Origin of the sequence: Streptomyces sp. NBC_00986 (genome assembly GCF_045162565.1) — a bacterium.
Taxonomy (GTDB): Bacteria; Actinomycetota; Actinomycetes; order Streptomycetales; family Streptomycetaceae; genus Streptomyces.
This window is the reverse complement of sequence record NZ_CP108733.1, coordinates 5,693,187-5,748,587: the sequence shown is the minus strand read 5'-3', so window position 1 is coordinate 5,748,587 and position 55,401 is coordinate 5,693,187. Positions and strand designations below refer to the sequence as shown.

Annotated in this window: 58 protein-coding genes (2 of these 58 running past the window's edge); 33 read left to right on the top strand and 25 right to left on the bottom strand. The window is 69.8% G+C overall.

Features of this window, described 5'->3' with window-relative positions:
• From OG504_RS25375 to OG504_RS25360, 4 genes are all read left to right on the top strand, one after another.
• Positions 1-714, top strand: partial view of a sensor histidine kinase gene (locus OG504_RS25375; RefSeq protein WP_405991875.1) — the 3' portion only. It extends 657 nt beyond the left edge of the window; the window shows 714 of its 1,371 coding nt (coding positions 658-1,371); the start codon falls outside the window, past its left edge; the stop codon is at positions 712-714.
• A complete protein-coding gene (locus tag OG504_RS25370; protein WP_405991874.1) occupies positions 711-1,388 on the top strand; it encodes a response regulator in 678 nt (225 codons plus the stop codon). The genes OG504_RS25375 and OG504_RS25370 overlap by 4 nt, the downstream gene beginning before the upstream one ends.
• A 124-nt stretch (positions 1,389-1,512) precedes the next feature.
• Entirely contained in the window at positions 1,513-2,898 is a 1,386-nt protein-coding gene (locus OG504_RS25365; protein WP_405991873.1) for a sensor histidine kinase, read from the top strand.
• Positions 2,895-3,563 carry a response regulator gene (locus OG504_RS25360; protein ID WP_405991872.1) on the top strand — a complete coding sequence of 223 codons (669 nt, stop codon included), beginning with the start codon at positions 2,895-2,897 and terminating at the stop codon, positions 3,561-3,563. The genes OG504_RS25365 and OG504_RS25360 overlap by 4 nt, the downstream gene beginning before the upstream one ends.
• Before the next feature lie 194 nt (positions 3,564-3,757).
• On the opposite strand, the gene OG504_RS25355 is transcribed toward OG504_RS25360, so the two are convergent.
• Positions 3,758-3,928 carry a hypothetical protein gene (locus OG504_RS25355; protein ID WP_405991871.1) on the bottom strand — a complete coding sequence of 57 codons (171 nt, stop codon included), beginning with the start codon at positions 3,926-3,928 and terminating at the stop codon, positions 3,758-3,760.
• 214 nt (positions 3,929-4,142) lie between these two features.
• Between OG504_RS25355 and OG504_RS25350 the strand changes: the two genes are divergently transcribed.
• Positions 4,143-5,366 (top strand): cytochrome P450, encoded by a 1,224-nt coding sequence (locus tag OG504_RS25350; RefSeq protein WP_405991870.1) that lies wholly within the window; start codon positions 4,143-4,145, stop codon positions 5,364-5,366.
• Between the two features lie 27 nt (positions 5,367-5,393).
• Here OG504_RS25350 and OG504_RS25345 read toward each other — a convergent pair whose 3' ends face one another.
• Positions 5,394-5,960, bottom strand: a complete 567-nt coding sequence (locus tag OG504_RS25345) for a MarR family winged helix-turn-helix transcriptional regulator (RefSeq protein ID WP_405991869.1) — start codon at positions 5,958-5,960, stop codon at positions 5,394-5,396.
• A 116-nt stretch (positions 5,961-6,076) separates the two neighbouring features.
• On the opposite strand from OG504_RS25345, the gene OG504_RS25340 reads away from it, so the two are divergent.
• Together OG504_RS25340 and OG504_RS25335 are read left to right on the top strand one after the other, a co-directional pair.
• Positions 6,077-7,522 carry an MFS transporter gene (locus OG504_RS25340; RefSeq protein ID WP_405991868.1) on the top strand — a complete coding sequence of 482 codons (1,446 nt, stop codon included), beginning with the start codon at positions 6,077-6,079 and terminating at the stop codon, positions 7,520-7,522.
• A 53-nt stretch (positions 7,523-7,575) separates the two neighbouring features.
• Positions 7,576-8,004 carry a hypothetical protein gene (locus OG504_RS25335; RefSeq protein ID WP_405991867.1) on the top strand — a complete coding sequence of 143 codons (429 nt, stop codon included), beginning with the start codon at positions 7,576-7,578 and terminating at the stop codon, positions 8,002-8,004.
• Between the two features lie 16 nt (positions 8,005-8,020).
• Here OG504_RS25335 and OG504_RS25330 read toward each other — a convergent pair whose 3' ends face one another.
• The 5 genes from OG504_RS25330 to OG504_RS25310 form a co-directional block, all read right to left on the bottom strand.
• Positions 8,021-8,497 carry a hypothetical protein gene (locus OG504_RS25330; protein WP_405991866.1) on the bottom strand — a complete coding sequence of 159 codons (477 nt, stop codon included), beginning with the start codon at positions 8,495-8,497 and terminating at the stop codon, positions 8,021-8,023.
• A 65-nt stretch (positions 8,498-8,562) separates the two neighbouring features.
• Positions 8,563-9,339: a hypothetical protein gene (locus tag OG504_RS25325; RefSeq protein ID WP_405991865.1), complete on the bottom strand. Its 777-nt coding sequence runs from the start codon at positions 9,337-9,339 to the stop codon at positions 8,563-8,565.
• Between the two features lie 120 nt (positions 9,340-9,459).
• Complete coding sequence (locus OG504_RS25320; protein WP_405991864.1) at positions 9,460-9,675, bottom strand: hypothetical protein; 216 nt, start codon at positions 9,673-9,675, stop codon at positions 9,460-9,462.
• A 50-nt stretch (positions 9,676-9,725) separates the two neighbouring features.
• Positions 9,726-11,342, bottom strand: coding sequence for an ABC transporter permease (locus tag OG504_RS25315; protein WP_405991863.1), 1,617 nt, complete (start codon positions 11,340-11,342; stop codon positions 9,726-9,728).
• On the bottom strand, positions 11,339-12,244 hold the full coding sequence (locus OG504_RS25310) for an ATP-binding cassette domain-containing protein (RefSeq protein WP_405991862.1): 906 nt from the start codon (positions 12,242-12,244) through the stop codon (positions 11,339-11,341). The genes OG504_RS25315 and OG504_RS25310 overlap by 4 nt, the downstream gene beginning before the upstream one ends.
• 74 nt (positions 12,245-12,318) lie before the next feature.
• On the opposite strand from OG504_RS25310, the gene OG504_RS25305 reads away from it, so the two are divergent.
• The gene (locus OG504_RS25305; protein WP_405991861.1) at positions 12,319-12,813 is read left to right on the top strand and encodes a GbsR/MarR family transcriptional regulator; all 495 of its coding nucleotides are present in this window, start codon (positions 12,319-12,321) and stop codon (positions 12,811-12,813) included.
• 107 nt (positions 12,814-12,920) lie between these two features.
• On the opposite strand, the gene OG504_RS25300 is transcribed toward OG504_RS25305, so the two are convergent.
• Positions 12,921-14,432: an APC family permease gene (locus OG504_RS25300; protein WP_405991860.1), complete on the bottom strand. Its 1,512-nt coding sequence runs from the start codon at positions 14,430-14,432 to the stop codon at positions 12,921-12,923.
• Between the two features lie 172 nt (positions 14,433-14,604).
• On the opposite strand from OG504_RS25300, the gene OG504_RS25295 reads away from it, so the two are divergent.
• Together OG504_RS25295 and eutC are read left to right on the top strand one after the other, a co-directional pair.
• A complete protein-coding gene (locus OG504_RS25295) occupies positions 14,605-15,993 on the top strand; it encodes an ethanolamine ammonia-lyase subunit EutB (RefSeq protein WP_405991859.1) in 1,389 nt (462 codons plus the stop codon).
• Complete coding sequence (gene eutC / locus OG504_RS25290) at positions 15,990-16,748, top strand: ethanolamine ammonia-lyase subunit EutC (RefSeq protein ID WP_405991858.1); 759 nt, start codon at positions 15,990-15,992, stop codon at positions 16,746-16,748. The genes OG504_RS25295 and eutC overlap by 4 nt, the downstream gene beginning before the upstream one ends.
• Before the next feature lie 167 nt (positions 16,749-16,915).
• Here eutC and OG504_RS25285 read toward each other — a convergent pair whose 3' ends face one another.
• Positions 16,916-17,800, bottom strand: coding sequence for a diacylglycerol kinase (locus OG504_RS25285; protein WP_405991857.1), 885 nt, complete (start codon positions 17,798-17,800; stop codon positions 16,916-16,918).
• 187 nt (positions 17,801-17,987) lie between these two features.
• Between OG504_RS25285 and OG504_RS25280 the strand changes: the two genes are divergently transcribed.
• The 3 genes from OG504_RS25280 (at position 17,988) to OG504_RS25270 (ending at position 21,596) form a co-directional block, all read left to right on the top strand.
• Complete coding sequence (locus tag OG504_RS25280; RefSeq protein ID WP_405991856.1) at positions 17,988-19,271, top strand: adenylosuccinate synthase; 1,284 nt, start codon at positions 17,988-17,990, stop codon at positions 19,269-19,271.
• Between the two features lie 176 nt (positions 19,272-19,447).
• Positions 19,448-21,265: a bifunctional metallophosphatase/5'-nucleotidase gene (locus OG504_RS25275; RefSeq protein ID WP_405991855.1), complete on the top strand. Its 1,818-nt coding sequence runs from the start codon at positions 19,448-19,450 to the stop codon at positions 21,263-21,265.
• Positions 21,266-21,305: 40 nt separating this feature from the next.
• Positions 21,306-21,596: a hypothetical protein gene (locus tag OG504_RS25270; protein WP_405991854.1), complete on the top strand. Its 291-nt coding sequence runs from the start codon at positions 21,306-21,308 to the stop codon at positions 21,594-21,596.
• 17 nt (positions 21,597-21,613) lie between these two features.
• On the opposite strand, the gene OG504_RS25265 is transcribed toward OG504_RS25270, so the two are convergent.
• The 3 genes from OG504_RS25265 to OG504_RS25255 form a co-directional block, all read right to left on the bottom strand.
• Entirely contained in the window at positions 21,614-22,219 is a 606-nt protein-coding gene (locus tag OG504_RS25265) for a TetR/AcrR family transcriptional regulator (protein WP_405991853.1), read from the bottom strand.
• A gap of 64 nt (positions 22,220-22,283) precedes the next feature.
• Positions 22,284-22,544 carry a DUF397 domain-containing protein gene (locus OG504_RS25260; RefSeq protein ID WP_405991852.1) on the bottom strand — a complete coding sequence of 87 codons (261 nt, stop codon included), beginning with the start codon at positions 22,542-22,544 and terminating at the stop codon, positions 22,284-22,286.
• On the bottom strand, positions 22,541-23,386 hold the full coding sequence (locus OG504_RS25255) for a helix-turn-helix transcriptional regulator (protein ID WP_405991851.1): 846 nt from the start codon (positions 23,384-23,386) through the stop codon (positions 22,541-22,543). Before OG504_RS25255 ends, OG504_RS25260 begins: the two co-directional genes overlap by 4 nt.
• Positions 23,387-23,502: 116 nt before the next feature.
• Between OG504_RS25255 and OG504_RS25250 the strand changes: the two genes are divergently transcribed.
• Positions 23,503-23,928: a hypothetical protein gene (locus OG504_RS25250; RefSeq protein WP_405991850.1), complete on the top strand. Its 426-nt coding sequence runs from the start codon at positions 23,503-23,505 to the stop codon at positions 23,926-23,928.
• On the opposite strand, the gene OG504_RS25245 is transcribed toward OG504_RS25250, so the two are convergent.
• Both OG504_RS25245 and OG504_RS25240 read right to left on the bottom strand, forming a co-directional pair.
• A complete protein-coding gene (locus OG504_RS25245; RefSeq protein ID WP_405991849.1) occupies positions 23,900-24,166 on the bottom strand; it encodes a hypothetical protein in 267 nt (88 codons plus the stop codon). The genes OG504_RS25250 and OG504_RS25245 overlap by 29 nt on opposite strands.
• Entirely contained in the window at positions 24,163-24,522 is a 360-nt protein-coding gene (locus OG504_RS25240) for a DUF6247 family protein (RefSeq protein WP_405991848.1), read from the bottom strand. The genes OG504_RS25245 and OG504_RS25240 overlap by 4 nt, the downstream gene beginning before the upstream one ends.
• Positions 24,523-24,711: 189 nt before the next feature.
• On the opposite strand from OG504_RS25240, the gene OG504_RS25235 reads away from it, so the two are divergent.
• Positions 24,712-25,002 (top strand): hypothetical protein, encoded by a 291-nt coding sequence (locus OG504_RS25235; RefSeq protein ID WP_033284835.1) that lies wholly within the window; start codon positions 24,712-24,714, stop codon positions 25,000-25,002.
• Positions 25,003-25,006: 4 nt separating this feature from the next.
• Here OG504_RS25235 and OG504_RS25230 read toward each other — a convergent pair whose 3' ends face one another.
• The gene (locus OG504_RS25230; protein ID WP_019070350.1) at positions 25,007-25,222 is read right to left on the bottom strand and encodes a 4-oxalocrotonate tautomerase family protein; all 216 of its coding nucleotides are present in this window, start codon (positions 25,220-25,222) and stop codon (positions 25,007-25,009) included.
• A 132-nt stretch (positions 25,223-25,354) separates the two neighbouring features.
• On the opposite strand from OG504_RS25230, the gene OG504_RS25225 reads away from it, so the two are divergent.
• Entirely contained in the window at positions 25,355-26,236 is an 882-nt protein-coding gene (locus tag OG504_RS25225) for a helix-turn-helix domain-containing protein (protein ID WP_405991847.1), read from the top strand.
• Here the strand turns inward: OG504_RS25225 and OG504_RS25220 are convergent.
• From OG504_RS25220 to OG504_RS25205, 4 genes are all read right to left on the bottom strand, one after another.
• Complete coding sequence (locus OG504_RS25220; RefSeq protein WP_328680852.1) at positions 26,233-26,883, bottom strand: hypothetical protein; 651 nt, start codon at positions 26,881-26,883, stop codon at positions 26,233-26,235. The two genes, OG504_RS25225 and OG504_RS25220, sit on opposite strands and share 4 nt — an antisense overlap.
• A gap of 90 nt (positions 26,884-26,973) precedes the next feature.
• Complete coding sequence (locus OG504_RS25215) at positions 26,974-29,400, bottom strand: dolichyl-phosphate beta-glucosyltransferase (RefSeq protein ID WP_405991846.1); 2,427 nt, start codon at positions 29,398-29,400, stop codon at positions 26,974-26,976.
• 41 nt (positions 29,401-29,441) lie between these two features.
• Positions 29,442-30,146 (bottom strand): GntR family transcriptional regulator, encoded by a 705-nt coding sequence (locus OG504_RS25210; RefSeq protein ID WP_405996420.1) that lies wholly within the window; start codon positions 30,144-30,146, stop codon positions 29,442-29,444.
• Positions 30,147-30,313: 167 nt separating this feature from the next.
• On the bottom strand, positions 30,314-31,669 hold the full coding sequence (locus OG504_RS25205; protein WP_405991845.1) for an aspartate aminotransferase family protein: 1,356 nt from the start codon (positions 31,667-31,669) through the stop codon (positions 30,314-30,316).
• A 536-nt stretch (positions 31,670-32,205) separates the two neighbouring features.
• Here OG504_RS25205 and OG504_RS25200 point away from each other — a divergent pair.
• Both OG504_RS25200 and OG504_RS25195 read left to right on the top strand, forming a co-directional pair.
• Positions 32,206-34,347, top strand: a complete 2,142-nt coding sequence (locus OG504_RS25200; protein WP_405991844.1) for a serine/threonine-protein kinase — start codon at positions 32,206-32,208, stop codon at positions 34,345-34,347.
• Positions 34,348-34,489: 142 nt separating this feature from the next.
• A complete protein-coding gene (locus OG504_RS25195) occupies positions 34,490-36,016 on the top strand; it encodes a substrate-binding domain-containing protein (RefSeq protein ID WP_405991843.1) in 1,527 nt (508 codons plus the stop codon).
• A gap of 18 nt (positions 36,017-36,034) precedes the next feature.
• Here the strand turns inward: OG504_RS25195 and OG504_RS25190 are convergent, their stop codons facing one another.
• Entirely contained in the window at positions 36,035-36,754 is a 720-nt protein-coding gene (locus OG504_RS25190; RefSeq protein ID WP_405991842.1) for an SLATT domain-containing protein, read from the bottom strand.
• Positions 36,755-37,049: 295 nt separating this feature from the next.
• Here OG504_RS25190 and OG504_RS25185 point away from each other — a divergent pair, with 295 nt between their 5' ends.
• The 5 genes from OG504_RS25185 (at position 37,050) to OG504_RS25165 (ending at position 41,924) form a co-directional block, all read left to right on the top strand.
• The gene (locus OG504_RS25185) at positions 37,050-37,394 is read left to right on the top strand and encodes a YbaB/EbfC family nucleoid-associated protein (RefSeq protein ID WP_078652697.1); all 345 of its coding nucleotides are present in this window, start codon (positions 37,050-37,052) and stop codon (positions 37,392-37,394) included.
• Between the two features lie 69 nt (positions 37,395-37,463).
• Positions 37,464-38,063 (top strand): recombination mediator RecR, encoded by a 600-nt coding sequence (recR, locus tag OG504_RS25180; protein WP_019070339.1) that lies wholly within the window; start codon positions 37,464-37,466, stop codon positions 38,061-38,063.
• Positions 38,056-38,715, top strand: a complete 660-nt coding sequence (locus tag OG504_RS25175; RefSeq protein ID WP_405991841.1) for a DUF5063 domain-containing protein — start codon at positions 38,056-38,058, stop codon at positions 38,713-38,715. The genes recR and OG504_RS25175 overlap by 8 nt, the downstream gene beginning before the upstream one ends.
• A 116-nt stretch (positions 38,716-38,831) precedes the next feature.
• A complete protein-coding gene (locus tag OG504_RS25170; RefSeq protein ID WP_390166581.1) occupies positions 38,832-39,143 on the top strand; it encodes a trypco2 family protein in 312 nt (103 codons plus the stop codon).
• Positions 39,144-39,167: 24 nt separating this feature from the next.
• Positions 39,168-41,924, top strand: a complete 2,757-nt coding sequence (locus OG504_RS25165; RefSeq protein ID WP_405991840.1) for a tetratricopeptide repeat protein — start codon at positions 39,168-39,170, stop codon at positions 41,922-41,924.
• On the opposite strand, the gene OG504_RS25160 is transcribed toward OG504_RS25165, so the two are convergent.
• Entirely contained in the window at positions 41,863-42,273 is a 411-nt protein-coding gene (locus tag OG504_RS25160; protein WP_405991839.1) for a hypothetical protein, read from the bottom strand. The genes OG504_RS25165 and OG504_RS25160 overlap by 62 nt on opposite strands.
• Positions 42,274-42,351: 78 nt before the next feature.
• On the opposite strand from OG504_RS25160, the gene OG504_RS25155 reads away from it, so the two are divergent.
• From OG504_RS25155 to OG504_RS25145, 3 genes are all read left to right on the top strand, one after another.
• A complete protein-coding gene (locus tag OG504_RS25155; protein ID WP_405991838.1) occupies positions 42,352-43,164 on the top strand; it encodes a helix-turn-helix domain-containing protein in 813 nt (270 codons plus the stop codon).
• Positions 43,161-43,361 (top strand): DUF397 domain-containing protein, encoded by a 201-nt coding sequence (locus OG504_RS25150; protein ID WP_405991837.1) that lies wholly within the window; start codon positions 43,161-43,163, stop codon positions 43,359-43,361. Before OG504_RS25155 ends, OG504_RS25150 begins: the two co-directional genes overlap by 4 nt.
• A 285-nt stretch (positions 43,362-43,646) precedes the next feature.
• On the top strand, positions 43,647-44,711 hold the full coding sequence (locus OG504_RS25145; RefSeq protein WP_405991836.1) for a hypothetical protein: 1,065 nt from the start codon (positions 43,647-43,649) through the stop codon (positions 44,709-44,711).
• Positions 44,712-44,747: 36 nt separating this feature from the next.
• On the opposite strand, the gene OG504_RS25140 is transcribed toward OG504_RS25145, so the two are convergent.
• Positions 44,748-45,473: a TSUP family transporter gene (locus OG504_RS25140; protein ID WP_405991835.1), complete on the bottom strand. Its 726-nt coding sequence runs from the start codon at positions 45,471-45,473 to the stop codon at positions 44,748-44,750.
• A 148-nt stretch (positions 45,474-45,621) separates the two neighbouring features.
• On the opposite strand from OG504_RS25140, the gene OG504_RS25135 reads away from it, so the two are divergent.
• Complete coding sequence (locus tag OG504_RS25135; RefSeq protein ID WP_405861182.1) at positions 45,622-45,813, top strand: hypothetical protein; 192 nt, start codon at positions 45,622-45,624, stop codon at positions 45,811-45,813.
• Positions 45,814-45,918: 105 nt separating this feature from the next.
• Positions 45,919-46,419 (top strand): SgcJ/EcaC family oxidoreductase, encoded by a 501-nt coding sequence (locus OG504_RS25130; protein WP_405991834.1) that lies wholly within the window; start codon positions 45,919-45,921, stop codon positions 46,417-46,419.
• Here the strand turns inward: OG504_RS25130 and OG504_RS25125 are convergent.
• Entirely contained in the window at positions 46,385-47,710 is a 1,326-nt protein-coding gene (locus OG504_RS25125) for an ATP-binding protein (protein ID WP_405991833.1), read from the bottom strand. The two genes, OG504_RS25130 and OG504_RS25125, sit on opposite strands and share 35 nt — an antisense overlap.
• Positions 47,707-48,393, bottom strand: a complete 687-nt coding sequence (locus OG504_RS25120) for a response regulator transcription factor (protein ID WP_405991832.1) — start codon at positions 48,391-48,393, stop codon at positions 47,707-47,709. The genes OG504_RS25125 and OG504_RS25120 overlap by 4 nt, the downstream gene beginning before the upstream one ends.
• Before the next feature lie 187 nt (positions 48,394-48,580).
• Here OG504_RS25120 and OG504_RS25115 point away from each other — a divergent pair, with 187 nt between their 5' ends.
• From OG504_RS25115 to OG504_RS25100, 4 genes are all read left to right on the top strand, one after another.
• Complete coding sequence (locus OG504_RS25115; protein ID WP_366435608.1) at positions 48,581-49,852, top strand: aspartate kinase; 1,272 nt, start codon at positions 48,581-48,583, stop codon at positions 49,850-49,852.
• Positions 49,852-50,919 carry an aspartate-semialdehyde dehydrogenase gene (locus tag OG504_RS25110; RefSeq protein ID WP_033284854.1) on the top strand — a complete coding sequence of 356 codons (1,068 nt, stop codon included), beginning with the start codon at positions 49,852-49,854 and terminating at the stop codon, positions 50,917-50,919. The genes OG504_RS25115 and OG504_RS25110 overlap by 1 nt, the downstream gene beginning before the upstream one ends.
• Positions 50,920-51,421: 502 nt before the next feature.
• Positions 51,422-51,997 carry a SigE family RNA polymerase sigma factor gene (locus OG504_RS25105; RefSeq protein ID WP_019063113.1) on the top strand — a complete coding sequence of 192 codons (576 nt, stop codon included), beginning with the start codon at positions 51,422-51,424 and terminating at the stop codon, positions 51,995-51,997.
• Positions 51,994-53,355 carry a hypothetical protein gene (locus OG504_RS25100; RefSeq protein ID WP_405991831.1) on the top strand — a complete coding sequence of 454 codons (1,362 nt, stop codon included), beginning with the start codon at positions 51,994-51,996 and terminating at the stop codon, positions 53,353-53,355. Before OG504_RS25105 ends, OG504_RS25100 begins: the two co-directional genes overlap by 4 nt.
• 70 nt (positions 53,356-53,425) lie before the next feature.
• On the opposite strand, the gene OG504_RS25095 is transcribed toward OG504_RS25100, so the two are convergent.
• On the bottom strand, positions 53,426-54,220 hold the full coding sequence (locus tag OG504_RS25095) for an SURF1 family protein (RefSeq protein WP_405991830.1): 795 nt from the start codon (positions 54,218-54,220) through the stop codon (positions 53,426-53,428).
• A gap of 159 nt (positions 54,221-54,379) precedes the next feature.
• Here OG504_RS25095 and OG504_RS25090 point away from each other — a divergent pair, with 159 nt between their 5' ends.
• Positions 54,380-55,401: the 5' portion of a prolyl oligopeptidase family serine peptidase gene (locus OG504_RS25090; RefSeq protein ID WP_405991829.1), read on the top strand. Its footprint extends 778 nt past the window's final position; only the first 1,022 of its 1,800 coding nucleotides appear in the window; its start codon is at positions 54,380-54,382; its stop codon lies off the right edge, out of view.

Below are 55,401 nucleotides of genomic sequence, written 5' to 3'. Positions count from 1 at the left end.
GAACTGCACGACGTGGTCGCGCACCACATGTCGGTGATCTCCATCCAGGCCCAAGTGGCGCCCCACCTGGTCGAGAACCCGTCGGACGAGCTCAGGGAGAACCTCGACGGCATCCGGCAGAACGCCCTCGAAGCCCTCCGCGAACTGCGCCGGGTCCTCGGCGTGCTCCGCTCGGAGAACCCGGAGTACCCCGAGGACCCGTACGCCATCGCCGCCCCCGGCACCGGTGCCACCCCCCACGCCCCGCAGCCCACCCTGGACCGGCTGGACGCCCTGATGGAGAACACCAGGACCGCCGGGCTCGACGTACGCAGCGAGATCAGGGGCGAGGCGCGTCCGCTGGCACCCGGCGTGGAGCTGTCGGCGTACCGGATCATCCAGGAGGCGCTCAGCAACGCGCTGCGCCACGCGCCCGGTTCCACGGTCGCCGTCGAGGTCACGCATCTCCCCGAGGGGCTGCAGCTGACGGTCACCAACTCCCGCCCCCGGCAAGCCGTCCAGCCCTCCCTGGGCGCCGGTCACGGTCTGCTCGGCATGCGGGAGCGCGCGTCGATGCTCGGCGGCCACCTGACCGCGACGAGAACATTCCAGGGCGGCTTCGCGATCGTCGCGTTCCTGCCCCGGGACGGCGTCGCGCTCCCCGACGAACCCGTCGACCCCGACCAGCTCCCCGTCCCCGAGATCATCTTCCCGACAGGAGACGAGACCCCATGACGAGCGGCACCATCCGCGTACTGATCGCCGACGACCAGCAGATGGTCCGGCAGGGCTTCACCGTGCTGCTCAACGCCCAGCCCGGCATAGAGGTGGTCGGCCAGGCGGTCGACGGCCTGGACGCGGTGGCCAAGGTCGCCGAACTCGCCCCGGACGTCGTCCTCATGGACATCCGCATGCCCGAACTCGGCGGCATCGAGGCCACCTGCCGCATCACCGTCGCGACCCCGCAGATCAAGGTCCTGGTGCTCACCACCTTCGACCTCGACGAGTACGTCTACGAGGCACTGCGCGCCGGCGCCTCCGGATTCCTCCTGAAGGACGCGTCCGCCGATCAACTGGCAGAGGCGGTGCGGGTGGTGGCGGCCGGTGACGCACTGCTCGCGCCGGGCGTCACCCGCCGCCTGATCGCCGAGTTCTCCCGGCTGAACGGCACACCCCGAACCCCGCTCAAGTCACGCGTCGGCGACCTCACCGAGCGCGAGACGGAGGTCCTCGCACTCATCGCACAGGGCCTGTCCAACGCGGAGATCGCCGAGCACCTGGTCGTCGCCGAACAGACCGTGAAGACCCATGTCGGCCGCATCCTGGTGAAGTTGGGCCTGCGGGACCGCACACAGGCGGCGGTGTTCGCCTACGAGTCGGGGCTGGTCCGTCCGGGCGGCGGACGCTGAACCCGAGCCCGCAGGCGTACCCCTGGTGCAGTCGCAGGGATACCCGTAGTACTTGAGACGGACGGCCCAGGACCCTTCTCACAGGTGACGACGGCTACCCGCCCCGCCGCCTACCGTTTTGAACGTGACCGAGACGACCCACACGCAGATGACGCCGCAGGACAGCGCGTTCGAGGCCTATCAGCCGCGCAGCCCGGAATTCCGGGCTGCCGTGGACGCGCTGCGCGGGATGCGGCAGGACCTGTTCCACGACGCCTTCGCCTACCGCCCGCTGGCCCGCTCCGCTGCCGACGGCCCGCTGACCCGGCGGCTGAAGGGGCGGCCCCGGGAGTACGCGGCCTGGGGCCCGCACGCCCTGATCGTCGCGGTCGGCCTGCTCGCGATGTACGTCGCGACGAACGACGAGGCCCGCGGCGCTGGCAGCAACCTGATCCTCGGCCTGCTCGCCCTGGCGCCGGTGCTGCTGACGATGGTGCGGCCGGTCGGAGCGTTCTGGCTGTCCATGGCCGCGACCCCGATCGCGACCGCCCTGGCGACGGAGTTCGACGACGAGTGGCCGTGGCGGAACGGCAGCTTCGTCTGCCACCTGGCCGTGCTCACGATCGTGGCGATACGCACCCGACCGCGCACGGCCGCCTGGATGTGGGCGTTGACGGCGTTCTACGGCATCGGCGCCACCACTGTCGCCGGCGGTCATTCCTTCGGCTCGGACACCGCGGAGATGCTGTTCCTCTCCGCCATGGTCCTGTTCGGCGTCACGGTCCGGCACATCCGCCGCGACGCCCAGCAGGAGGTGACCGCGCAGCAGACCGTGACGGCCCACGAGCGGTCCCGCCGCACCCTCCTGGAGGAGCGCACGACGATCGCCCGCGAGCTGCACGACGTGGTCGCCCACCACATGTCGGTGGTCGCCATCCAGGCGGAGGCCGCGCCCTACCGCGTGGAGAACCCGCCGCCGGAGCTGGAGCGCGCGTTCGTCACGATCCGGGAGAACGCGGTGGCGGCCCTGACCGAGCTGCGCCGGGTCCTGGGCGTGGTCCGCGCGGAGGACTACGAGGCGCCGGACGCCCCGCAGCCCACCCTCGCCGACATGGACGCGCTGCTCGCCAATGTGCGCGACGCGGGCCTGAGCGTCGACAAGGCGGTGACGGGGGCGGTACGTGAACTCCCGCAGGGCGTCGAGCTGTCGGCGTACCGGATAGTGCAGGAGGCGTTGAGCAACACCCTGCGGCACGCGCCCGGTGCGAGCGCCCGCGTCGAGATCGGTTACGTGCTGGGCGGACTGGGCCTGCGGATAGTCAACGGTCCGATGCCCGAGCCGAGCCTGGTGAAGCCGTCACCGGGTGCGGGGCACGGCATCACCGGGATGCGGGAGCGGGTCTCCATGCTGAACGGCGAGATGACGGCGGCCCCGGCGGACGACGGCGGCTACGAGGTGACGGTGTTCCTGCCGGTGCCGATGCCCAGTGCGAGCGAACCGGTGCCGAGTGCGGGGGAAGGTGACGCATGACGATCCGCGTACTGATCGCGGACGACCAGATGATGGTGCGCGAGGGCTTCTCGGTCCTCTTGGGCGCGATGCCGGACATCGAGGTCGTCGGCGAGGCGGTGAACGGGCGCGACGCGGTCGAGCGGGTGCGCGCACTGGCCCCGGACGTCGTGCTGATGGACATCCGGATGCCGGAGATGAACGGTATCGAGGCGACCCGGGAGATCGTCGCGGCGGACGGTGCGGCGAAGGTGCTGGTGCTGACCACGTTCGACCTCGACGAGTACGTGTACCAGGCGCTGCGGGCGGGAGCCTCCGGGTTCCTCCTCAAGGACGCGTCCGCACGCCAACTGGCCGACGGGGTAAGGGTGGTGGCGGCCGGCGAGGCGCTGCTCGCGCCCTCCGTCACCAAGCGGTTGATCACGGAGTTCTCGAAGCTGTCCGAGACACCCCGCCTGATGCCGGCCGCGGCCCAGGGGACGTACGGGGATCTCACCGAGCGCGAGACGGAGGTGCTGGTCCTCATCGCGCAGGGCCTGTCGAACGGGGAGATCGCCGAGCGGCTGGTGGTCGCCGAGTCGACGATCAAGACCCATGTCAGCCGGATCCTGGTGAAGCTGGGCCTGCGCGACCGCACGCAGGCGGCGGTGTTCGCGTACGAGGCGAGACTGGTGAGACCGGGCTAGGGACGGGCTCCCCGCCGGTCCGGGCTGCCCGCGGTGACACCGCGGGCAGCGGGATCGCCCCCGCACGGCTACGAGGCGAGGCTGGTGAGACCGGGCTAGGGACGGGCTCCCCGCCGGTCCGGGCAGGCCGCGGTGGCACTGCGGGCAGCGGGATCGCCCCCGCACGGCTACGAGGCGAGGCTGGTGAGACCGGGCTAGGGACGGGCTCCCCGCCGGTCCGGGCAGGCCGCGGGGACACCGCGGGCAGCGGGATCGCCCCCGCACGCGTGCGCGTACGCCCGCACCACGGCCAGCGAGGGCAGCCGTTCACCACCGGCCGCCTGCGCGAGGGCGGCCGCCGAGCAGCGCGCACGCCGGGCCAGCACGCGGTACGACGGCCCGCCGCACCCGCCGCACCCGCCGCACCCGCCGCACCCGCCGCGCCCGCCGCGCCCGCCGCGCCCGCCGCGCCCGCCGCGCCCGCCGCACGGTTCCCGCCGGTCGTGAGCGAGCCACCGCACGGCCCCGGCGTCCACAAGGCGGTGGACACCACTCAAGACACCCCTGGTCAGAAGCTCGTCCAAGGGTTAGCGTCCGTTCATGGCAGCTGCTGACGACCTCGCCTTCGACCCCTGGGACCCGGCGTTCGTGTCCGACCCGTACCCCGCCTACGCCGAACTGCGCGAGCGCGGCCGGGTCACGTACTACGAGCCCACCGACCAGTGGCTCGTTCCCCGCCACGCGGACGTCTCGGCACTGCTCCGCGACCGCCGCCTCGGCCGCACCTACCAACACCGGTTCACCCACGAGGACTTCGGCCGTACGGCACCCCCGCCCGAGCACGAGCCCTTCCACACCCTCAACGACCACGGCATGCTCGACCTCGAACCACCGGACCACACCCGCATCCGGCGCCTGGTCTCGAAGGCGTTCACCCCGCGCACGGTCGAGCAACTGAAGCCGTACGTCAGCCAGTTGGCGCGTGAACTGGTGGACGGCCTGGTGGCGAAGGGCGGCGGCGACCTCCTGACGGACGTGGCCGAGCCCCTCCCCGTCGCGGTGATCGCCGAGATGCTCGGCATCCCGGAGTCGGACCGTGCCCCGCTCCGCCCCTGGTCGGCGGACATCTGCGGGATGTACGAACTGAGCCCGTCCGAGGAGACGGCGGCGAAGGCGGTCCGCGCGTCGAACGAATTCTCCTCGTATCTACGCGAGTTGATCGCGGCCCGCCGCAAGAACCCGGGCGACGACCTCATCTCCGGCATGATCGCGGCCCACGACGAGGACGACGACCGCCTCACCGAACAGGAGCTGATCTCCACCGCCGTCCTCCTGCTGAACGCGGGCCACGAGGCGACGGTGAACTCCACGGTGAACGGCTGGTGGGCGCTGTTCCGCAACCCGGAGCAGTTGGCGGCCTTGCGCGCGGACCACTCCCTCATCCCCTCCGCCGTCGAGGAGTTGATGCGCTACGACACCCCGCTCCAGCTCTTCGAGCGGTGGGTGCTGGACGAGATCGAGATCGACGGTACGACGATCCCGCGCGGCGCGGAGATCGCGATGCTGTTCGGCGCGGCCAACCACGACCCGGCGGTCTTCACCGACCCCGAGCGCCTGGACCTCACCCGCGCCGACAACCCGCACATCAGCTTCAGCGCGGGCATCCACTACTGCATCGGCGCACCCCTGGCCCGTATCGAACTGGCCGCCTCCATGGGGGCGTTGCTCGAGAAGGCCCCGACGCTACGGCTCGCGGCGGACCCGGAGCGCAAGCCGAACTTCGTGATCCGGGGGCTGGAGGGGCTGAGCGTAGAGGTGGGGTGACGGCCCCTCGCGGGCCCCGAGTCGGGCCTACGTCGCCGACCCGCCCCGGGGTCCCTGGACCTGCCGGCCGCCCGTCCGGGTGGGGCCGGGGGCGGGCGCCTTCCTCAACCGCTCGACGTGCTGCTGCTGGACGTCGCGGGAGAAGGTGAGGTAGTCGATGACCAGTTCCAGCTGGTCGGGGGTGTAACGGCCGAACACCTTCCGGCCGGCGTCGTCCAGGAACGGCCCGATCAGCCCGAAGGCGCGCTGGGCGGCCTCGGGGGTGACGCGGATCAGGGTCTTGCGCCGGTCGTCGGGGTGCGGCGTGCGGGTGAGATAGGCGAGTTTCTCCAGCCGGTCGAGCATCGTGGTGACGCTCCCGGTGGTCAGGCCCAGTTGCCGGCTCAGCTCACGAGGGGTGATCTCCTCGACCGCGAAAAGGATCTCCAGGCATCGCAGATCGGTCTCGTTGACCCCCATGAGCCGGGCCAGCTCGCGGTCGAAGTCGTCGACGGCGCTCTGGTACGCCTGCACGGCCGCACCCAGTCGCGCTTCGACCGACCCCGACCCCGCGCCCGAGTCCGCGCCCACACCCGACTCCGTTCCGCTTGACATTCGAGATATCTCCCAGCATCGTAACCATCGACCATTAGCTTGAAAGTCAAGATGTATGAAAGTCGAGCGAGACTGGAGTCCAAGCCATGTCGTCCCGCACGTCCCACACGACCAACATGACGAACGTAGACGCTGACGGCGGCGGGGCACCGGCGCCCTATCCCAAACGGTGGGCCGCGGCGTCCGTGATGATCCTCGCGGCGCTGCTGGACATGATCGACGGTTCGATCGTGAACACCGCGCTGCCGTCCATCGGCAGGGGACTGCGGGCCACCCCCGCCGATCTCCAGTGGACTGTGTCCGCGTACATGCTCGGTTTCGCCGCCACGCTGATCATCGCCGGGCACCTGGGCGACCGTTACGGCCGCAAGAAACTCTTCCTGGCCGGCGTCACCGCGTTCGCGCTGACGAGTCTGGCCAGCGCGCTGGCGACCTCGGCCGGGGTGCTCGTCGCCTCGCGCGGACTCCAGGGCGTGGCCGCGGCCGTGATCATGCCGCAGATCCTCGCCTCGTTCCGCACGATGTTCGACGGCGAGGAACGCGGCAAGGCGTTCGCCCTGTACGGCGCGATCGCCGGCATCTCCACCGCCGTGGGCGTACTGCTCGGCGGTGTCCTGACCGACTGGGACCTGTTCGGCTGGGGCTGGCGCACGATCTTCGTCATCAACCTCCCGCTGGCGGCCGTGGTCCTGGTCCTCGGCGCCAGGTGGATCCCGGCCTCCCGGGACCGCGCCTTCACGGGCCGCATCGACCTGCCCGGCAACCTCGTCCTCGCCGCGGGCCTGGTCGCGATCGTGCTCCCGCTGGTCCAGGGCCGGTCCTACGGCTGGCCGTTGTGGGGCTGGCTCTGCCTGGCCGCCGGTGTCGCCGCGATCGCCGCGCTGACCGCCTCGGAGAAGCGGCGCGGCCTCGAACACCCCCTCCTCCCCACGGACTTGTTCAAGAAGCCCGCCTTCAGCGCGGGCCTGCTCGTCCAACTCCTCTTCTACGGCGGCATGTCCGGCTTCTTTCTGGTCTTCACCATCTGGCTCCAGTCCGGCCAGGGCTACACCCCCACGCAGGCCGGTCTGCTGATGGTCGCCTTCAGCGCGGGGTCCATTCTCGCCGCCCCCGGGGTCGACCCGCTGGTGGCCAAGTTCGGCCGCAGCGTGCTGATCCTCGGCGCCCTGGTCATGGCGGGCGGCCTGTTCTGGGTCCGGCACGCGGCCCAGCACTCGGCCCAACTGCACACCGGTGCCTGGCCGTTGGTCCCGGGTCTGGTGCTGGCCGGTGTCGGCCTGATCTTCCTGATCATCCCGCTGGTCAACACGATCCTGAGCACCGTCCCCGGCCATCTCGCGGGCGGGGCCTCCGGAATCCTCTCCACCGCCCAGCAGTTCGGCGGCGCCCTCGGCGTCGCCGTCATCGGCAACGCCTTCTTCTCCCACACCGGCAAGGGCCTCACGGACGCGCTGACCCACGCGGCTCCCTGGGCCATCGGCGCGTACGTCCTCTGCGCGGCCCTGTGCCTGGCCCTGCCCCGCAAGGCGGTCGGCAACCAGGCCGAGACGACCTCCCCCTGATCCCCCCCCCGCACCGACAACACGCACACCCGTACAAACGAAGGAGACCCGTCATGCCCGACAGCACCACTCCCACCGAGATCCTCACCGCCGACGAGAAGCTCACCCTCCAGACCGCCGCCCACGGCGTCGTCGCCCTGATGGCGGCCGCCGACCCCGGCCCGATCTCCTCCACCCGTTCCGGCATGGCAGGCGGCAAGGCGCTTTCCTCGGCGACCGGCCTGGTCGGTCACGTCCTCGCCGAGAAGCCCAAGGGCCTTGACCTGGGCGGCAGTTCGACCGCCGACCTGGCAGACCGCACCTTCGCCGCGCTGACCGCCTCGGTCGCTCTCCTCAAGGCGAAGGCACCCGACGAGGCGGAGAACTTCCGCGCGACCATCGCCACGATCACGGACGCCGCCTCCCGCGCCCACAAGGGCGGCCCCGGTCCCGCCGAGACGGCCATGATCACGAAGATCACGGCGGCTCTCGACGCGGCCTGATCAACCGCCCCACCCGTCAGTCGCGGGTGGCGCCCTCGGGCCACAGCACCGTCACGGGTACGTCGTGCCGCCGCGCGTAGGTGACGACGTCGGCGGTGCCGCCGTGGCCGCGCGCGGGCCGGCCGTCCCAGACGGCGAGGAGTTCGTCGACCTGGTCCACGAGGAGTTCGCTGCCCGCCATGTAGGCGTTGGGGTCGGAGACGTCGAGTCCGGTGTGGTGGACCTGGGTGGCCCGCCGGAGGAGGTCGTCGTAGGCGGGGTGGTGCCAGGCGGGCAGGTCGGCGCGGTACTGCCGGGCGGGCAGGGCGACTTCGAGCTGGCCGCCGCGGTCGAGGACGGCCCGGGCGAACCAGGCGTCCGGGCCGTCGGCGATACAACTGACGCCCACCAGGCCGGTGTTGCCGTACGACGTGACCGCCTCCTCGATGAGTGCGCGCACCCTCCGTTCGACCTCGCCGGACAGGCCGCGGTGTCCGGTGATCCCGATTCTCATGGGTGGCTGACTCCTGCTGGGCGAGGGGGAGTTGGGGCGGTGCGGGCGGCTGGCGCGGGTGTGCGTCAGTTGCGGTGGTGGACGATCGCGATCTCCACCGTGTCGCGTACGCCGACCGCGCGCAACGCGTCGATGAAGACCTCCGCGAGCCAGGCCGCCGCGTCCGGGGTCCACTCGGGCAGGCCGCACGCGAACGTCGTACGGTCGGCCGGGCCGGCCCGGAGTTCCGCGTGGAGCTGTCCGTGCCCGCGCCGGACGACGAGTTCGCGCACCTGGTCCGCATCGGTGTCGACCGGGCCGAGGACGGAGACGACCGCCTCCGTCCGCGCGTCCGGTGCGGCCAGCGCGAACCAGTCCGCGTCCCCCACCAGATCGAACCGGATGTCCGGCGCGAGCCGCACCGGCACCCGCACCGTCAGCCCCGCGAAGTCCAACTCGCCCACCCGGCGCAGGGAATCGACCATGACCCGGGTCAACGGCCGGACGGGCAGATGCTGTTCACGCAGGTCGGTCGCGGGATACACGGTCAGCCAGGCGAGTTGCCGCACCCGGCCGTCCTGCGACCAGTCCCCGCCGGCGTCCGCGTGGCCCCAGCGCTGCCCGCCGAGTTCGGCGCCGGCGCTGAAACGGGTGGAACTCCAGCCGTAGGCGGCGGCGCGCTTGACCGCCAGCGCGAACAGGTCCTCGTCCAGGTCGTGGTCCGCGCTGACCTGCCCGATCCAGGGGTGCTCACGCAGCACGCCGTGGACCTCGGCGGTCATCGTGGGGTCGACGGTGTCCGCCACGTCGTCCACCGGACTTGTGCCCGAAGCCGCTTCCGCGACGAGGGGGTGTGCGCGCAAGGGGCAACTCCGGGGGAGGCGGGGGAACTCGGTCGACCAGATCGTCTCCGTACCGCTCCCGCTCTCCACCTCCGACCGGGCCGGAACGTCCGTTCGAGGGGTGTCGCGGCCCCGGTCGTGCTACCTGGCCCGCTGCACCAGCGCCCAGACCCCGAGCGACACCAGGACCCCGCCCAGCACCGCCAGCGGCAACTCGGCGTACAGGACACTCCAGTCGGGGCTCGCCTCGAAGCGGTGGAAGCGGTCCCGGACGTCGTACGACCACACCGCGAGACCGACTCCCGCGCCGAGCACGGCTGTTATGCATCCTCCGGCGGCCTGCGCACGTTGTCCCATGCCCGGGACGGACGCACGCCGGCCGCCGGAGGTTCCCGTGCCGCCGTAGGTCAGGTCGTGAGGTCGCGACGCCGTAGACCCGTCAGGCCTACGGCGACCAGGGCCGCGGCGATCGCCGTGAGGACGATCACCGGGCCCCAGGCCATGTCTCCGCCCGGGAGCTTCGGCAGGTGGCCGAAGGGGGAGATGTCCAGGACTGCCTGGGGGAGGTTCAGCGCGGGGCCGATCCAGCCGAGCGCGAGGGCCAGTCCGGCCGCCGCCCAGGATGCCGGGGACAGGCGCGGGGAGATGCCGTGGAGGAGCACGGCGAGCGCGCCCAGCGTCCAGATCGCGGGGAGTTGGACCAGGCCGGCCGCGAGGATGGGGCCCAGGTCGGCGCCGTAGCCGAGGGTCAGGCCGAGGCCGCTCAGGAGCATGATCAGTACCGCGCCCCCGAAGGCGATGACCAAGTGGCCCGCTGCCCAGCGCAGTCGGCCGACCGCGTTCGCGAGGATCGGTTCGGCGCGCCGGCCGGTCTCCTCGCTGTGCAGGCGCAGGACCGACGAGACCGCGTACAGCGCGGCCAGCATGCCGAACATGCCGACCATCGTGGCCAGGAACGCGTTCTCGATGCCGGACTGGCCGCCCATCCGCTCGATGATCTCGCGGGTCTTGGCGTTGTCCCCGACCAGGTCCGCCGCGCCCTTCGTGATGCCGCCGAAGGCGACCCCGGCCGCGAGGAACCCGAGGCCCCAGCCCAGCACGCTGCCCCGCTGGAGCCGCCAGGCCAGCGCGCCCGCCGTGCCGAGGCGGCCGTGGGCCGGGCCGGGGCGGGCTGGGAAGAAGCTCATGCCGACGTCCCGGCGCCCCGCCAACTCATAAGCAACCAGGCCCTGTACGACGGTCGCCGTTGCGAACAGGGCCAGTACCCACCACCGTTCGGACGCGAACGGGCGCAGGTTCTCCAGCCAGCCGATCGGGGAGATCCAAGTCGCGGGGGAGGAACCGTCGTCGGTGGTCGAGTCTCCTACGGCACGGAGGACGAAGGCCGCGCCCACCAGCCCGCCGGTCAGGCCCTTCGCCAACCGGCCGCTGTCCGTGAACTGCGCGACGATCGCCGCGAGCGTCGCGAACACCATGCCGACTCCGCCGATACCGAGGCCCAGCGCGAGAGCTCCCGCCGAGCCCTGGCCTGCCATACCTCCCGAAATCAACAGCGCCAGCGCGGAGTTGGCGACCAACGCCGTCAACAGGGCCGCCGTCAGGGGTGCCCGGCGGCCGACCATCGCCGAGGAGATGAGTTCCTGGCGGCCGCTCTCCTCCTCGTCGCGGGTGTGCCGTACGACGACGATCAGGCTCATGATTCCGGCGAGGATCGCGGCGTAGCCGCCGATGCGCCACGCGGTGAGACCGCCGAGCGAGTCGCTGAACACCGGGCCGTAGGTGGCGCGCAGCGAGCTGTTGGTGAGCATCTGGCGGGCGATGTCGGCGCGTTCGGCGGGGGTGGAGTAGACGCTCTTCAGGGAGCCGGGGAGGGAGAGCACCAGCAGGCCGGTCACGGCCACCCAGGCCGGGACGACGACGCGGTCGCGGCGCAGGTTGAACCTCAACAGGGCGCCGGTGCCCGCGAGTTGGCGCGAGCTGCCGGTGCGGGTGCCGGTGTGTGCGGGGAACGCTGCGGCCGTCATTCCGTCTCCTGGTAGTGGCGGAGGAACAGCTCCTCCAGCGTCGGCGGCTTCGAGGTCAGCGAGCGCACACCGGACTCGCTCAACGACCGCAGGACGGCGTTGAGTTGGTCGGCCTCCACCTGGAGGCGGACGCGATGACCCTGGCTGTTCTGAATGTGCTGGACGGCGAGGTCGTGCACGCCGGGGAGGGACGCCAACCCGTTGGGGGCGCCGGTGAGTTCGGCCGTCACGCTGGTGCGGGTGAGGTGGCGCAGGTCGGCCAGTGAACCGCTCTCCACCGTGCGGCCCTTGCGGATGATGCTCACCCGGTCGCACAACTCCTCGACCTCGCTGAGGATGTGGGAGGAGAGCAGGATCGTACGGCCCCGGTCGCGTTCCTCCTCGACGCAGCGCTGGAAGACCTCCTCCATCAACGGGTCGAGGCCGGACGTCGGTTCGTCCAGGATCAGCAGGTCGACGTCAGAGGCGAACGCGGCGACGAGGGCCACTTTCTGGCGGTTTCCCTTGGAGTACGTGCGGCCCTTCTTGGTGGGGTCGAGTTCGAATCGGTCGATCAGGTCGGCGCGGCGGGTTGTGTCCAGGCCGCCGCGCAACCTGCCGTAGAGATCGATGACTTCGCCGCCGGAGAGGTTGCGCCACAGCGTCACGTCGCCGGGGACGTAGGCGACCCGGCGGTGCAGTTCGACGGCGTCGGTCCAAGGGTCGCGGCCCAGGAGTTGGGCCGCACCGGAGTCCGCGTGGAGGAGGCCGAGCAGGACGCGGATCGTCGTGGACTTGCCGGAGCCGTTGGGGCCCAGGAAGCCGTGCACCTCGCCGGCCTCGACATCCAGGTCGAGACCGGCGAGGGCATGCGTCCTGCCGAACGACTTGTGCAGTCCGGAGACGGTGATTGCCTTCGTCATGGAGCCGAACGTACGCTTCTTTCAGAAATTTGTGAAGTTAAGGAAGAGTGTGAAGCGCGGGTTAGGGTGAGTCCATGACGGATGAGACGGAGCGGGACCAAGGGGCGGTCTCGAAGTTCGTGGAGAGTTTCGCGGCGCAGCTCGTCGAGGCCGGGATGCAGCGGATGCCGGCCCGGGTCTTCGCGGCGCTTCTGTCCTCCGACGCCGGTGTGATGACCTCCGGTGAGCTGGGGTCGCAGCTGCAGATCAGTCCGGCGGCGGTTTCCGGGGCGGTGCGGTATCTGGCGCAGACGCACATGGTGTCGCGGGAGCGGGAGCCGGGGTCGCGGCGCGAGCGGTATCGGGTTCAGGGCAACCAGTGGTACGAGGCGCTGACGAATCGGGAGGCTGTGCTCAAGAGGTGGGAAGCGGCTCTTCGGGAGGGTGTTGTGAGTCTCGGGGCGGATACGCCGGCGGGGCGCCGTATGGCCGAGACCCTGGCCTTTTTCGAGTTCGTCGACGGGGAGATCGCGGCGATGATGGAGCGGTGGCGGGTTCACAGGGAAACCCGGTTCGGTGGAGCCACCTAAGGGGCGCGGGGAACTGCGCGATCAGCCACGACGCTCCCGCAGATTCGTACTCGTCTGCAGGCCGTGGTGGGCTGGTCGCGCAGTTCCCCGCGCCCCTGAAAAGATCCTCAGCGCTCCTTGGTCTCTTCGAGGACCGTGCGCCCGAGCAGCGCATAGCGCTCAGGTGCACGGCGCTTCAGGTACTGGGCGTAGCCGATGCCCGTTGCCGCGACCAGGAGGACCAGCCATGGGGTTGCCTTCAGTACTGGGGAGTTGGACTCCGAGCCTGCCGCGACGCTCATGTTGGAGACCAGGAGTAGAACCACCGCCAGCATCGCCACACCCCCGACCAGCGGAGCGGTGAACGTGCGGAACCAGTGCCGGCTCTCGGGGTGGTTCTTGCGGAAGTAGGCCAGTACCGCGAAGGAGCACACGGCCTGGACGACGAGGATCGCCATCGTGCCGAGGATGGCCAGCAGGACGTACAGCGCGTTGGCCGGGTCCTTGCTCGTGGCCCAGAAGCCGAGGATCAGCACCGCGCTGACCACCGTCTGGACGAGTCCCGCGATGTGCGGGGAACCGTGCCGGGCGTGGGTGCGGCCGATGGTGTTCTTCAGGGACGGGAGCACACCCTCGCGACCCAGGGCGTACATGTAGCGGGACGCGCAGTTGTGGAAGGCCATGCCGCAGGCGAGCGAGCCGGTGATCATCAGCCACTGCATGACGTCGACCGCCCAGTGGCCGACGTAGTGCTCGGTGGGGTTGAAGAAGAGGGCGAGCGGGTTCGCGGAGGACGCGGCCTTCACGGCCTCGGACTCGCCGTTGCCGATGATGGCCATCCAGGAGACGAAGACGTAGAAGACGCCGACGCCCAGGACCGAGATCATCGTCGCCTTGGGGATGATCTTCTTCGGGTCGCGGGACTCCTCGCCGTACATCGCCGTCGACTCGAAGCCGACCCACGACCAGAAGGCGAAGAAGAGACCGAGACCGGCGGACGTCCCCTTGAACGCGTTGACCGGGTTCACCGGGCCGAAGGTGAAGCCGTGCGGGCCGCCGCCGTGCAGGGCGACCGAGATCGCCATCGCCGCGAGGACGGTCACCTCGGTGCCGAGCAGGACCACGAGGAGCTTCTCGGCGACCGAGACACCGAACCACGTGCCCATCGAGTTGACGGCGAGCATCACCAGCGCGAAGGCCCACCACGGGATGTCAAGTCCCGTCTGGTCCTTGAAGGTTCCGGTGGCGAAGGTGGAGAAGATGCCGATGAGGGCCGGCTCGAACACGGCGTACGCGAACGTGGCGAGCAGTCCGGAGGCCAGTCCGACGGTGCGGCCGAGGCCGTAGGAGATGAAGCCGTAGAAGGCGCCTGTGGACGTGATGTGCTTCGCCATTGAGGTGAAGCCGACGGAAAAGATTGCCAGGACGACCATTGCGACGAGGTAGCTCGCCGGGGCGCCTATGCCGTTGCCGGACGAGACCATGAAGGGCACGTTGCCGGTCATCGCGGTGATCGGGGCGGCCGTCGCGACGGCCATGAAGACCACGCCCAGCAGGCCGATGGCGTTGGGCTTGAGCCGGTGAACGGCGCCGTCCTCGCTTGTGTTCGCCGCGGGGGCGACTCCCTCGTCCACTGCCATCCGGATGGCTCCTCTCCTAGTGCTCGTCCTGCCGTTCGGCCGGTGCGTCGAACCGGAACTCTGTAGGCCAAATGAGTCGGGAAAGGGCTGCGGCGCGTTAAATGTTTGTCAACCAGACCTTTAGAAATCTGAGGAAATCTGGGGGCAACACGCGCCTCGTACGGTCGCCGACATGAGTACGTACACCTCCACGCTCGGCGGCCACAGCTACCGCTTCGGCTCCCTCGCGCGCCTGCTCGCCGCCGCGAGCCCGGAGCGCTCCGGCGACCGGCTGGCGGGGCTGGCGGCCTCGTCCGCCCAGGAGCGGGTCGCGGCGCGCTGGGCACTGGCGGACGTACCGCTGACCGCGTTCCTCGCCGAACCGGTGATCCCGTACGACACCGACGACGTGACCCGGCTGATCCTCGACACGCACGACACGGGGGCGTTCGCGGCGGTGTCCGGGCTGTCGGTCGGCGGGTTCCGGGAGTGGCTGCTGGCGGCGGACACCGCCGAACTGGCCGCCGTAGCAACGGGGTTGACGCCCGAGATGGTCGCGGCGGTGTCGAAGCTCATGGGCAACGCGGACCTCGTCGCGGTCGCGCGGAAGGTACGGGTGGTGACCGCCTTCCGCTCCACGATCGGCCTCCCGGGCCGCCTGGCCACCCGCCTCCAGCCGAACCACCCGACCGACGACCCGGCGGGCGTCGCCGCGGCCCTCCTCGACGGGCTCCTCCTCGGCTCGGGCGACGCGGTGATCGGCATCAACCCGGCGACGGACAGCCCGAAGGCGGTACGGGACCTGCTGGAGCTGCTGGACGGCGTGATCCAGCGGTACGCGATCCCCACCCAGTCCTGCGTCCTCTCCCACGTCACGACGAGCATGGACCTGATGGCGGCCGGTGCTCCCGTGGACCTGGTCTTCCAGTCCATCGCGGGTACGCAGGCGGCGAACGCGTCCTTCGGCGTGACGCTGGGGCTGCTGGACGAGGCGTACGAGGCGGCGAAGGGGCTGGGCCGGGGCACGGTCGGTTCGAACGTCATGTACTTCGAGACGGGCCAGGGCAGCGCACTGTCGGCGGACGCGCACCACGGCGTCGACCAGCAGACGGTGGAGGCACGGGCGTACGCGGTGGCCCGCCGCTACGACCCGCTCCTCGTGAACACGGTGGTGGGCTTCATAGGCCCGGAGTACCTGTACGACGGCCGCCAGATCCTCCGCGCGGCGCTGGAGGACCACTTCTGCGGCAAGGTGCTGGGCCTCCCGATGGGCCTGGACATCTGCTACACCAACCACGCCGACGCGGACGACGACGACATCGCCACGATGCTCACCATGCTCGGCGTGGCCGGCGCGTCCTTCGTGATCTGCACCCCGGGCGGCGACGACATCATGCTCAACTACCAATCCGCCTCGTACCACGACGCGTTGTACCTCCGCGAGGTCCTCGGCCTGCGCCCGGCACCGGAGTTCGAGACCTGGCTCGCTTCGATCGGCCTGCTGGGCGAGGGCGGCGAGATCAGGGACGTGTCCGGTACGACCCACCCGTTGACGGCGATCGGAAGGGAACTGGTGGCATGACACTCAGTCAAGTAAGTCCCGTGGAAGTGGAGTTGTGGCCTTCCCTGCGTCGACACACGCAGGCGAGGATCGGCCTGGGCCGGGCGGGCTCGGGCCTGCCGACCCACCACCGGCTGGAGTTGCAGGCGGCCCATGCGGCGGCCCGGGACGCGGTCCACTCCCCGTTCGAGCCGGACGTGGTGGCGGCGGCGCTGCGGGGCGAACCGACCGTACGCGTCCGCAGCGCGGCCCCCGACCGCCTCACCTACCTCCAACGCCCCGACCTGGGCCGCCGGTTGGACCCCGCCGACCGCGCACACCTCCCGGTGGGGGAGTGGGACGTGGTGTTTGTTGTCGCCGACGGCCTGTCCAGCCGGGCGGTGCACGAGCACGGGGCGGCGATGGTCCGTGCGACGACGGCACTGTTGCCCACGGCCTGGCAGGTGGCTCCGGTGGTGCTGGCCGAGCAGGCGAGGGTGGCCCTGGGCGACGACGTGGCCTCGGCGATGGGCGCGGCGATGGTCGTCGTCTTCGTCGGGGAGCGGCCCGGGATGTCGGCGGCGGATTCGTTGGGGGCGTACCTGACGTACCGGCCCAAGCCCGGGGTTACGACGGACGCCGACCGGAACTGCCTGTCCAACATCCGCCCGCCGTTGGGTCTTACGTATGAGACGGCGGCGGGGAAGTTGGCGGGGTTGATGGGCAGGGCAAGGGAGTTGGGGGCGACCGGGGTGGCGCTGAAGGACGACTCGGACGCGCAGATGCTGCCGAACTAGCCCGGGGGCGCCGGGGAGCCGGCCCAAACTCAGCCCCTCGGGGGTGCCCCCTCTGGGGGAGTTTGGGGAGCGGGGGTCCGGGGGCCGGCCCCCGTGTCGGGGTCGAAGGGGCAGCGCCCCTGGAGGATGGGACGGGTAGGGGCGGCGGGGGCGAAAAAAACCCGGCCTCACCCCACCACCGGCAACGTAAGCCCCCAAGCCCCCTCCCGCACCACCCACGTCCGCGTCCGCACCGGCCCCGCCACCACCGCATCCGCCCGGTACCGAAAATCCGCCCCGGACACGGTGACCGACCGCCCCCGCGCGCACAGCGGAGACGCCTCCGCCCCCACCGACACCGGCCGTACGACCACCTCGGCCAGCCCCGACGCCCCCGGCGTCACGGACACCCCCTCCACCGGCTGGTCCAGATCCACCAGCGTCACCCCGTCCACCTCGACCCGAAGCCGCGCGGGCCCGAGCCGGGTCACACGGGCAAGCGGCTCACGGGACGGCCGCACCGGCACCAGCGTTCGTACCAGCGACTGACACGTCCGCAACCACGACGCATGCGCGGAACCGGACGGCACCGGCGTCGCCCCCACCGGCGGAGCCTCCCGCATCGGGGGAAGCGACGGAATCCGCAAGGCGCCCAGCACCACCCCGTCACTGTCGTCCACCAACAGATCCATCCGCCGCACGACCCCGTCGAGCACCGCCCGCGCAGCCGCCACCGCCCCCGTGGGCACCCCCAGCGCCCCCGCCAGGGACAGCCCACCCCCCACCGGCACCATCGACAGCACACATCCGGCCAGCTCCCGCTGCCGGTGCAACAGGGACACCGCCCGCATCAGCGCCCGGTCGTCGCCCACCAGCACCGGCCGGCGCGAACCCCGTCGCGCCAGGACCCGGGCGAATTCCTCGGGCCCCTCCGGGAGGCACACCTTCGTCGCCGCACCCGCGCTGAGCACGTCTTTCGCGATGCGGACGGACTCCGCGTCGGTGCGCCGGGCGGCCGGATCGATCACGATCAGCAGCTGATCGGAAGTCGCGAAAGTCGCCACCTCGGCCATGCCTCGCTTCCTCGGGTAGCATCTTTGTGCAAGAGCCCCTTGCGCTATTGCGCCAGGGGCTTCGTCTATTCCGGGGCATCCGGTCCGACGGGTTGCGGCCGACGAGGGTCGCTGGCGTACGAGGCACACGCTGTGCCGCGTACGCCTCTGACCTTGGACATGCCCCGCCCGGAAGGGGTGTACGCGCGTGCCCGCACTTGTGCTGCTCGGTGCTCAGTGGGGTGACGAAGGCAAGGGAAAGGCGACGGACCTGCTAGGTGGGTCCGTCGACTATGTGGTGCGCTACCAGGGCGGCAACAACGCCGGCCACACGGTAGTCGTGGGCGATCAGAAGTACGCCCTTCACCTGCTCCCTTCCGGGATCCTCACACCGGAGTGCACTCCGGTCATCGGCAACGGTGTCGTCGTCGACCCGTCGGTCCTGTTCTCCGAGCTGAACGGGCTGAACGAGCGCGGCGTCGACACGTCCAAGCTCCTGATCAGCGGCAACGCTCACATCATCACGCCCTACAACGTGACGGTGGACAAGGTGACCGAGCGCTTCCTCGGGAAGCGGAAGATCGGTACCACCGGCCGCGGCATCGGCCCGACCTACGCGGACAAGATCAACCGCGTCGGCATCCGGGTCCAGGACCTCTACGACGAGTCGATCCTGACGCAGAAGGTCGAGGCGTCCCTCGACATCAAGAACCAGATGCTCACCAAGCTCTACAACCGGCGCGCGATCGCCATCGAGCAGGTCGTCGAGGAGCTGCTGTCCTACGCGGACCGCCTCAAGCCGTACGTCGCCGACACGGTGCTGATCCTCAACAAGGCGCTGGAGGACGACAAGGTGGTCCTCTTCGAGGGCGGCCAGGGCACCCTCCTGGACATCGACCACGGCACGTATCCCTTCGTGACGTCGTCGAACCCGACCGCGGGGGGCGCCTGCACCGGCGCCGGAGTCGGCCCCACGAAGATCAGCCGGGTCATCGGCATCCTGAAGGCGTACACGACCCGGGTCGGCTCGGGCCCGTTCCCGACCGAGCTGTTCGACGCGGACGGCGAGGCGCTGCGCCGTATCGGCGGCGAGCGAGGCGTCACCACCGGCCGCGACCGGCGCTGCGGCTGGTTCGACGCGGTCATCGCCCGCTACGCGACCCGCGTGAACGGCCTGACCGACTTCTTCCTCACCAAGCTCGACGTCCTGACCGGCTGGGAGGAGATCCCGGTCTGCGTGGCGTACGAGATCGACGGCAAGCGCGTCGAGGAACTCCCGTACTCGCAGAGCGACTTCCACCACGCGAAGCCGATCTACGAGACCCTGCCCGGCTGGAGCGAGGACATCACGAAGGCCAAGACCTTCGCGGACCTCCCCAAGAACGCGCAGGCGTACGTGAAGGCGCTGGAGGAGATGTCCGGCGCCCCGATCTCCGCGATCGGTGTCGGGCCGGGCCGCACGGAGACGATCGAGATCAACTCGTTCATCTAGGGCGGCGGTTGGAGCCGCGGTTGATGGCTGCACTTGGGCCGGTCTTGGGAATCCTTGACCGGCCCTTGGGCTGTCCGTGGTTACGCCGGTAACAGGTGGAGGCCAACATCTACGCGGGTAGCCCGCCGCGCCCCCGTATGCCACACCCGCCTTCCGCGCCCTCCCAGGAGTCCTGAATGCCCGTCAATCCCATGAATCGCCGTGAGTTCGTGCAGAAGTCCGCCGTCACGGGCGCTGTCGCGGCCGTCGCGGGAACGGCGGCGGTGACCCCGGCCGAGGCCGCCGACCGGCACCCCAAGCCCCACCCGCACCCGAAGCCGAACAAGACCTGGTCGTTCTCGATCCTGGGCACGACCGACCTGCACAGCCACGTCTTCGACTGGGACTACTACCTCGACAAGGCCTACTCCGACGCCAAGGGCAACTCCGTCGGCGTCGCCCGCGTCGCCACCCTCATCAAGCAGCAGCGCAAGGCGAAGGGCGAGGGACACGTCCTCCTCGTGGACGCCGGTGACATCATCCAGGGCACCTCGCTGGGCTACTACTTCGCGCGCGTGGACCCCATCACCAGCGGCTCCAAGCACCCGATGGCCACCGCCATGAACCACATGCGCTACGACGCCGCCGCCCTCGGCAACCACGAGTTCAACTACGGCATCGACACCCTGCGCAAGTTCGAGCAGCAGTGTCACTTCCCGCTGCTCGGCGCCAACGCGCTGGACGCGAAGACCCTGCGCCCCGCGTTCGCCCCGTACACCGTGAAGAAGATCCGCGTCCCCGGCGCCCCCGACATCAAGGTCGGCATCCTCGGCCTCACCAACCCGGGCATCGCGCTGTGGGACAAGGACAACGTCAGCGGCAAGATGGTCTTCCCGGGCCTCGTCGAGCAGGCCAAGAAGTACGTCCCGCGGCTGCGCGCGCTCGGCTGCGACGTCGTCTTCCTCACCGACCACTCGGGCCTGGACGGCAGTTCGTCCTACGGCGACGAGCTCCCGTACGTCGAGAACGCCTCCAACCTCGTCGCCGAGCAGGTCCCCGGCATCGACGCGATCCTCGTGGGCCACACCCACGTCGAGGTCCCGTCGTACACGGTGAAGAACGAGACGACCGGTGACGAGGTCCTCCTCTCCGAGCCGTACTGCTGGGGCTACCGCCTGAGCGTCTTCGACTTCGAGCTCGAACTCGTCCGCGGCCAGTGGAAGATCACCAGCAAGACGGCGCAGACCCTCAACCCCAACACGGTGGACGAGGACCCGGAGATCAAGAAACTCCTGGAAGCCGACCACGAGTTGGTCGTGAAGTACGTCAACACGTCCGTCGGCACCTGCACCGAGGACCTCTCGGCGGCGGAGTCCTGCTGGAAGGACGTGCCGATCATGGACTTCATCCAGCAGGTGCAGATGGACTCGGTGAAGGCGGGCCTCTCGACGGCCGACGCCGCCCTCCCGCTGATCTCGGTCGCGGCCCCCTTCAGCCGCACGGCCGACATCCCCAAGGGCTCCGTCACCATCAAGGACATCGCCGGCCTCTACATCTACGACAACACCCTCTACGGCAAGAAGCTCACGGGCGCGCAGCTCAAGGACTACCTGGAGTACGCGGCGAAGTACTACTACCAGGTCCCGGCGGGCACGAAGGTCGACACCGCGACCCTGACGAACGCCAACAGCTTCTGGGACTACATGTACGACGTCGCCGCGGGCGTCTCGTACGACATCGACATCGCGCAGGCCGAGGGTTCGCGGATCAAGAACCTCACGTACAACGGCACTTCGGTCACGGACGACCAGGTCTTCGTCGTCGCGGTGAACAACTACCGCGCGAACGGCGGCAGCGGCTACCCGCACATCGCGTCGGCGGAGACCGTCTACAGCGCGACCGACCAGGTCCGCGACCTGATGATCGCCTACGTCACGGCGAAGGGCAGCCTGGACCCGGCGGACTTCGCCTCGGTCAACTGGAAGCTGACGCAGGCGGGGACGGCGGTCTTCTAGACTCCGGACCTGTCCTCTGCACCGAGCGTGAGGAGCACGGATGGCCATGGAAGTCCTGGGGCGGGGTGAGGCCCGCACCGCTCTGGTCCTGGAATCCGTGCTCAGCACGGCGGCAGTGGTGTGGTGGTCGTCCCTGCTGTGGGCGCACCGCGACGCCCTGTACGCCGTGCCCGACGCCGTGGCATTGATCCTCACGGTCGTGCTGTCGCTGGTGGTGACATGGACCCTGTGGCTTCGGGCGGGCCGACTGCGGAGTGCGACTCTGGCGCTGGTCGCGGTACGCGGCATCGCGGTGCTGGCGTTGTCCCTGTCGTTCTTCCAGGCCCTGTAGCTTCCAGGCCCTGTAGGTCAGTCGGGGCAGGTGAGTGGCAGGCCGAGGCAGGCGTGAACGGCCTGGCTCAACCGCCGGTCGACAGCGGCACGTTCATCGGCGGCATCGGGCGACTCCGCCGGCGGGACCAGCGCGTACGGCAGTGCCGTGGTGAGCACGGCGAGCGTGGCCGTGTCCTGTTCGGTGCCGCTGGGCAGATGTGCGGTCACATGCTCGGTCAGCCAGTGCTGGGCCGTCCGGTGCCACAGGGTGTCCGGACGGAGGACGGCGGCGTACGTCAACTCCGGTTCGGTCCGCGCCATGGCCGCGACGACCGGATGCTCCCGCAGCAGCCGGGCCGCCCGCACCACCCTGCGCACCCCAAGACACCGCGGTGGCGGCAACGGGCCGGGCACTTCCCGGGCCAGGTGCAGCAGACGTTTCAGTTCCTGCATCGTGGCATCGCGCAGGAGCGCGTCGGGAGAGGCCCAATTCCGGTAGAAGAACGGGCGGTTGGTGCCTGCCAGCTGTGCGATGTGGGTGATGCCCGTGCGCCGGGGCCCCCGCGCGGCCAGCGCGTCCAGAGTCGCGCGGTACACGGTGGCCATTCCGGGCGGTGCCTGCACCCGCTGTGAGTTGCTCATGTGAGCAGCTTGGCGCGGGGGGAGGTAGGTGTCTTGGAAAAGTGTGTCAGTTTCCCCGAAGGTGTCACACTTTTTTGGGGGAGGGGTGGGGGGAGGGGAGGAAGGTGCGCCAGGCCGCATCCGAGACGGTGACGATCCCGCCGTCGGGGTTCTTGGAGTCGCGGATGTGGATGGTGTGGGGGCAGGTGGCTATCTCGACACAGTCCCCGCCGCCGCCGTCGCTGTACGAGGACTTGCGCCAGTCGAGGGCGACTTCGACGCAGTTTCCGCCGCCGCCGTCGCTGTAGCTCGACTTGAACCAACGCAAGGTGCCGGTGCCGCTCATCGCTCTTCTCCTGCCAACCGCTCGATGAGGCTCAGGGAGTCGTCGGGGCTCAGAGCCTGTGCGCGGATCTTCGCATAGCGGTGCGTCAGTTGGGACACTTCCGGCGGATCGCTGATCAGGATGCCCTGGTCCTCGATCTCCATGTAGACGACGTGTTCATGGTCCTTGGTCACCACGAGCTTCATGGCGCCACGATCGCCAGCGTACGTTCCGCGCAGCCCACGATCCATCGGCAGTACCTGGACACACACGTTGTCCCGCCGCGCGTCCTCGGCGAGCGAGCGCAACTGCTCCCGCTGTACGTCCCAGCTGCCGAACGGCCGCCGCAGTACGCCCTCTTCGAGGATCAGCTCGATCATCGGGGCCGGATCGCGGTCGAAGAGTTTCCTGCGGGCCAGCCGTGCTTCGACGAGTTCTTCCCGCTTCTGCTCGGACACCGGCGGATAGCTGCCGCCGATCAACGCCCGCGCGTAGGCCTCGGTTTGAAACAAGCCGTCGACGACGAGCGTTGCGTACGAGGAGAGGGTGACGGCCCCCGCCTCGATCTCCGCGAACCCACGGAAGCGGACCGGGTACTTCTCCAGCAGCATCCACTTGCGCGCCTCTTCGAAGACCCCGAGCCCACCCCCGACCTTCTCCTCCAACTTGGCGAGCATCTTGTCGCTCGCGGGCTGCGCGCATGTCTCCATCGCGCTGATGGCGGACCCGGTGTAACCCGTCATCTTGCCCAACTCCACTTGCGTGAGCCCCTGTTGCTCACGCAGTGCCTTTGCGAGGAGGGCAACGAGGTGTGCCACGCCACTCGCCTCCGCCTTGTTCTCCGCCCGCGCCATCGCGGTCACCCCCGAACTCAACCGAACTCAACTGGTCACCAGCACCCCGCACTTGTTTCCAACCGTTGCGGATGGTCGACGCAGAGTTATGGATGACGGTAGCTGTGACTGCCGACACTGTCCCCATGGATACGCAAAGTGACCTGAAATGGATCCCCACAACCGGCATCCAACTCCGCAAGGCAGGGGTCCAGTTCGACGCGGTACGGGTCGACGGCGACGAGGGCAGAGACCTCGCGGACAGGCTCGCGCGCATGACAGGAGGGGCGCCGGGGCCCGTCGTAGAGGAGGCGACGGGCAGCAGGGCGGTCTACTTCCTGGTCCCGGTCGGCAGCACATTGCACCGCCCCTGGCCACCCGGAGTAACCCGCCTCACCGCCGGCCCGAACCACATGTCGTACATCCCGGTACCGGCCCTCAACGGCCAGACCTGGCCCCTGAGTTGGCGCTACCGCCCGACGGCGCCGGACCGCTTCGTCCACGCGCTGCTGCTGCGTGCCGCGGTGGAAGGGTGGGGAGAGGTCAGGCGTCCAGGCCCGGATCAGGAGTGATCTGCCAGATGGTGACCAGTTCCGCGCGGGGCGTGACCATGTACACGAAGAAGCCGCCGTCCACGAACGCGTGCTTCGCTCCCTCGTCGGCATCCTGGTAGGCGGGGCCGTGGAGATGCAGAGCCTCGGAGGCTCTGACCAACTCGTCGGCCATCTTCTCGACCGCGGTCAGGAACGCGGGTGGCGCCCCGGATGCCACCGTCTCCTCGTCGGGGACGTATTCCCAGGCCCAGCTCACGCGTCGCGCACCGCCTCGGCCGCCTCGCGGTAGATGACGCTCGCGGTCGTCAGGTGTGCGCGCGCCTCGTCCGGCGTGGTCGCGATCCGTGCGAGGTACTCGGCGCGGTGGTAGGCCTTCGCTGTCCCGGGGTGTCGCTCGATCTCGATCAGGGCGGCCCAGTGCGCGAGGTAGGCATGGACGGGTCTGACCGAGTTGTGCTGCAACGCCTCGGTGAGGGCCTGGTCCTTGGCCTGGTCGTAAGAGGGGAGCAGGTGCGGGGCCACGATGGCGCAGGCCGCGCGCAGCCCACGCGGGGTCCGGTCCGGGCGGGGGATCGCGGGTACGTCGTCATGTTCGGCGTGTTGCACGCTCATGCTGCTGTTCCCTTCGTGGCGTTGCTGATCTGGACTCTAGCGCGCATCGCGACCGCGTCTCGTGCGGACGATCCGGTTGCGGTATCAGCGGTGAACGGGAAGGGGGCGTCCTCATTGGGACGCCCCCTTTGTGCGGGCATATGCTGAATTCGTCCACCCGCGCGCGCCAACCCAGAGAAGGTGACTGCGATGCGCATGATGCTGAAAGCGTCCATGGACACGGAGAAGGGGAACGACGCCATCCGGAACGGGACTCTCGGGAAGCTGATGCAGGAGACCCTGGAGCAGATCAAGCCCGAGGCGGCCTACTTCACCGCCGAGGACGGCAAGCGGACCGCGTTCCTGTTCTTCGATCTGAAGGACCCCTCCGACATCCCGTCGATCAGTGAGCCGCTCTTCCTCAACCTGGGTGCCGAGTTGACCTACACCCCGGTGATGAACCCGGAGGAGGTCGAGGCCGGTCTCGGCAAGATTCGTTAGGCGCTCATTCCTGCGGCGTTCCCTGGATCTTGGCCAGGGTCAGGACGCCGCCGCCGATACCCCAACCCGCGTCGGCGACCTCTTCCACCAGGACGAGGGTGGTGGCGCGGGCGCCGTCGCCGAAGATCTCGGCGTACAGGTCGGTGGTGCGCGTGATGATCTGCTCCTTCTGCTCCGCGGTGAGGGCGCCGGCGGGGACCTTGAAGTTCGCGAAAGGCATGGTGTTCTCTTTCGTAGTGCCGTGTGGGTATGGGACAACCCTGCGTCCCCGGCGGCCGCCCGGCCAGGGCTGAGCCCACCCAGGGGTTGGCAGCCCCTGGCTCGGACGCCGTAGAGAGGCGACGATGAGACGGTGAACCTTCCCGAGCTCGCGGCGTTCCTGAAGTCCCGGCGTGACCGGGTCCGGCCGGCCGATGTCGGGCTGCCCGTCGGGCCCCGGCGCCGGGTGCCCGGGCTGCGGCGCGAGGAGGTCGCGCAGCTGGCGGGTCTGTCCGCCGACTACTACACCGAGCTGGAGCGGGGGCGTGGCGCCCAGCCCTCGGCCCAGACGCTGGCCGCCCTCGCCCGCGCGCTGCGGCTCGGCGGCGACCAGCGCGACCACCTGTTCCACCTCGCCGACCGGCCGCTGCCCGAGTCGGCGCACGGTGTGGGCGCGCGGCACGTCCAGCCCGCCCTGCTCGGGCTGCTGGACCGGCTGGCCACCACCCCGGCCCAGGTCATCACCGACCTGCACGAGACCCTCGTACAGAATGAGCTGGCCGTGGCGCTGCTCGGGCGGGCGCCGGAGCCGCGTGGCCCGGCGACCGGGTTCGCGTACCGCTGGTTCACCGATCCGGCCGCCCGAGCGGTCTACCCGGCCGAGGACCACCCGCACCACTCACGGGTCTTCGTCGCCGACCTCCAGGCCGTGGCCGCTCGCCGGGGCCGCGACAGCGAGGTCGCCGCGATGACGGCCGCGCTGCGGCGGCGCAGTGAGGAGTTCGCCGCGCTGTGGGACACCCATGACGTGGGGCTGCGCCGCACCGATCACAAGCGGATCGTGCACCCCACGCTGGGCGTCATCGAGCTGGACTGCCACAGCCTGTTCAGCGAGGACGGCCGCCAGCGCCTCCTGTGGTTCACGGCCCCGCCCGGCACCGAGGGCGCCGCCCAGCTGGAACTGCTCGGCGTCATCGGCACGCAGGACATGGCGGCGGACGAGAACACCTCCCGGATCGCCGACCGAAACCGCTAGCTGAACACGATCATCGAGCCCTGGGCCAGGCTCCGCGTCGCCGCCGCGTGCAGGCCCAGCCACACGTGCCGCTCGCGGGCGAAGGGGCTGGGATCGTACGGTGCGGCCACGGCCGGTTCCTCCAACTCCGTCGGAGCGGAAGGGGGTTCCGGGGTCGCCGGTGGGTTCGCCGGGTCGATGCCGATCGTCGGGGCCACGAACTCCAGCTCGCGGAGCAGGGTTTGGGACGAGCCCAACGGGCCGCCGCCCGCGAGGAGTTCGTCGTTCGAGAGCGGGTGCGGGAAGTCGACCGGGACGTAGGCGCCCGCGTGGTCGTAGTGCCAGACCAGGTGGGACTGCTGGGCCGTCGTCTCGAACATCTCCAGGAGTTGTTCGTAGTCGCCGCCCAAGTCGTCGACCGGCGTCACCGGGAGACCGCAGACCTGGAGGAGGTAGGCCCGGCGCAGGAAGTGCAGCGCGTCGTAGTCGAAGCCCGCGACCGGGGCGACCTCGCCGGACAGGCCCGGCATGTACTGGTACACCGGCACCGGGGGGAGCCCGGCCTCGGCCAACAGGGAGTTGTAGAGCGCGAGTTCCTCGGCGAACGGATTGTCGGGGGTGTGGCACAACACGTCGACGAGCGGGACCAGCCACAGGTCACAGGCCAAAAGGGGGCTCCTCGGTTACTCGCTGCGCATCGTGGATCTCGCATGGTGGTCAGGCAAGAGTAGGGGGAAGAGTAGTCGGTGCGGCCCGGGTCAGCTCCCCTCGTGCAGGTCCCATACCCACACGCCGTCCACCCACTTACCGGGTTTGCCGACCAGCTTTTCCACAGCCGTGCGGAGCTTGTCGTCGTTGGGCTGCGGCGCGACGACGACGGCGCCCGCGTGCCAGTACGCGAAGTCGACCTTGGCCTGCGCCTGCCAGTTCTTGCCGATGGTGGGGATGACGCCGGTGTAGCGGACGTCCCGCAGCATGTTGGAGGTGTAGCGGGGCGAGGCGCCGTAGATGCCGATGCGGTCGTCGCCGTAGGGGCCGTTGAAGTAGCCGCCCGGCATCTTGAAGCCGAGGTCGGACGCCGTCTGCCAGTGCAGGGGCTCCGCCGAGCCGGGGTCGGCCAGCGGCACCGGGACGATCGATTCGCCTGCGCGGACGTACGACTTGTAGGTGCCGTCCGTGAAGAAGGCGGGCACTGTCGCCCGGTCGACCGCCTTCAGGGGCGCGGGGATGATCGGGATCAGCGCCATGCAGACGGCGAGCAGGCCCACGTACTGCGTGCCGATCTGCCGCGTCGCCGCCAGCTTGTCGACCGCGATCGCCAGCAGCATGCCGAGTGCCGGTGCGCAGATCATCGCGACCCGGCCCTCGATCACCGACTCGAAGAGCGGCTTGTGGGCGAGCAGGGCCCAGGGGCCCGGGTAGATCGTGTCCGTGAGCGGGATGCGGATCTTGGGGCCCATCGACAGGATCGCCGCCGCGATCGCCGTGAACGCCAGCGCCTTGACGAGGGCGTGTTCCCACAGTCGTACGACGATGGCGAAGGCGAGGGCGACGAGCGGCCAGCCGTAGAAGGCGTTCTGCTCGGTGGGGTTGAGGGAGAGGGAGTTCGCGCGGACCTCGTTGCCCGCGATCAGGGAGCGTTCGGCGAAGGAGAGCAGGGCGAGGGGGCTGTTGCCGGCGTTGTCGCCGTGCAGGACGCTCTTGTAGCTCTGCGGGCCCATGAACTGGTAGTAGAGCGGGATCAGGATGATCGGCGCGCAGATCCCGGCCGCGATGCCCAGGCCCTTGAGGAGTGGGCGCCAGGACGCCCGGACGACATCCCGGTTGAGGGCTCCGTACGACGCGGCGAACAGGACCATGCCGATCGACGCGAGGAGGAGCGGCTCCTCGCCGAGGAAGATCTGGTAGGCCGCCATCACGCCGAGCACGATCCCGTCGCGGACGACCCGGGTGCCCGCGCACAGGCGCAGGGCGCGGTCGATGATCAACGGGATCATGAAGAGGATGACGAAGTTCGGGTGCGCGTTGGCGTGGCTGACCATCGGCGGGGCGAAGGCCGCGAGCGAGGCGCCGACGAAGGCCGCGGCCCGTTGCCGTACGACGCGCTTCACGATCAGCCAGTACCAGGCGGCGGCCGTGGCCGCGAGGCCGAGCGCCATGCAGACGCTGAGGGAGACCGCCGGGCCGGCCAGCAGCGTGAGGGGCGCGAAGGGGACCGACAGGCCCAGCATGACCGTGTTGGCCATGAGGTTCACGCCGTCGGGGAAGCCCTGGAGGTTCGAGAAGAACGGGTTGTGGAGGTGGGCCACGTTGTCGGCCGTGACCGCGAAGAACCACTCCCACTGGTTCTGGTCCTGGAGGGAGTCCTCCAGGTAGCGGTGGTTCGGGTCGAAGAGGCGGCCCGAGTAGAGGGCGACCGACATGAGGAGGAAGAGGACGACGACCAGGATGTCGACCGGGCGCAGGGAACGGGCACGGAGGCGGCCGAGTTCGGTGAGGACCTTGGCGTAGTCGAGGGGCCGTACCTTCGAGCCGGACTGGTGGGACCAGCGCACCGGGACCTCGGCGACCTCCCAGTCCGCGCGGCGGAAGTGCTGGAGGACCTCTACGTCGATGCCCCAGCCGTTGATCCGGGAGGCGGCGAAGGCCTCGCGGGCGCGGTCGCCCTCGAAGAGCTTGAAGCCGCACTGGGTGTCGCGTATGCCGGGCACCGCGGCCTGGCGTATGAGGAAGTTGCCCGCGCGGCCCAGGAGTTCGCGTATCGGATGCTGGTGGCTCTCTATCGTCGCGCCCGGCGCCGCGCGTGAGCCGATCGCGGCCGCGTGGCCCTCGCTCAGCTCCTTGTCGAGTTTCTCCAACTCCTCGATGGGCGCGGCCAGATCGGCGTCCGTCACCAGGACCCGGTGTCCGCGCGAGGCGGCGACGCCGAGGCGCAGGGCGTGGCCCTTGCCGCGGTTGCGGGGGCTGGTGACCACCTGCACCCGCGGGTCGGCGCGGGAGGTGACGACCTCCCGGGTCCCGTCGTCGGAGCCGTCGTCCGCGACGATGATCTCCCAGTCGCCGAAGCGGCCCTCGTTGTCGCCGAGATACGTGGTGATCGCGTCGAGCGTCGGTCCGAGCCGTTGTTCCTCGTTGTAGGCGGGCACGACGACACTCAGGTCCACGGCGACGACACTGGGGTCCACGGAGGCACTGTCCACGGCCGGAGTGGCCCTTTCCGGTCCGGTCACCGGGCGGCCAGCCGCTCGATGAGGTCGAGGGAGTGCGTGTTGTACGCGAGGACGATCGAGCGCGCGGCCGGGGTGTCGCGGCGCGCCAGGGCGTCGACCAGTTCGGTGTGCTCGGACCACAGGCGGCCGCGCAGATCGCTCAGCCGGCGCAGGTGCTGCACCGTGCACACCCAGGACTGGACGCGCAGCCGGTGCAGGAAGTCGCCGAGGTAGGGGTTGCCGAACATGGCGCTCAACTCGCGCCAGAAGCGCAGGTCGTAGCCGATCAGCACGGTGAGGTCACCGGCGTCGGCGGCGCGCTGCGCCTCCTCGCCGCGGCGGCGGACACCGGCGAGCGCGGCGACCGTACGGGGGTCGTCGGTGCGGTCGAAGACGGGGTGGCCCTCGATCAGGGCCAGGAACATGCCCTCGGTGACCAGGGCGCGGGCCTCGATCATCCCGCGGTGGTCGGCCACCGAGTACTCGTGGACGCGGAAGCCGCGGTGCTGGTCGGCTTCCAGGAGTCCCTGCGCGGAGAGATCGACGAGCGCTTCCCGGACCGGAGTCGCGGAGACGCCGTACTGCTCGGCGATCTCCTTCACCGTGAACTCCTGACCGGGCTGGAGCCGGCCGGCCAGGACCTCGTCGCGAAGCGCGTCGGCGATCTGCTGCCGCAGGGTGCTGCGGGTCACGGCGCCGCTGCCGCTGCTTCCTCCGGGCATCGTCGGGGCGTCTCCCTCGTCGCGTTCGATGGCGTACTCGTATATGTCTACGAGCACGCCACCTTACGCGTTCGGGTTCCCCTCTTGCCCGGATGCGGGCACCAGTTGAACGGACCCGCCCATTCCGGGTGCTAAGTGGTGTATTCGGCGCCGAATTAACCGCCGTTCTACGCGGTGAACTCGTCCGCGACGGAGAGCGCCGCGTCCAGGGCGGCGAGGCCCTCCTTCAACTCGGCCTCACTCACGTTGAGCGGCGGGACGACATGCGTTCGGTTCATGTTGACGAACGGCCACAGCCCCTGCTGCTTGGCGGCGCCCCCGAAGGCGGCCATCGCCGCGTTCGCCTCACCGGCCGCGTTGTACGGCACCAGCGGCTCGCGCGTCTCCCGGTCCTTCACCAGCTCCAGCGCCCAGAACATCCCGACGCCCCGCACCTCGCCGATGCTCGGGTGCCGCTCGGCCAGCGCGCGGAGGGCGGGCTCGACGACGGTCGTACCGAGGTGCTTCGCGTTCTCCACGACGCCCTCCTCGGCCATGACGTTGATCGTCGCGACGGCCGCGGCACAGGCCAGCGGGTGTCCGGAGTACGTCAGTCCGCCCGGGTAGGGCCGCTTGCCGAAGGTGTCCGCGATCGCGCCGGAGATGGCGACACCGCCGAGCGGTACGTACCCGGAGTTCACGCCTTTCGCGAAGGTCATCAGGTCCGGTACGACGTCGAACAGATCCGCCGCGAACCACTCACCGGTCCGCCCGAACCCGGCCATCACCTCGTCCAGGATGAAGACGATCCCGTACTTGTCGCAGATCTCACGGACCCCGGAGAGATAACCGGGCGGCGGCACCATGATCCCGGCGGTGCCCGGAACGGTCTCCAGGACGATCGCGGCGATGGTCGCCGGACCCTCGAAGGCGATCGTCGTCTCCAGGTGCTCCAGTGCGCGCTCGCACTCCTGCGCCTCGGTCTCGGCGTAGAAACGGGACCGGTACAGGAAGGGCGCCCAGAAGTGCACGACCCCGGCCGCGGCACTGTCGCTGGCCCAACGCCGGGGATCCCCGGTGAGGTTGATCGCCTGCTGTGTGCCGCCGTGGTACGAGCGGTACGCCGACATCACCTTCGGCCGCCCGGTGTGCAGCCGGGCCATGCGCGTCGCGTGCTCGATCGCGTCCGCGCCGCCGTTGGTGAAGAAGATCTTGTCCAGGTCGCCCGGGGTGCGCTCGGCGATGAGCCTGGCCGCTTCGGACCGGGCCTCGATCGCGAACGCGGGCGCGAAGGTCGTCATCGTCGCGGCCTGCTCCTGGATCGCGGCGACGACCTTCGGGTGCTGGTAGCCGATGTTCGTGTAGACGAGCCCGCTGGTGAAGTCCAGGTAGCGCTTGCCGTCGTAGTCCCAGAAGTACGACCCCTCCGCGCCGGCCACGGCGAGCGGGTCGATGAGCTCCTGCGCGGACCAGGAGTGGAACACGTGCGCACGGTCCGCGGCCTTCACGGCGGCGCCGGCCTGGGGGTTGGGCTGAGGGGTCATGCGGGTGAGCGTAAATGTCCGCGATACGGAAACGGAATCGGCGTCCTGTCTGTGGTCGGGGGGTTTCCGCGACAGATTGTCGGGGGTGGAGGCGGGCGGTCGGTGAGGGGGGTCGCTGGAAGCCGGGGGTAAATCTAACCGTTGTCCGTGCGCGTGACCGGTTAGAAATGGCCCCAGCCTGTAGAGGGGGGCGGTGCGGGGGCTCGGGGCGGACTCCCGTTACGGAACCGTAGACACCGCTCCGGCCATCGCGTCCTGTCCCCGCACTATTCTCGGTCTGTCGCGGACCGCCTGGCGGAGGCGTTCGGCGAGGCACGGCTCGCGGAGGCGGTGGAGGTGCTGGAGGGGTTGTCGGCGGTGCTGGACGAACTCGGTCCGCCCGGTGACCAGGACGGCTTGGCCGTTACGGAACCGTAGACACCTCACCATCCGTCCCGTCGATTCCCCGCACTATTCTCGGGCTGTTCCCGGTCTGTCGCGGAGCACCAGCGCGCGACCGGGGCGTGACCGGGGAATTCAGGGGAGGCGGCGCGGTCGTGGAGAAACTGGGGGCGGCCGATCCGCAGCGGATCGGGGCGTACCGGCTGTTGGCCCGGCTGGGCGCCGGTGGCATGGGGCACGTGTATCTGGCCCGGTCGGACCGGGGCCGCACGGTCGCCGTGAAGCTGGTGCGGGAGGACCTCGCCGCGCAGGAGGAGTTCCGGGCGCGGTTCCGGCAGGAGGTGCGGGCCGCGCGGCGGGTCGGCGGCCACTGGACGGCACCCGTGCTGGACGCGGACACCGAGGCCGAGGTGCCGTGGGTGGCCACCGGGTACGTCGCCGGGCCCAGCCTGCAACAGGTCGTCGGGCGGGACCACGGCGCACTGCCCGAGCGGTCGGTACGGATCCTCGCGGCCGGGCTCGCGCACGCGCTCCAGGACATCCACGCCGCCGGCATCGTCCACCGCGACCTCAAGCCGTCCAACGTGCTGGTGACCATCGACGGCCCCCGCGTCATCGACTTCGGCATAGCGCGCGCCCTGGAGACCCAGGCCGGCGACGGACTCACCCGCACCGGTTCGCTGGTCGGCTCGCCCGGCTTCATGGCACCGGAACAGGTGCGGGGCGACCGCATCACCCCGGCGTGCGACGTCTTCTGCCTCGGTTCCGTCCTCGCCTACGCCGCGACCGGCACCCTTCCCTTCGGCGCCGCCAACAGCGGTGTCCACGCCCTGATGTTCCGCATCGCCCAGGAGGAACCCGACCTGTCGGGCGTCCCCGAGGGCATCGCCGACCTGGTCCGCGACTGCCTCCGCAAGGACCCGGCCACCCGCCCCACCCTCAACCGCATCCTCGACCGCACGGGCGCCGAGGACACCGTCTCCGGCGGCCGCTCCCGCGACCCGTGGCTGCCGGGCGCGCTGGTCGCCCAACTCGGCCGCCACGCCGTGCGGTTGCTGGACACGGAGGACCCGGAGACGACGGAGCTGGAACGGGTGGATCCGGAGAAGGGGGAACCGGGGGAGGGCGGTTCGGAGGCGGGGAGCGTGGAGGCGGAGGGCCCGGGCGTGGAGGGTTCCGAGGCGGAGGGCGCGGATGGTGTGAGGGGCACGGAGGGCGCGGAGGCGGAAGGTGCGGCTGTGGTTCAGGCAGCCACGCCCGCGCTCCCGCTCGCTTCCGCTGCTGCTCCTGCGCCCGCTCCCGCCCCCGTGGAGAAGCCGGACCTGTTCAGCAAGGCACCCGCCGCCCGCACACCCGCCGTCGCCGAGGCCTCGCCCGAGCACGCCCCCGCCTCCGACGAGTCCTCTCCGACACCCCCCGCACGGGCGCCCGGCGCAGCGCCGGACGACCACCTTCCGACGGAGGTCGTGGCCTCGGCCGGAGCCACCCGGACACCGCCGCCCCCACAGCCCCCGCACCCGGCCTACGGCTACCCGCAACAACATCCCCAGCCCGCCGCCTACGCCGACCCGCAGCAGGCGTACCCCCAGCCCCCACCCCGCCAACTCCTCGGCTGGGGCGGCCAGGTGCCGTACAACCCCTACCCCCACAACGGCGGCCTCGGCGCCACCCCGCCCTACGGCCCGGGGCCGGCCGGGATGGCCCCGGCGTACGGGGAACCCCGGCCGCCGCGCAGGAACGGGCGGTCCACGGCATTCCTCGTCGTGGTCGCGCTGGTCGTCGCGCTGGGCGCCGGTGGTTCGGTGTACGCGTTGATGAAGGACGGGAGCAACAGCGGTCGTACGAAGGCAGGTTCGGGCGGTCGGGCCACCAGCGCCGCGCCCACGACCCCGGGGCCGAGCACGGGGGAGCCGACGCCGAGCCGATCGCCCTCCGCCACGCCTACCGGTGAGGGCGCCGTACCCAGCGGATACCTCGGCACCTGGAACGCGTCCATCGACAACGCCACGGGCCACAACACCCGCCAACTCACCATCCGGCAGGGGAAGGTGGGGGACCCTGTCCTGACCCTCGTCGCGGACGGGCCCGGCTACCACTGCGAGTTCAGCGCCGACCTGACCCAAGAGCCGGGCGGGGAGAGCCCGTTGGCGATCGGCGCGTCCACCGTCACCGCCGGGAAGCCGCTGTCGTCCTGCAACCCGGGTTCCGCCACCGAGATCACCCTGCTGTCGGCCACCACGCTGGAGCGCGTGAGCACCAGCAACGGGGAGAAGCTGACGTACACGAAGGCGGGCTGAGCCTCTCGCGGACGGTGAGCTGAACTCCCTTCACGTCAGGGCCAGTTGAACGTCACGCGAACTTCGTTCGGAACCCCCTGCGTGTTGTCCGTTGCCGCTCGTACCGTGACCCCACGATCCGGCTGGGGAGCGGGGGCCCGCAGTGGAGTGGCTGAGTGCGGAGAACGTCGTCGCCGTGGGCACGGCGGTGCTCGGTATCGTCGCGTCCGGCGTGATGGTCTGGTACGAACGCCGGGTGCCGCGCCGGAAGCGGATCGGTTATCGCGTCCAGATGGACAACCCCATCGGCGACGACGTCCGTTCGGGGCGGGCGAACAGACGCCTCGGCCTCTTCGACGAGGCTCCCGGCATGTCCGACGCCACCCTCGTCCTGCTGCGCATCGAGAACGACGGTTCGCAGAGCATCGCCGACAACGACTACACCGGGCGTGAACTCCACGGCCTCACCGCGGTGTTCACCGACCGCACGATCCGCGGCGTCTCGGTCACCCAGCCGGTCGGCACCGACCATCTGATGGACCACTTCACCCCGGCGGCCGGCCTCGGCTACGACACCAACACCCTGCGCATCCCGCGCGTCCCGCTCAACCCGCGTGACCACTTCAAGCTGCTGGTGCTGCTGTCCGGCGGTGACGTCGGCTGCCCGATCCGGCTCATCGGCGGCATCCGCGACGGCGAGGTGCACCCCAACCGCAGCGCCACCCCGGACGACAAGGCGCCCCTGTTCAGCCGCGCCTCCCGGCTGATCACCATCATGCTCACGGTGTGCGTGGTGACGCTCGCGGCGATCGTCGTGGTCCGTGACGACACCCCGCCCCCGATCGGCTGCGCCCACGGCACCCTCACCGTCACCGGTTCGACCGCGTTCGCCCCGGTCGTGGAGGAGGTCGCGAAGAAGTACGAACGGGACTGCGAGGGCGCGAAGGTCGTCGTCGACCCGCACGGATCGACCGCAGGGGTACGGGAGTTGGAGGCCACCGGGCTCGCGTCGACGAAGGGTTCCCCGGCCGTCGTAGCGCTCTCGGACGGACCCAAGCCGAGCGACATGCCGCGACTGCGCGAGAACCGGGTCGCGATGTCGGTCTTCGCGATCGTCGTCAACGACGGCATCCCTCTGAAGAACCTGTCGACCGCGGACGTACGACGCCTGTACCGGGGCGAGATCAAGAACTGGCGGCAGCTCGGCGGGCCGAACCTCGCGGTGCATCTGGTCAGCCGGGACGCCAACTCCGGTACGCGCCAGGTGTTTCAGCGCCGGGTGCTGAAGCGCGGTGAGATCGCCAATTCCTCTGTTGACTGCGTTCACAAGGACGATCCGACCGCGCCCGTCATCCGCTGTGAACTCGACTCCACGGACCAGGTGTTGAGCCAGGTCGCCGAACTCCCCGGCGCGATCGGCTACAGCGAACTCACCCTCGCGTCCGGCGCCAAGGGCCTGCACACTCTCCGGCTGGACGGCCATCCGCCCTCCGTGGACGCCATCGAACACGGGACGAGCGCCTACCCGTACCGCGAGATCGAGTACGCCTACACCTACGGCCAGCCCCCGGCCGACTCCCTCGCGTCGAGCTTCCTGACCTACCTCTCGCGGGGCAACGGCCAGGACGTGATCCGCACCCACGGCCACATCCCGTGCTGGACGCCGGAGGGCCTGAAGCTCTGCGCCTAGCTCAGCGCGCGGACCGGCTCACCGGGGCTCGGGCGGCCGCTGCCTCGGCATGTTCGGCCGACTGCCGCCGCCCGGCCCGCCCGGTCCCGGCGGCTGCGGGAACCTGCCCTGCACGACGGTCCCCTCCTGCCGGCTCCCGGGGACCACCGCCGACTGGATGCCCAGCGGCCCCGCCCCGGTCCGGAACTCCACCATCCAGTCGGCGGTCTCCACCCGGACCAGTTCCGTCACGTCCTCCGAGAAGCGCCGCAGCACCCCGAGGCACCGGTCAGCGGCCTCGCTCGCCGTGCCCTCCGCGGGCCCCAGAAACTCCCGTACGCCCTCCGACGCCCAGTCGAACTGGAGCACCTGGAGACGCCGCTGCACGGCCTGCGCCGTAGCGACGTCCCGCATCCAGCCGGACGTCATCCCGAAGAACCGGTCCCCGGCCACGCACGCGGCCCCCAGCAGCAGCGCCAGATAGCCCCAGGCGGCCAGCCCGTCCACCACCCCGGTGAGGTCCAGCAGGGGCAGCGCGGCCCCCGCCAGCGCGCCCAGCGCCGCGCCCGCGCGCAGCACCCGCGCCCCGCGCCGCTTCCACACCCGGTCCGTGAGATAGCGGTCCGCCGTCTCCAGCGCCCCGCGCTCGACCCACCGGTACAGCTCGTCCAGCCGGGCCGTCGGCTCGCCCCAGTCCCCGAGCGGAAACGTCCGCCCGGCCAGATCGCCGCCTTCGGGCTGAATCTCCGGCTGACCCACCCGGCACTCCCTTACGTCGTGTGACACCTGATGCTGATGTGCCGGACCCTTCCTACCGCCCAATGGGTGGCGAAGGATCTGGTTTCACCTCTTTTCCGCCCGGAAGTGGGTCTTGATCAGGTATAGGACACGGTGAGGACTCACTCGAAAGAGTGCTGAAGCGATGACTGCCCGGACCACGTAGGCTCGTGCCGAGCGCGGGAAACCTCGCCCATACAGCCGTATCCATGGCCGTTCCACGGCCGTATCCATGACTGACAGCCGACTGACAGCCGTACGAAACCAGGAGCTGATCGTGATTCCCGGTGGTGGCCAGCCCAATATGCAGCAGTTGCTGCAGCAGGCCCAGAAGATGCAGCAGGACCTGGCGGCCGCGCAGGAGGAGCTGGCGCGGACCGAGGTCGACGGACAGGCGGGCGGCGGGCTGGTCAAGGCCACCGTCACCGGCGCCGGCGAGCTCCGCGCGCTGAAGATCGACCCGAAGGCGGTCGACCCCGAGGACACCGAGACCCTCGCCGATCTGATCGTCGCGGCGGTCCAGGCGGCCAACGAGAACGCGCAGACCCTCCAGCAGCAGAAGCTCGGCCCGCTCGCGCAGGGGCTCGGCGGCGGCAGCGGTATCCCCGGTCTGCCTTTCTAAGACGGCCCGCGGCCAACTACGGTACGTACGGCACGTACCCGCACGACTCCAGGAAGGGCAGGCAGTCCGTTGTACGAAGGCGTGGTCCAGGACCTCATCGACGAATTGGGGCGACTCCCCGGCGTCGGTCCCAAGAGCGCGCAGCGGATCGCCTTCCACATCCTGCAGGCGGAGCCGACGGACGTACGGCGGCTCGCGCAGTGCCTGATGGAGGTCAAGGCGAAGGTCCGCTTCTGCGCGACCTGCGGAAACGTCGCGCAGGAAGAGCTGTGCGGGATCTGCCGCGACCCGCGCCGCGACCTCTCGGTCATCTGCGTGGTCGAGGAGCCGAAGGACGTCGTCGCGGTCGAGCGCACCCGCGAGTTCCGGGGCAAGTACCACGTCCTGGGCGGCGCGATCAGCCCGATCGAAGGTGTCGGACCCGACGACCTGCGTATACGAGAACTTCTCGCGCGGTTGGCCGACGGTACGGTCACGGAACTGATCCTTGCCACGGACCCCAATCTGGAAGGCGAGGCCACGGCCACGTACCTCGCCCGCATGATCAAGCCCATGGGCCTCAAGGTCACCCGCCTGGCCAGCGGCCTCCCGGTGGGCGGCGACCTGGAATACGCGGACGAGGTGACCCTCGGCCGCGCCTTCGAGGGGAGACGACTCCTAGATGTCTGACGCCACGCTGCATGCCACCGATCCGGACCCGGACGACTTCGCGGTCCAGATCGCGGACCAGGTCGAGAGCTTCCTGGTGGCCGTGTTCGAGGTAGCGAAGGGCGAGGACCCCGATTCGGCGGTCCCCTTCCTCCTCCTGGAGGTGTCCCAACTCCTCCTGGCAGGCGGCCGCTTGGGCGCGCACGAGGACATCCTCCCGGACGAGCGCTACGAGCCCGACCTGGGCCCGGAGCCGGACGTGGACGAGATCCGCGAGCGCTTCGCGGTGATGCTGGAGCCGATCGACGTGTACTCGGAGGTCTTCGACCCCTACGAGCCGCGCAAGGCCCCGGTACCGGCCCGTATCTCCGACGACCTGGCCGACGTCGTCGCCGACCTCCGTCACGGCATGGCCCACTACCGCGCCGGCCGCACCACGGAGGCCATGTGGTGGTGGCAGTTCTCCTACTTCTCCAACTGGGGCTCCACCGCCTCGGCAACCCTCCGCGCCCTCCAGTCCCTGGTCGCCCACGTCCGCCTCAACCAGCCCCTCCCGGAACTGGACGGCCTGGACACGGACGTGAGCATGGGCGACGAGACGCTGGAGTTCGAGGCGGGCGCGGTGATGGCGGAGGAGATCGCGGGGCCGCTGGGGATCAGGCCGGTCAAGTAGTCAACCAGCTGGTCAATCAGCGGTCTTTTCAAGCAGGTTGTGGGGCGCGGCGAGTACGCTGCGCCCCACAGTGCGTGTACGGGGATGTGCGGGTACGGGGACGAGGGGGACGCCTGATGGCCGATGAGGTGTGGATGGGGTTGGCCGAGGCGATCGGGGCGATCCGCGCGGAGCTTCAGCAGGCGGCGCGGGACGGAGCGGGGCAGGAGATCCAGTTCCGGACGGGGCCGGTGGAGATCGAGTTCGCCGTGGACATGAAGAAGGACGGGGAGGCACGGGCGAAGGTCTTGGTGCTCCCGTTCGGCGCGGAGGCGAAGGCCTCACGGTCGAAGGGCACGACGAGCCGCGTGAAGCTCACGCTCCAGCCGGTCGACGACGAGGGCGAGGACCGGCGTATCGCGGACGACTCCGGGGAACGCCCCAAGTAACGGGGAGCACGGGGGTGTTGGCCTGTGGCTAGGGACGTGCGGCGGGTCGTGGAGATCTGGAATCCGGTCGGAAAGTGTTCGGGGACCGGGTATCTGGTCGGGGATCAGCTTGTTCTTACGGCGCTTCACAATGTGCTGGGCTGCGGGGACTTGGAGGTCAGGGGTCTCGGCGACGACTCCAAATGGCTTGCGGCGGAGGTGCTGTGGCCGCTGACGGAGCCACTACCTGATCTGGAGCGGGAGCCGCAGGCGGACGGGGCGTTGGTCAGGATCACGGATCCGGGGTGGGTGCGGCCGGCCGGTGTTGCACCTGTCCGCTGGGGCCGGATCGACGGCGGCCCGGTCGTAGCGGACGAGGGGCGGCTGGAGTGCGTCGCGGTGGGCTTCCCCCGGTCCGAGGTACGGGACGGCATCCGGGACACGAAGGAGATCCGCGGCCACATCGAGAGGCTGACGGGGCTCAAGTCGGGTGGGCTGATTACGGCGTACGTCGACGGGGTCGCCGTGCCCGGCAGGCGGGACGAGAAGTCGTCGTGGGCGGGGGCTTCCGGGGCGGCGCTCTTCGTCAGGGGGCGGCTCATCGGGGTCGTGACGACCGATCGGCGGCGGGATTACGACGGGGATCAGCTGACGGCGGTGTCGGTGGTGGGGTTGGCGGCGCGGCCCGGGTTTGTGGCGGCGGTGGGGGAGTTGGTTCCGGAGGATGTTGCGGCTGCGGACCGGGAGGGACCGCCGCGTGGGACAACCGTGTACGACGTCGAAGTCCCGCCGGGTGTGAACAACTTGCCGGAGCTGCCGTCGCCGATTTTCGTCGGTAGGGCGGAGGTGATGGCGGAGCTGGAGCGGGCGCTTTCGGGGGAGTCGCAGACGATCACGCAGACGGTTCATGGGCTCGGGGGTGTCGGGAAGACGACTCTTGCCTTGCACTACGCGCATGACCATGCGGGGGCGTATCGGTTGGTGTGGTGGATTCGCTCGGATACGCCTGAGCTGATCGAGGCGGGTTTCGCGGCGCTGACTGTGCGGCTGCGGGGCGAGGAGCCGTCAGACCTCACTACTACGCAGGCCGCCGAGTGGGCTGTCGGGTGGTTGCAGACGCATCCTGGGTGGCTGCTGGTCTTCGACAACGCGGAGAGGCCGGGGGATGTGCATGCCTGGACGGGGCAACTACGGGCATCCGGGCGTCACTTGATCACGAGCCGGTACAAGCGGGGGTGGGTGTGCGAGCCGATCTCGTTGCGTGTGCTGGATCAGGAGGCTTCGTTGGCCCTCCTGTTACGCCTAGTCGGGGGCGGTGAGGAAGACGAGGCCCGCGCACTGGCGGACGAACTCGGTCATCTGCCGCTCGCTCTGGAACAGGCCGGCGCCTTCATCGCGCAGAGGGAGGTCTCGATCTCGGCGTACCGGGCCATGCTGGAGCAGTATCCGGCGCGTGCGGCGGCTGCGGCACCGGGCGGCTTTGACCCTGCGCGGACGGTGGCCCGGATCTGGCGCATCACGTTGGATGTGCTTGAGGGGCAGGATCCCAGGGCGGTGGAGATCTTGCGGATCGCGGCGTGGTACGCCCCGACAGGCATTCCGCGCTCCCTGTTTGAGCCGCTCGCCGAGGATCCGGTGGACCTTGCCCAACTCTTGGGGCTGTTGGCGGACTACAGCATGATCACGCTCGACCGGACTGGGGTCGGTATCCACCGCCTGATCCAGATGGTGGCCCGCACACCGGCGGCGGACGATCCGCATCGTGATCAGGCGCGCATCCTGGCCGCGCGTGAACGGGCTACGAAGCTGATGCTTGAGGAGCTTCCGCGCGATCCCAGGGGGAACGTTGCGGGTTGGCCGACATGGAGAGCCTTGTTTCCCCACGCCGAAGCCATCCTTGACGTGTTCGAACCGGGTGAGGACACGGCTGAGATTCATTTCATCCTCACTCTGACGGGGCAGTTCCTGCAGGAGCAAGGGCAGGTGAGTCAGGCAACTGAGTGCTTTGTCCGTTCTCTAGCAGCGGCTACTCGGCTCTTCGGTGAGGATGACCCGAGCACGCTGAGTTCGCGGAACGACCTAGCTGTCGCGTATCGGGAGTCGGGGGATGTGGTGCGGGCGGTCCCGTTGTATGAGCGGACGTTGGAGGATTGTGTGCGGGTGTTGGGTGAGGATCATCCGGACACGCTGGCTTCGCGGAACAACCTGGCCTACGCGTATCAGGTGTCGGGGGATGTGGTGCGGGCGGTTCCGTTGCTTGAGCGGACGTTGGAGGACCGTGTGCGGGTGTTGGGCGAGGATCACCCGGACACGTTGATTTCGCGGAACAACCTGGCTGGCGCGTATCGGGAGTCGGGGGATGTGGTGCGGGCGGTTCCGTTGCTTGAGCGGACGTTGGAGGACCGTGTGCGGGTGTTGGGCGAGGATCACCCGGACACGCTGACTTCGCGGAGCAACCTGGCTGGCGCGTATCGGGTGTCGGGGGACGTGGCGCGGGCGGTTCCGTTGTTTGAGCGGACGTTGGCGGATCGTGCTCGGGTGTTGGGTGAGGATCATCCGGACACGTTGATTTCGCGGAACAACCTGGCTGGCGCGTATCGGGTGTCGGGGGACGTGGCGCGGGCGATCCCGCTCTACGAACAGGCACTGGCCGGCTGTCTCCGTGCACTGGGCGAGAACCACCCGACGACAAAGATCGTCCGCTCGAATCTCTCCACCGTGCGCGCCCAACAGCCCTCACCTACGCCCCCACCAGCTCCAGCACCGCCCCCAACCGCCCCGCCTCCACAAACGGCGCCGTAACCGTAGGCTCGCTGTACCACCGCAACGGCCACGTGTTCCCGTAGAGCGCCGGAATCCCGATGTACGTGACGGTACGAGCGCCCCGGCCGCCGAACTGCTGCACACCCAAAGGCCAGTTGTGCCGGCGCACTTCCCCGGGCGCCAGCAGGAAGTACATCCACCGGAACCCCGCGGCCTCGCAGACGACGGGCCCCGCATCCCCGTCGGCGGCCTCGATGAGACGCGTGGCGACCTGTTCTCCCCGTACGCCCTCGATGCGTACGGCGTCGAAGTGGACGCCGGTGAGGCGGAGTTGGTGACCGGATGCGGGAATCCAGTCCGGTAGATGAATTGATTCGGTCATGGTCACACGTTGGCGTTTGCGAAGCTACGCTCGGTAGTGACTGAGGTGATACACGCCGGGGTGTATCGGTCGGAGGTGGGTGCTGTGCCGGGCCAGTCCAACGCCAACTCCCTGCCGCCTGTGGCCTGGCGGTACATCGGGAACCAGCTGAAGCGGTGGCGCACCAAGGCCAACGTGAGCCGCGAGGAGCTGGCCGCCGCCTCCAACTACTCGCCGGACACCATCAAGTCGATGGAGCAGGGCGTACGGATGCCGACGCCGCGCGTGCTCGACGTAGCCGATGGGATGTGCCGGGCTGAGGGGATGCTGAGCGCGGCCAAGGACTACTTGCAGAAGGAGAAGTCTCCGGCGCGGGCGCAGGACTTCATGGAGCGGGAGCAGGAGGCGATCAGCCACTGGTCCTACGAAGCGACCCTGATCCCTGGGCTGTTGCAGACGGAGGGATACGCGCGGGCCTTGATGGAAGGACGCTATCCGCCCGTGGGTCAGGAGACGGTGGAGGAGCGAGTGGTGGCTCGTCTGGAGCGTCAGTTGCTGCTTACGCGCACTCCTCCCGTGGCTTTCGTGTTCCTGGTCTACGAGGCGGCGCTGCGCACCCCGCTGGTGGACGGGGAACAGGTGGGACACATCCTGGACATGGCGCGGCTCAGCAACGTTCTGGTCCAGGTGCTGCCCTTTGAGTCGTTCGTCTCCACCGCGCTCATCGGACCGATGGTGTTGCTTGAGACCCCCGACCATGAACGGCACGCCTACTCGACGGGGCAGGCGATGAGGCAACTCACCACAGACCCAGAAGTGGTGAGCAACTATCTGGCGCGTCTTAGCCTGCTTCGGACGATGGCTCTGGGCCCTGCTGAGACGGCCCAGTTCCTCGAACGGATTGCGGCACAGCAATGACAGAACAACTCGTGTGGTTCAAGTCGAGCTACAGCGACAACGAAGGCGGTGCCTGTGTCGAGGTCGCCCTCCCCGCACCGCAGTTGACCGTCCACATACGCGACTCGAAGAACTTCGCGGGACCCGAACTTGCCCTCCCTGCCCCCGCCTGGACGGCGTTCCTCTCCGGAGTCTCCGCAGCTCACCCCGGAGCTTGAGCCCCGGGATCCGAGCTCTTTTCTTGGGTTCTGGGCTGGTTGAAAACAACCCAACCAACCAAGCCTGTACGTGAGTTGAGGGGGGTTTAACCCGAACGGGTGACCTTCGGTGATCAGCTTGCGCTGGAACGTAAAGCCACTCTAGGTTCACGGCAAACAAGCAAATAGTTCGGCCCCGGTCGGTGTTGGTAGCACCGGCTCCGGGGCCTAGACCTACGGATCGAAAGAGACTCGATCGTGGCTTACGCCCAGCCTAGCCCTGCCCTGCCGTCCCCGTCGCACCCCATGGCCAATACGGGCTACGGAAAACGCGCCACGGGTGACGAAGACCCGCACGCCGACCCGGACTTCGCACATCTGCTCCCCCGAGACGCCGAGATCGCCGTCTTCATCGACCACCTCGACAACGGTCACGCCATGGGCCACAAGGTGATCGCGGCCGAGCACCCCCGCTACGGCCAGCAGGCCTGCCGTACGTCTCTCAAGAGCCTCACCGAGGCCGGCCACCTGCGCTGGATCAAGGAACACATCACCGTCGAGGACAACTCGATGCGGTGGGTGACGCGGACGTACTGGTCGCGTACGCCCAGGTCGGCGCGGTGGTGGGCCGAGTTCGCGCGTGAGCGCCACGGCAGGGACGTCACGCGTGACTACCAGCCGGGCCTGGCAAGGACGGAAGACCCGACCCCGACCCCTGCCCTGGAGAACCAGAGCGAGACCGAGACAGAGACCAAGACCGACGGGACACCGGCGACGGACCCGACCCCCGAGCCCAGCGCCGCGTACCGCGCACTCGCCCAACTCCGCGCCGCAGAGCCCCGTATGTCCCTCTCCGAAGCCGAGTGCCGAGCCCTCGAACCCCTCGCCGCCGAGTGGCTGGCACGAGGCGCCACCCCGGCCGACATGGCCCGCGCGCTGACCGACGGACTGCCACCCACCGTCACGAACCCGGGCGGACTGGCCCGCAACCGATTGGAGTCGAAGATGCCCCCGAAGAAGAACGACGCCGCCGAGACCCGCCCTCTCCGCGCTCGTGTGACCCGCGTGCTCATGGCCTGCGCCACCTGTGACGCCGACGAGCGGACGGCGAAGATCATCAACGGCGTGTGCGAGGAATGCCGGGCGGAGCCGGACCTGAGCGAGGAGGAGATCAAGAAGGGGTTCGAGGAGATCGCCTACCTGGGAACCACGACGGCCCGCTTCCTGAAGCAGAAGCTGGAACGCCGTACGGGCGGGCCCGTGCCCGACACGTTCCGCCCCGTGCCGATCGAGGACCGCGTCCACTATCACTACCGCGACAACCGCGACCGCATCGCGAACGGCCTCCCGCCGAGGCGCTGGAACCCGTGACGGTCGAGAAGCGGCACGGAGGAGAGGGCGGCGGCGTCATGACCCCCAGGACCACAACCCCTTCCCCACCGCCGTCACCCCACCTGCCAACGCCAACGACAACACCAGCACCCGCGCCCGGGGTTCAGCTATCCGCCCTGCCAGCCCCCGCCCGATCACCCCGCCCACGACCATCGCGGCGACGACGGCGACCCACCGTGCCCCACTCAGCGAGGGCACCCCGTTCGCCGCGACCGAGAACGCGTTGACGACGACCCCGTAGAACTGCGCGTTGGGCACGAACTCCCGTACCGTCCAACCCGCGTTGACCGCGTACAGGGAGATCGGTGGGCCGCCGACGCCCGCGGCCGCGTTCATGAAACCGCCCGCCGCGCCCGCTGCCACCGCGCCCTTCGTGCCGCGTAGGGCCGCGACCCGGGCGCCGCGCATCACCAGGAGGACAGCGACCGTCACCAAGCTGCCCATCACCAACAGGAGCACGGGCGGGGGGAGTTGGCGGGTCATCCACGCGCCCGCCGGTACCGTGCACACCGCCGCCGCGCACAGGGGGACCATCGCGCGCGCCCGTACCTGCCGCCAACCGCCCGCCAGACCTACGACACTGATCGCGCCGGCGGCGCAGTTGGCGAGGACGACTCCCTGGGACGGACCGAGCAGCAGGACGAGGGCCGGGACGGCGACTAGGGCGAAGCCCATGCCCGTGAGCCACTGGACGGAGGCGCCGAGCAGGACGATTCCGCCCAGGAGTATGTCGGTGGTCATGGAGCAACATCATTCAGGGGGAGGGTGTAGCCCGCTACACCCTCGGTTCGGGACCGCACTCCCTCGTCGCGGACCTGCGGAAACGGGATCGTTGAACTCGTCAGCCGGTGAACGAGCCACCGGCTCCGAGATCCCAAGGATGCCCGTCATGAAGAACCTCCTCTCCTCCAAGCCCGTCCTCTGGTTCCTCTTCCTCTTCAACCTGGCCGTCGCCGCCATCGCACCCTTCGTGGTCGACGGAACGCAGGGCGTGATGACCGCCGTCGGCATGGGCGTCGTATCGCTGGGAGCCGGTGTCAGCCTCGTCCGGGACCGTGGTCAGGCGGTCGCGGCGCGTTAATTGGGTCGGTCCTGGCCGCCCCCTGTACGTCCGCTGCACGGGCGCTAACCGGCCGAACGCGAGGCTTGAGTCATCCCAAAAGGCACCAGTACCACTGGAGTTGAGATGACCCGCCGGTCCATGAGCAAGCGTGCAGCAGTCGTCACCGTCACCACCGTCCTGGCCCTCGGCACCCTCGGCACCGTCGCCGCGACCGCCGGCCCCCAGCACGACGCCAAGCCCAGCAAGAAGCAGATAGCCGCCCTCTTCGACGGCTGGAACGCCGCCCTGCAGACCGGCGACCCGAAGAAGGTCGCGAACCGGTACGCGCCGGACGCCGTGCTCCTGCCCACCGTCTCCAACGAGATCCGCACCGACCGCGCCGAGATCGTCGACTACTTCGAGCACTTCCTGCCGAACAAGCCGGTCGCGAAGAAGGTCGAGACGTACATCAACGTCCTCGACAGCAACTCGGCCATCGACGCGGGCGCCTACGACATCACGCTCACCGACCCGAAGACCGGCGAGAAGCGTGTGGTGGAGGCCCGTTACACCTACGAGTACGAGAAGCGCGGCGGCAAGTGGCTGATCGTCAACCACCACTCCTCGGTGATGCCCGAAGGGTGATCACCACCGACAGCCCGTTGCCATGGGGGTCCCCCCGGTCGAGCGAAGCCGAGACTGGGGGAGCGTCCCTGAGGGTCACCGTTCCGCCGTCGTCCGTCACCAACTGGCGTACGACGGCCAGGCCCAGGCCCGAACCGGTGCGCCCGGTGAGGCCCTGACCGCGCCAGAAGCGGTCGAAGGCGCGGGACTTGTCCGGGTCGGACATGCCGGGGCCCTCGTCCGTCACCGTCAACTCGACCTCGTCGCCCCGGAGTTCGGACCGTACGGTGATCGTCGCGCCGTCCGGTGACACCTCCAGGGCGTTCGACAGCACGTTGTCCAGGACCTGTTCGAGATGACCGGGACTGGCCAGCACGAGCGGCCGGCCGTCGACGACACTCCCCCCGAGCGCGATGTCGACTCCGCGCTCGTCGGCGGCCGGTCTCCACACCGAGAGGCGTTCGGCGACGATCTCCCGCAGGGACAGGGGTTCCGCCGCCGTCACCTTCGCCTCGGCCCGCGCCAGCACCAGCAGCCCGTTGACCAGGCGGCTCATCCGGACCACCTCCGCCGTCGCCTGTTCCACGTCCTCCCGTACGAACTCGTCGTCCACGCCGTCCGCGATGTTGTCCAGCGACAGCCTCAACGCCGTGAGCGGGGTGCGGAGTTGGTGGGAGGCGTCGGCCACGAAGATGCGCTGCGAGGCGATGAGGGTGTCGAGGCGTTCGCCCGCCTGGTTCAACGTCCTGGCCAGTGTCTGGGTCTCGTGCGGGCCCGTCACCGGGGAGCGGGCGGTCAGGTCGCCGTCGCTGAACCTGCTTGCCATGTCGTTGAGTTGGCGCAGGGGGCGGGTGAGGCGGCGGGCCACGATCGCGCCCAGGCCGGCCGCCACTGCCAGGACCCCTACCGCGAGGATCGCGCGGAAACCCCAGATCTGCCACAGCCGCCGGGTCAGGTCGGAGGTCGGGTACGTGATGCGGACGGCGCCGACCGTCCGGCCGTCGCGCTTCGCCGGTTCCGTCACCTCCAGCTCCCCGTCGCCCCAGTGCGTCGCGGTCTTCGCCCGGGCGGCGGGCAGGACTTCGGCCGTGCCGGGGGTCTCCTGCGCGTACGCCACGATCATGCGGTCCAGCGCGGCGCGCGAGGCGGCGTCGCCGCTCAGCAGGAGGGCCATCGTCTTCGCCTCGCGCTCCACCGACTGCTCGGTGTCACCGCGGAGTTGGGCGGTCAGCGTGAAGGCGACGGGCACGGTGAACGCGGTCAGCGCCACGGCCACCAACAGGACGTAGCTGACGATCAGTTGCCGGATCATGAGGAGGGCGCGCTGTCTGTGATCTCCAGGCGGAAGCCGACTCCCCGTACCGCCTCGATCGTGATCGCGCCCGCCAACTTCCGCCGTAGCGCCGCCACATGGACGTCGAGCGTCTTCGTCGGGCCGAACCAGTTCGCGTCCCAGACCGCTTCCATGATCTGTTCGCGCGACATCAGCGCGCCGGGCTCCTCGGTGAGGAACGACAGCAGGTCGTACTCCTTGGGAGCGAGGGGGATTTCCTCGCCGTCGAGGCGTACGCGGGCGGCCTTGCGGTCGATGGTGAGGCGGGTGCCGTAGGCGTCGGGGCCCGCGGCCTCCGCGGCGGCGCGGGGCTGGGCCCGGCGCATCACCGCCCTTATGCGCGCGATGACCTCGCGGACCCCGAACGGTTTCGACACGTAGTCGTCCGCGCCCAGCTCCAGGCCGACCACTCGGTCCGTCTCGTCGCTGCGTGCGCTGATCACGATGATCGGGATGTCGCCGCGGGCGCGCAGCGCCTTGCACACGTCGAGGCCGTCGGTGTCGGGCAGGCCGAGATCGAGGAGGACGACGTCGTAGGGGGCGGAGTGGGCCAGGGCGGCGGCGCCCGTGGTGACCCAGTCGACCTCGAAGCCGTAGCGGATCAGTCCGCGTCGCAGGGACTCGGCGACCGGCTCATCGTCTTCCACCAGAAGTACGCGCACACGGCGCACCTTAATGCTTGAAACTTAATTCACAGGCGTGACCTGTGACCCTTGGCACTTTTCCCGCACCCCTTGAGTGGGCATGCGCTGACCTGGGCGTCCGAATCTCACCATGCGATACCTGGGAAGGGAATTTCGGGCGCTCGTTAAACTGAGCCGACACACCAGGACTGAGCGAGGAGCGCACGTGGGCCTTGTCGTGCAGAAGTACGGAGGCTCCTCCGTAGCCGATGCCGAGGGCATCAAGCGCGTCGCCAAGCGAATCGTCGAAGCGAAGAAGAACGGCCACCAAGTGGTCGTCGTCGTTTCCGCGATGGGCGACACGACGGACGAGCTGATCGATCTCGCCGAGCAGGTATCTCCGATGCCCGCCGGGCGTGAGTTCGACATGCTGCTGACCGCCGGGGAGCGGATCTCCATGGCGCTGCTGGCCATGGCGATCAAAAACCTGGGGCATGAAGCCCAGTCGTTCACCGGGAGCCAGGCAGGCGTCATCACCGACTCGGTCCACAACAAAGCGCGGATCATCGACGTCACGCCCGGTCGGATCCGTACGGCGTTGGACGAGGGCAACATCGCCATCGTCGCCGGGTTCCAGGGTGTGAGCCAGGACAAGAAGGACATCACCACGCTGGGCCGGGGCGGCTCGGACACGACCGCCGTCGCCCTCGCCGCCGCGCTCGACGCGGAGGTGTGCGAGATCTACACGGACGTCGACGGTGTGTTCACCGCCGACCCGCGTGTGGTGCCGAAGGCGAAGAAGATCGACTGGATCTCCTTCGAGGACATGCTGGAGCTCGCCGCCTCCGGCTCCAAGGTGCTGCTCCACCGCTGTGTGGAGTACGCCCGCCGATACAACATCCCGATCCACGTGCGGTCCAGCTTCAGCGGACTTCAGGGCACGTGGGTCAGCAGTGAGCCGATTGGGGACCAGAAGGTGGAGCAGGCCATCATCTCCGGTGTCGCGCACGACACCTCCGAGGCCAAGATCACGGTCGTCGGCGTGCCCGACAAGCCGGGCGAGGCCGCGGTGATCTTCCGGACGATCTCCGACGCGCAGGTCAACATCGACATGATCGTGCAGAACGTGTCGGCGGCCTCGACGGGCCTCACGGACATCTCCTTCACCCTCCCCAAGGCGGAGGGCCGCAAGGCCATCGACGCCCTGGAGAAGAACAAGGGCGGCATCGGCTTCGAGTCGCTGCGCTACGACGACCAGATCGGCAAGATCTCCCTGGTCGGCGCGGGCATGAAGACGAACCCCGGCGTCACCGCCGACTTCTTCACCGCCCTGTCCGACGCGGGCGTCAACATCGAGCTGATCTCGACCTCCGAGATCCGCATCTCGGTCGTCACCCGGGCCGACGACGTCAACGAGGCCGTCCGCGCCGTGCACACGGCGTTCGGCCTCGACTCCGACAGCGACGAAGCCGTCGTCTACGGAGGCACCGGCCGCTGATGGCCACCATCGGAGCGACCGTGCGTCCGACGCTCGCCGTGGTCGGCGCGACCGGGGCCGTCGGCACGGTCATGCTCCAGATCCTGTCCCAGCACGCGGACATCTGGGGCGAGATCCGCCTGATCGCCTCCCCTCGCTCGGCCGGCCGCAAGCTGGCCGTGCGCGGGGAGCAGGTCGAGGTGGTGGCCCTGACGGAGGAGGCCTTCGACGGGGTCGACGTCGCCATGTTCGACGTCCCCGACGAGGTCTCCGCCCAGTGGGCGCCGATCGCCGCCGCCAAGGGCGTGGTCGTCGTCGACAACTCGGGCGCCTTCCGGATGGACCCGGAGGTGCCCCTGGTGGTCCCCGAGGTCAATCCGCACAAGGTGCGGCACCGGCCGCGCGGGATCATCGCCAACCCGAACTGCACGACCCTGTCGATGATCGTCGCCGTGGGCGCGCTGCACGCCGAGTTCGGGCTGCGCGAGCTGGTGGTGTCGTCGTACCAGGCGGTGAGCGGGGCGGGCCGGGCCGGGGTGGACACCCTGCGCCAGCAGCTGTCCCTCGTGGCCGGTACGGACCTGGGTACCAAGCCCGGTGACGTACGGCGGGCCGTCGGGGACAACACCGGGCCGTTCCCGGAGCCGGTCGCGCTGAACGTCGTACCGTGGGCTGGGTCGCTGCGTGAGGACGGCTGGTCCTCGGAGGAGATGAAGGTGCGGGACGAGTCCCGCAAGATCCTCGGGCTGCCCGCGCTGCCGGTCGCCGTGACGTGTGTGCGTGTCCCGGTGGTCACCACGCATTCCCTCACCGTCCATGCCCGGTTCCAGGGCGAGGTCACCGTGGACGGGGCGCGCGAGATCCTCGCCACGGCCCCGGGGGTCGTCCTCTTCGACAATCCGGCCGCCGGGGAGTTCCCGACGCCTGCCGACGTGGTGGGCACCGACCCGACGTGGGTGGGGCGGCTGCGGCGGGCGCTGGACGATCCGACCGCGCTCGAACTGTTCGTCTGCGGCGACAATCTGCGCAAGGGAGCCGCCCTCAATACCGCGCAGATCGCCGAGCTGGTGGCCCGCGAGCTGGCGTGAGTGCAGGCCCCACCTACCCTGCCCGGCCGTAAATCCGCTGGCCAGTGGCGCACGAGTTTGTAGGATCAGTGTGCGCGATGTGGCCGGATTAATGGTTGGGACCCCTTGAATCCAGCCACCTCCGCATCCGAAGATTTCACTCCCCGCTTCCCGCAACCGCGCGGCGAGCGGGGAGCGTCTTTGCGAACGCCCTTCAGGTGGGCGCGTGGTGATGCGGTAAGGGGCGTGGGGACGCCCCGGACTTTCGTGACACAGGGGAAGAGCGGGTAGGCATGAGGGTGTTCGACGCACTGCCGGTTGTGCTGCCTGACACCAGACGGGTGGGTGAGGACGCAAGACAGGTGTGTGGACTGTCTGTTTCGTCTGACGTAAATGTGACGGCCGACGCGTACAACCCCCAAGGGGGGAAGCGTGTCCAACTGGCGTGGCTCAGGTACTCGACTTCACTGCGGCACGCGGTACGGCCCTCCGGCCTCCGCGTGGATCCCGTGCGCCCGGCGGCATGCCGGTGATCGCGCCGATGCCCGCAGCGCGGCCCGCCCGCATCCCGAACCAGCGTGACGGTGTCGACGACGCCGTCGCGGCCGGAACGACTGTCGACCATCTCACCGAGACCTACCGGGCGCACTACCGCTCGCTGCTCGGCCTGGCCGCACTCCTCCTCGACGACACCGCCTCCTGCGAGGACGTCGTCCAGGAGGCGTTCATCCGGGTCCACTCGGCGCGCAAACGTGTCCGTGACCCCGAGAAGACCCTGGCCTATCTGCGCCAGACGGTCGTCAACCTCTCCCGCTCGGCCCTGCGCCGCCGCATCCTCGGCCTCAAGCTCCTCTCGAAGCCGATGCCGGACATGGCCAGCGCGGAAGAGGGCGCCTACGACCTGCTGGAGCGCGACTCCCTCATCAAGGCCATGAAGGGACTGCAGCGCCGCCAGCGCGAGGTCCTGGTCCTGCGCTACTTCGCGGACATGACCGAGGCGCAGGTCGCCGAGTCGCTCGGCATATCGCTGGGCTCGGTGAAGGCGTACGGCTCGCGCGGGATCGCCGCCCTCCGGATCGCCATGGAGGCCACGGCATGAGCGACAAGGCCGACGGAAACGGCACGGCCGAGGGAGACGGCTCGCGTGAACGGCGCGAGCCGAACATCCGGCGCGGCCCGACCTGGGCGCGCAAGGAACCGCCGAACGAAACACATGCTGGGAACGGAACTGTGAACCACGGCCCCGACGAACAGAGCCCCACCGGGCCGAGCCTCGACGGGAACCCCGAGACCCCCGAGAACCCTGAGAACTCCGGGGACTCCAGGGACTCCGGGGACATCGAGGGACGGCACCCCGTAGTACCCGTAGGACCTCCGGGCCCCGGAGGACAGGGCCCCGACGAGCGCGGCAACGACCCGCACGGCGATGACGTATTCGGCGCCGCAGTCTTCGGCGCCGATGGCTTCGACCCCGACGAGCTGGCCCTACGGCGGCTGCTGCACCAGGCGGTCCAGGAGGTCGAGCCGCGCGACGGCACGCTGGACCATCTGCGCAAGGCGGTACCGGCCCGTCGGGCCCGCAAGCGCCAGGCCCTCGTCGGCATGGCCGCCACCGTGCTCTTCTTCGGCACCGCGATCCCGGCCCTCGTGCACGTCTCGAACTCCACCGGCTCGAACGCCGACCCGTCCATCATGGGCAACAGCTCACAGGCGCAGGGCGGCACCACCCAGGGCAAGGGCCCGGACGGCGGTTCCAGTACTGCGGGGGGTGCCTCCGGGCGGGCCTCGCAGAACCCGGGCGGCCACAAGAACGACGGCACGGGCAAGACCCCCGGCCGCGGCACCGTGAGCGCGAACCCCTCGGCCAGCGCCGGGACGGCCGCGTCCGTCTGCACGGCCGAGCAGCTCGGCGCGTCCAACTCGACGGTGGACGCGGCCGATGCGGCGGGCATCGTCTACGGCACGTTCAGCGTCACCAACACCTCCGGCACGAGCTGTACCGTCGACGGCCCCGGCACCGTAGGCACTGCCGCCGTGGGCGCCGCCGACTCCACCAAGATCAACGTGGCGCAGCACAACTCCGGGGACGCGGCGGCCGGCCTGCCCGACCCGTCGACGGAGGTCTCCCAACTGGTGCTCCAGGCGGGCGCCTCCTACGTGGTCAAGTTCGCCTGGGTGCCCTCCGAGACCTGCCCCACCACGGGCACCAGCACCGGCGGCACCACCACCGGCGGTTCGACGCCCACCCCGACGCCCACCGAGGACGCGAGCACCAGCAGCGGTTCCACGAGCGGCGACACGGGCACGTCCACCCAGCTGCTCCGTACGGACGGCACGCTCGACGGCAGCGTCCAGGTCTCCCACACGGCGGAGGCGGGCTCCCCGACGGTCACGGCCACGGTGCCGAACGCGTGCGCGGGGACGGTCTACCGGACGGGCCTGCTGGCGGGGTCGTAGACCGGACTGCGGGTCCACAGGTGGTGGTCAGCCGGGTCGGGGGACCCGGCTGTGTCTGTGTCGGGCCACGTCAGACGGTCGCGTGGGCCGCTTCCTCGTTCTCGTCCTCCGGGACCAGGCCCAGCTCCGCGTCGCGCGCGAACTCCACCTCGCGGCGCAGCAGGCGGAACCACATGAAGACGACGAACCCCGCGAAGACGAACCACTCGCCGGTGTAGCCGAGGTTCTGGAAGGCCTTCAGGTCGAGGCCGGTGTTCGCGGGCGCGGTCGCCGGTACGGCCTTCATCCCCGAGTCGCCCTTGTCGAGGGTGATCCACGCGTCGTACAGGTGGTACGGGACCAGGTTCACCAGGGAGGCCGCGCTGATCGCCGCGGTCTGGCCGGACGGCAGCCCGCCCTGCGCGCTGACGCCGTTGTCGCCCGGGGTCTCGGACGCCTGGAGGGAGCCGGTGACAGTGACTTCGCCGGTCGGCGCGGCCGGTGCCTTCGCGGCATCGGGCTTGCCGGGGATCCAGCCGCGGACGACGGGGAGGGCCTTGCCGTCGTCGGTGCGCAGCAGGGTGAGGACGTAGAACCCGTTCTTCTCGCCCAACTGGCGGTCGGGGACGAGGAGTTGCTTGCCGTAGCGGCCGGTCGCGGTGGTCTGCCGGCCCGAGGTGCTCTGGTCGACGGGGAGCAGTGAGGCGAGGGGGCGCGCGGCTTCCGTGCGGTCCGTCTCGACCTGCTTGGTGGCCTGGTGGCTGCTGTCCACGCGCGCCTGGAACCGGCTCAGCTGCCACGACCCCATGAAGATGCAGAAGGGGATGGCGAGCAGTACGAAGACGTTGATGCCCCACCAGCGCGATGTCAGCAGAAACCGGTACACGACTCCCACGGTACGGGGCTCCCGTAAGGGTCTCGGCTCGGGGGTCGGCCCGAAGGTTCACCCGGCGTCGGCAATGCTCCGGCCGGGACTTGGTCGAAGTTATCCACAGGCTGAGGATCCAGTCAGTGCAATGTCTGTGTGGGCGGGCAGTATGGGGCCATGACTGAGAGCAACGGGTCCGAGAACACACCGGACTGGGAGAAGCGCTTCCGGGCGCCCCGCGTGTCCCTGCCCGACTGGGCGGAGGACGCACCCGACCGTTCCCTGTTCGTGTCGAACGCGACAGGGACGTATGAGCTGTACGCCTGGGACCGGGCGACGGGCGAGCAACGCCAGGTCACGGACCGGCCGAACGGCACGACGGACGGTGTGCTCTCCCCGGACGGGGAGTGGATCTGGTGGTTCGACGACAAGGACGGCGACGAGTTCGGCGTCTGGCGCCGCCAGCCCTTCAAGGGCGGCCCTGACGAACCCGCCGTCCCCGGCCTCGAACCGTCCTACCCGGCGGGGGTCGCCCTCGCGCGGGACGGCAGGACCGCCGTGGTCGGCCGCTCCACGGACGAGGACGGTACGACGATCCACCTCGCCCGCACCGATGACGAGACCACGCTGATCTACCGCCACCGCGAGTCGGCGGGCGTCGGCGACCTCTCGCACGACGGTTCGCTGATCGCGATCGAGCACACGGAGCACGGCGACGCGATGCACTCCGCGCTGCGCGTCCTGCGCCCGGACGGCACGGCGGTCGCCGACCTGGACGACACCAAGGGCGGCACCGAGGAGCTGGGCCTTGAGGTCCTCGGCTTCGCACCGGTCGACGGCGACACCCGTCTCCTCATCGGCCATCAGCGGCGCGGTCGTTGGGAGCCCTTGGTGTGGGACGTGGTCAAGGGCGGCGAGACGGACCTGTCCCTGGACCTGCCCGGCGACGTGAGCGCCGAGTGGTACCCGGACGGCTCGGCCCTCCTCATCGCGCACAGCTTCGAGGCCCGCAGCGAGGTGTTCCGCTACGACCTCGCCTCGGGCGGGCTGGAGAAGGTGCCGACGCCGCCCGGTTCGGTCTCCGGCGCCACGGCCCGTCCCGACGGCAGCGTCGAATACCTCTGGTCGTCGGCCGCCGAGCCGTCCGCCGTGCGCTCGACGACGGGCGAGGTCGTCCTGGACCCGCCCGGCCTGAGGTC

Excerpts from the sequence above, each read along its gene's own strand:
- OG504_RS25370 (WP_405991874.1), top strand. The coding sequence starts at position 711 with ATGACGAGCGGCACCATCCGCGTACTGATCGCCGACGACCAGCAGATG.
- OG504_RS25360 (WP_405991872.1), top strand. The coding sequence starts at position 2,895 with ATGACGATCCGCGTACTGATCGCGGACGACCAGATGATGGTGCGCGAG.
- OG504_RS25350 (WP_405991870.1), top strand. The coding sequence starts at position 4,143 with ATGGCAGCTGCTGACGACCTCGCCTTCGACCCCTGGGACCCGGCGTTC.
- OG504_RS25345 (WP_405991869.1), bottom strand. The coding sequence starts at position 5,960 with ATGTCAAGCGGAACGGAGTCGGGTGTGGGCGCGGACTCGGGCGCGGGG.
- OG504_RS25340 (WP_405991868.1), top strand. The coding sequence starts at position 6,077 with ATGACGAACGTAGACGCTGACGGCGGCGGGGCACCGGCGCCCTATCCC.
- OG504_RS25335 (WP_405991867.1), top strand. The coding sequence starts at position 7,576 with ATGCCCGACAGCACCACTCCCACCGAGATCCTCACCGCCGACGAGAAG.
- OG504_RS25330 (WP_405991866.1), bottom strand. The coding sequence starts at position 8,497 with ATGAGAATCGGGATCACCGGACACCGCGGCCTGTCCGGCGAGGTCGAA.
- OG504_RS25320 (WP_405991864.1), bottom strand. The coding sequence starts at position 9,675 with ATGGGACAACGTGCGCAGGCCGCCGGAGGATGCATAACAGCCGTGCTC.
- OG504_RS25315 (WP_405991863.1), bottom strand. The coding sequence starts at position 11,342 with ATGACGGCCGCAGCGTTCCCCGCACACACCGGCACCCGCACCGGCAGC.
- OG504_RS25310 (WP_405991862.1), bottom strand. The coding sequence starts at position 12,244 with ATGACGAAGGCAATCACCGTCTCCGGACTGCACAAGTCGTTCGGCAGG.
- OG504_RS25305 (WP_405991861.1), top strand. The coding sequence starts at position 12,319 with ATGACGGATGAGACGGAGCGGGACCAAGGGGCGGTCTCGAAGTTCGTG.
- OG504_RS25300 (WP_405991860.1), bottom strand. The coding sequence starts at position 14,432 with ATGGCAGTGGACGAGGGAGTCGCCCCCGCGGCGAACACAAGCGAGGAC.
- OG504_RS25295 (WP_405991859.1), top strand. The coding sequence starts at position 14,605 with ATGAGTACGTACACCTCCACGCTCGGCGGCCACAGCTACCGCTTCGGC.
- eutC (WP_405991858.1), top strand. The coding sequence starts at position 15,990 with ATGACACTCAGTCAAGTAAGTCCCGTGGAAGTGGAGTTGTGGCCTTCC.
- OG504_RS25285 (WP_405991857.1), bottom strand. The coding sequence starts at position 17,800 with ATGGCCGAGGTGGCGACTTTCGCGACTTCCGATCAGCTGCTGATCGTG.
- OG504_RS25275 (WP_405991855.1), top strand. The coding sequence starts at position 19,448 with ATGCCCGTCAATCCCATGAATCGCCGTGAGTTCGTGCAGAAGTCCGCC.
- OG504_RS25270 (WP_405991854.1), top strand. The coding sequence starts at position 21,306 with ATGGCCATGGAAGTCCTGGGGCGGGGTGAGGCCCGCACCGCTCTGGTC.
- OG504_RS25265 (WP_405991853.1), bottom strand. The coding sequence starts at position 22,219 with ATGAGCAACTCACAGCGGGTGCAGGCACCGCCCGGAATGGCCACCGTG.
- OG504_RS25260 (WP_405991852.1), bottom strand. The coding sequence starts at position 22,544 with ATGAGCGGCACCGGCACCTTGCGTTGGTTCAAGTCGAGCTACAGCGAC.
- OG504_RS25250 (WP_405991850.1), top strand. The coding sequence starts at position 23,503 with ATGGATACGCAAAGTGACCTGAAATGGATCCCCACAACCGGCATCCAA.
- OG504_RS25240 (WP_405991848.1), bottom strand. The coding sequence starts at position 24,522 with ATGAGCGTGCAACACGCCGAACATGACGACGTACCCGCGATCCCCCGC.
- OG504_RS25235 (WP_033284835.1), top strand. The coding sequence starts at position 24,712 with ATGCGCATGATGCTGAAAGCGTCCATGGACACGGAGAAGGGGAACGAC.
- OG504_RS25230 (WP_019070350.1), bottom strand. The coding sequence starts at position 25,222 with ATGCCTTTCGCGAACTTCAAGGTCCCCGCCGGCGCCCTCACCGCGGAG.
- OG504_RS25210 (WP_405996420.1), bottom strand. The coding sequence starts at position 30,146 with ATGCCCGGAGGAAGCAGCGGCAGCGGCGCCGTGACCCGCAGCACCCTG.
- OG504_RS25205 (WP_405991845.1), bottom strand. The coding sequence starts at position 31,669 with ATGACCCCTCAGCCCAACCCCCAGGCCGGCGCCGCCGTGAAGGCCGCG.
- OG504_RS25175 (WP_405991841.1), top strand. The coding sequence starts at position 38,056 with ATGTCTGACGCCACGCTGCATGCCACCGATCCGGACCCGGACGACTTC.
- OG504_RS25170 (WP_390166581.1), top strand. The coding sequence starts at position 38,832 with ATGGCCGATGAGGTGTGGATGGGGTTGGCCGAGGCGATCGGGGCGATC.
- OG504_RS25150 (WP_405991837.1), top strand. The coding sequence starts at position 43,161 with ATGACAGAACAACTCGTGTGGTTCAAGTCGAGCTACAGCGACAACGAA.
- OG504_RS25145 (WP_405991836.1), top strand. The coding sequence starts at position 43,647 with ATGGCCAATACGGGCTACGGAAAACGCGCCACGGGTGACGAAGACCCG.
- OG504_RS25140 (WP_405991835.1), bottom strand. The coding sequence starts at position 45,473 with ATGACCACCGACATACTCCTGGGCGGAATCGTCCTGCTCGGCGCCTCC.
- OG504_RS25135 (WP_405861182.1), top strand. The coding sequence starts at position 45,622 with ATGAAGAACCTCCTCTCCTCCAAGCCCGTCCTCTGGTTCCTCTTCCTC.
- OG504_RS25130 (WP_405991834.1), top strand. The coding sequence starts at position 45,919 with ATGACCCGCCGGTCCATGAGCAAGCGTGCAGCAGTCGTCACCGTCACC.
- OG504_RS25125 (WP_405991833.1), bottom strand. The coding sequence starts at position 47,710 with ATGATCCGGCAACTGATCGTCAGCTACGTCCTGTTGGTGGCCGTGGCG.
- OG504_RS25110 (WP_033284854.1), top strand. The coding sequence starts at position 49,852 with ATGGCCACCATCGGAGCGACCGTGCGTCCGACGCTCGCCGTGGTCGGC.
- OG504_RS25105 (WP_019063113.1), top strand. The coding sequence starts at position 51,422 with ATGCCGGTGATCGCGCCGATGCCCGCAGCGCGGCCCGCCCGCATCCCG.
- OG504_RS25100 (WP_405991831.1), top strand. The coding sequence starts at position 51,994 with ATGAGCGACAAGGCCGACGGAAACGGCACGGCCGAGGGAGACGGCTCG.